This window comes from Streptomyces sp. HNM0645, assembly GCF_030056615.1.
GTDB classification, from domain to species: Bacteria; Actinomycetota; Actinomycetes; order Streptomycetales; family Streptomycetaceae; genus Streptomyces; species Streptomyces marianii.
Genome location: NZ_JASHLT010000001.1, coordinates 57,198 through 113,815 on the forward strand (window position 1 = coordinate 57,198; position 56,618 = coordinate 113,815).

Consider the following 56,618-nt stretch of genomic DNA (forward strand, 5'->3'; position numbering starts at 1 on the left):
TCTCCGCGCAGGGCATGGCGCAACGTGGCGGCCTCCATCGACGCAGGCCACCCCGTCGGACTCCAGCTCGACAGCTACTACCTGGACTACTTCGACTCACAGGTCCACTTCGGCGGCCACGTGGTCGCCATGTACGGCTACGACGACCACAACGCGTACCTGGTGGACACCGACCAGCAAGGCGGAGCCGTCTCCACCAATCTGACCAGCCTCGCCCAGGCCAGGGCCGCGCGCGGCCCGATGACCGCCAAGCACCGGTCCTTCACTCTCACCGCTCCAGGAAACCCGCCCGCCCCACACGGGCACATCGTCCCCGCCATCACCGCATGCGCCGACGCCTTCCTCAACCCGCCCATCGCCAACCTCGGTCACCGCGGCATCGAGAAGGCCGGCAAGCTGGTACGCACATGGCTCCAGCGCACCGACAACCCACAGCGGGACCTGCCGCGGGCCGCCCTGTTGATGGAGAAGGCCGGCACCGGTGGCGCCCTGTTCCGCAACCTCTACCGCGACTTCCTCGCCGAATGCACCGATCTGCTCGACAGCAGCCACCTGCGCACCGGCCACACGCTGTACACCGAGGCGGCCGTCCTGTGGACGGAAGTAGCAGCGCTGATCAAGCGGGCTGGTGAATCGGGCGATGCGCAGTGCCTCGTCCAGGCCGGCTCGGTCCTCGGCGATCTCTCACGTATGGAGCGCGAAGCCATGCAGGCACTGAGCCGCCTGGGGAAATGAGACCCCAAGCATGATCCAGCCCTGACACCCGTCAAGGAACCTTCGTCGGTTGAAGACCGCCGGGCAGGCGGCCCACCGCCGGACCACTCCGGCGGTCCGGCCGCCCCGACCGCTCCGGCGGGAGGGGGCGGCCGTTCAGCAGACCCGGGGCGTCAGTGCCGCTCGCGCGGCCTCCAGCGCGGTCTCCCGGTCGTGCGGCACCAGGCCGATCCGGGTGCGGCGGTCGAGGAGGTCGGACTCGTCCAGGGCACCCTCGTGCCGTACGGCCCACAGGAGTTCGGCACCGGTGACGGGATGGCCGGGGACGACGGGCCGGGCCAGCTCGGGGTCGGCGAGGCCGAGGGCGTGGACGGCCGGGGCCTCGGTCCCGTAGCGGCGGACCAGCCGGCGGGGCGCCTCCAGTGCGGCGAGCGCGTCCGGACGGGCGGCGCCGACCAGCGGCAGCGAGGCCGTGCGGCACCCGCCGGCCGGCAGCGCGCGTGCCGTGACCGCGGCGTCCACCGCGTCCTCGGCCATCCGCCGGTAGGTGGTGAGCTTGCCGCCGACAACGGTGATCACACCGTCCCCCGAGGTGAGGACGGCGTGCCTGCGCGAGATGTCCGCGGTACGTCCCGGACCTCCGGCGCCGGAGGTGTCCAGCAGCGGGCGCAGCCCGGCGAAGGCCCCGACCACGTCCGCACGGTCCACGGCCACGTCGAGCGCGGAACCGAGGACGTCGAGGAGGAAGCCGACATCGGTCTCGGGCACCTCCGGCACGTCGGGTACGTCGCCGTCGACCGGCTCGTCGGTCAGTCCCACGTAGACCCGGCCGTCGCCCTGGGGCAGGACGAGGACGAAGCGGTTGGTCTCGCCGGGGACCGGGATGTGCAGACCGGCCGACAGACCGCCGAGGACCTCGGAGCGGAGCACCAGATGGGTGCCCCGGGAGGGCCGCAGCCGTACGTCGTCGACGAGTCCGCCCGCCCAGACGCCGGTGGCGTTGATCACCGTACGGGCCCGGATCTGCAGTTCCTCGCCGGTCAGTTCGTCGCGCACGGCCGCGCCCCAGCCGCCGAGGGAGAGCGCGCGCACCCGGGTGAGGATCCGGGCGCCGTGCGCGGCCGCGGTCCTGGCGACGGCGGTCACGAGCCGGGCGTCGTCGGTGAGCCGGCCGTCCCAGGACAGCAGCCCGCCGCGCAGTCCGGTAGGGCGCAGCGCGGGCGCCATGTGGCGGGTCTCCACCGCGGACAGCGTGCGTGGCGCGGGCAGGGTCGTCCGCGAGGTGCGGGCGGAGACCCGCAGCAGGTCGCCGGCCAGGAAGCCGGCCCGGGCCAGCGCGGCCTGGGCGCGCGGGACCAGCGGCGTCAGCGGGAGGACGAACGGCTGGGCGTGCACCAGATGCGGGGCGGTGCGCTCCATGAGGATGCCGCGTTCGACGGCGCTCTCGTGGGCGACGTCCAGCTGCGCGCTCGCCAGGTAGCGCAGTCCGCCGTGGATGAGCTTGGAGCTCCACCGGGAGGTGCCGAAGGCGAGGTCGTGGGCGTCGATCGCGGCGACCGACAGTCCCCGCGCGGCGGCGTCGAGGGCGGCGCCGGCGCCCGTCGCGCCGAGGCCGACGACGAGTACGTCGACCTCGGCACCGTCGGCGAGTGCGGCGAGCTCCCGCGCGCGGCGCGCCGCGTTCAGGGAGGAGGCGGGACTCGGAGTGCTCATGGCGTGAGGGTCCTCTCCAGAAGGGTCCGCAGCTCTTCGAGGAAGGCCGCGTCGGTGAGCTCGGGGTCGTCCGGTTCGGTCATCGTGCGCAGCGACATGGCGAAGGACTGCACGACCAGCAGCAGCGACCGGGCCTGCAGGTCGGGGTGCAGTTGCCGGACGGACCCGTCGGCGTGGCCCTCCGCGAGGGCGCCGGCGATCAGTCCGAGGAGCGCGTCCTGGCTGGCGCCGCGGCGGTCGAGCACGTACGGCAGCAGCAGTTCCGGATCGACGTCGACGATCTTGTGGAACAGCGGGTGCGCGCGGAAGGCCGCGACCCCGCCGACGAGTCCGTCGACCAGCCGGGTCCGGGTCGGGCCGACCGGGTCGGCCGGGGGCATGGCGCCCACGGCGAGCGCGATCCACTCCCGGGTCATCAGATCGCCGACGAGTGTCCGCACGTCGGGCCAGCGGCGGTACAGGGTCATGCGTGACACACCGGCGCGCCGGGCCACGTCGGTCAGGGTGGTCCGGCGTACGCCGACGGCCAGGATGCAATCGCGTGCCGCGTCGAGCACGGCATCTCCGTCCGCATGGTTGTGACGAATGGGCGTCATCTGTCACAGTGTAATGCCAGTGCAGGCCGCGCGGCACCGCGCCTCGCGAAACCGACGGTGAAGGGCAGACGAAGTGGACATGTTGTGGAGCGGCTGGGGCGACCCGGCCAAGGCGGCCCCGCTGCCCGACTCGGTGATCGGCCTGCTGCGCGATCTGCTCGGCGTCACCCCCCGCGAGAGCGGCCCCGCAGGCCTCGGCGACATCTCCGTCCCGGACTCCGCGCTGACCGGGGCCGCCCGCGAGGCGCTCACCGCCGCCGTCGGCGACACCGCGCACGTACGCACCGACGCGGAGACCCGGATCCGCCACACCCGCGGCAAGTCCACCCCGGACCTCCTGCGGATCCGCGCCGGAGAGGTGGACGACGTCCCCGCGGCCGTCGTGCTGCCCGCGAGCCACGACGAGGTGCTGGCCGTGCTGCGGGCCTGTGCCGGACACGGCCTGGCCGTCGTGCCGTTCGGCGGCGGCACCTCCGTCGTCGGCGGTCTCGCCCCCGAGGCCGGGCACGGATTCGTCGCTCTGGACCTGCGTCGGCTCGACGGACTCCTCGCCCTCGACGAGGTCTCCCGCACCGCCGTGCTCCAGCCCGGACTGCGCGCGCCCCACGCCGAGGCCCTGCTCAACGAACGGGGCTTCACCCTGGGCCACTTCCCCCAGTCCTACGAGTGGGCCTCGATCGGCGGCTTCGCCGCCGCCCGCTCCAGCGGCCAGGCCTCCGCCGGCTACGGCCGCTTCGACGAGATGGTCCTCGGCGTCACCGTCGCCACCCCCGAGGGCACCCTGGAGGCCGGCCGCGCCCCCCGCTCGGCCGCCGGCCCGGACCTGCGCCAGTTGGTCCTCGGCTCCGAGGGCGCCCTCGGCGTGATCACCTCGGTCACCGTCCGGATCCGCCCCCTCCCGCAGACCCGGGTCTACGAGGGCTGGCGCTTCGCCTCCTTCGAGGCGGGCGCCGCCGCGCTCCGCAGGCTCGCCCAGGACGGCCCCCGCCCGACCGTGCTCCGGCTGTCCGACGAGACGGAGTCCTTCATCGGACTCGCCCAGCCCGACCGGATCGGCGGCGAGGGCGCCCCGCAGCCCGCCGGGTGCATGGCGATCGCCGGGTACGAGGGCACCGCCGAGGACACCGCCGACCGACGCGCCCGCGCCCGCGAGGTCCTTCTCGCCTGCGGCGGCGAGTTCGCCGGCGAGGAGCCGGGCGAGCGCTGGGCGCACGGCCGCTACAACGCGCCGTACCTGCGCGACGCGCTCCTCGACGCCGGCGCCTTCGCCGAGACCCTGGAGACCGCCGCCTTCTGGTCGGCCCTGCCCGGCCTCTACGACGCGGTGCGCCGGGCACTCACGGACGCCCTCACCGAGGCAGGCACCCCGCCGCTGGTCATGTGCCACATCTCGCACGTGTACGAGAACGGCGCCTCGCTCTACTTCACCGTCGTCTCCGCACAGGGCGAGGACCCCGTGGCCCACTGGGCGCCGGTGAAGCGGGCGGCCAACGACGCGATCCTGGCGGCCGGCGGCACCATCAGCCATCATCACGGCGTCGGCACCGACCACCGCGACTGGTTCACGCGGGAGATCGGCCCCGTCGGTGTCCGCGTTCTCCAGGCCGTCAAGGCCGAGCTCGACCCCTCCGGGATCCTCAACCCCGGTGTGCTCATCCCCGTCCGCTGACCGGCCCCTGCCTTCCGGAGGCGCATTCATGCGACAGTTCACCGCCGTCGTCAACCCCACCGCGGGCGGCTCCAGCGGTACGGCGGCCCTGCTTCCGCTGGCCCGCCTCCTGAGGGAGGCCGGAGCCGGGCTCGACACCCAGTACAGCCGCAACCTGGAACACGCCCAGGAGGTGGCCCGGGAAGCCGGACGCAAGGGGCACGTCGTGCTCGCCGTCGGCGGCGACGGCATGGCGGGCGGCGTCGGAGGCGCCCTCAGCGGCACCGACACGGTCCTCGGTCTCGTACCCGCCGGGCGCGGCAACGACTTCGCCCGGGCGTTGGGCCTGCCCACCGACGCCGCCGCCCTCGCCGCCGTACTGCTCGACGGATCACCCCGGGCGGTCGACACCATCCGGGTCGAGTCGTCGGTCCACGCCGGGGTGTCCGTCCTCGGCAGCGTCTACGCGGGTGTCGACGCCGTCGCCAACCGGCACGCCAACACCTCGAGGCTGCTGCGCGGAGCGGCCTCCTACTACGCGGGCGGGCTGCGGGCCGTGGCCGCGTGGCAGCCCGCCGAGTACCGCATCACCGTGGACGGGTCGCTCCACGAGGTGCGCGGCTACACCGTCGTCGCGGCCAACTCCGGCTACTACGGCTTCGGCCGCAACATCGCCCCCGGGGCCAGCCTCGACGACGGCGTGCTCGACGTCGTCGTCATCCGGCACGCACCCAAGCGGCTGTTCTTCGCGATGATGAACGAGCTCAAGACGGGAGTGCACCTGGAGCGCCCCGAGGTGGAGGTGCTGCGCGGCAAGGAGATCCGCATCGAGGCCGACCGCGGGCTCCCGTACGGCGCGGACGGCGAGGTCGACGCGACGCTGCCGGTGACGGTGCGGGTGCAGCCGGGCGCGCTGAACGTGCTCGCCTGAGCCGGAGAGCGGCGCGGCCGGTGCCCTGTGGCCCGGCAGCACCGCTCTCCCGCCGCCCGCCGCCCGCGGCGACGGTCACTGCTCGCGCATGCCCCAGGGGGAGCCGTAGTCCTCCAGCAGATCCAGGAAGGGGCGCGCCTCGAAGGCCTCGGGGCCCAGGATGCCCGTTCCGGACCACGCCCCCGTCGCCAGCAGTTCCAGGGCGACGACCGGGTTGACCGCCGTCTGCCACACCACGGCCTGGCTGCCGTACTCCTTCATCGACCACTCGTTGTCGACGACGTGGTACAGGTACACCTCGCGCGGCCGCCCGTCCTTGACGCCCTTCACCCACGTTCCCGCGCACGTCTTGCCCCGCATCCGGTCGCCGAGCGTGGCCGGGTCCGGCAGACAGGCCGCGACGACGTCACGGGGCGACACCTGCACCGGGCCGTCGGCGCTGCGCACGGCGACCGGTTCCGTACGGTCCAGACCGATCTGGTGCAGGACCTGCAGGGTGTTGATGAAGTCGGAGCCGAGGCCGTACTTGAACGTGACGCGGTCGGCGTCGACCCAACGCGGGATGAGCAGCACCTCCTCGTGCTCCACGTTCACGCACTCCACCGGGCCGATCCCCTCGGGGAAGTCGAACACCTCCGGCTCGCTGAACGGCGGTGTGGTGAACCATCCGCGACCGGTCTCGAAGACCACCGGGGGGTTCAGGCACTCCTCGATCGTGGTCCAGATGCTGAACGAGGGCGCGAAGTCGTAGCCGTCCACCGTGAGGTTCGCGCCGTCCCGGACGCCGATCTCCTCGATCGAGTCGAAGAGCTCGTCCGCCGCGTGGCGGGCGAAGACGTCCGACAGGCCGGGCTCCACCCCCATGCCGACGAGGGCGAGCCGGCCGGACTCCGACCAGTCCTCGCCCAGCGAGAACTGCTCGTCGCCGAGCTTCACGCCGCACTCCTCGTACGGCCGCCGCGGATGCGGCCGCGACAGGGACATCGCCATGTCGAGGTAGTTCGCGCCCGCGGCGAGCGAGGCCCGGAAGAGCGGCATGACGAACCGGGGGTCCGTCGCGTTGAGGAGCACGTCGCAGCGCTCCCGCTCCAGGAGCTCCCGGACGGCGGCCTCGTCCGAGGCGTCGATCCGGGCGGCCGTGAACCGGCCGTCGGCGGCCCCGGTGCCGTCGCCCGTCCCGGCGGGCTCGCCGCCCGCCCGTGGGACACCGGCCACGGCGGCCCGGGCCCGGCCCTCGTCGTAGTCCGCAACGACCATGTGCTCGAAGAAATCGCGGCGAGCGGCGATCCGGGTGACTGCTGTCCCCACTCCGCCGGCGCCGACCAGCAAGATGCGCATGACCTCTTCCCTTCCCTCTTCACCAGGAATCTTCCGGGCCCTGATGAAACTCACCGCCCCCTGATAGCGTCAATGGCGTTGGCATAAGCCCGCCCGGCCCGGGCCGGGCGGGCTTCAACCGCGGCGAAGGGGAAGGGCGTTGCCGAAGAAGGTGGTTCCGGAGGGGGCGCGCAGGCGCCGCCGCCCCACGAAGTCCGGTGTGGTCCTTTCGGAGCAACTGATCGTGACGACGGCACTGCGGATGCTGCGCGAGCACGGCGGCGAGGGGCTCACCGCCCGCCGGCTCGGCGCGGCGCTCGGCGCCGACCCGAGCACCCTGTACCGCTACTTCCGCGGCATGGACGAGCTGACCCTCGCCGTCGGCGACGAGCTGATCGGCCGGGCGCTCAGAGGCTGGAGCGCCACCGACGACTGGGCCGCGGACCTGCGTGAGCTGGGGCTGCGCATCCATGCCGCGTACCTGGCCCATCCGCAGGCGGCGGTGCTCACGGCCAGCCGCGTCTCGGGGCGGGCGCACGAGATCGCCGCGGACGAGGCCGTCCTCGGTGTGCTGCACCGCGCGGGCTTCCCGGTGCCCGAGGCCGTCCGGATCTACCACTGCTTCATCGACCAGACGCTCGCCTTCGCCGCGCTGGACGCCGCGGCGCTCGCCCTCCCGGAGGCGGCGCGCCGGGCGGACGAGGCGGTGTGGCAGGCCACGTACGCTCGGCTGCCGGCGCGGACGCACCCGCACATCGCCCGGGCGGCGCGGTACCTCGTCGCCGAGATGAACGTCAGCGCGTATCCGGCGGCGCTGGACATGCTGATCGCGAGCGCGGCGTTGCGCCTCGTGTGAAGGCGCCGGCTGGCACGAGGCGCCGTGCGTCCCGCGGGACCCCGTACACACCGTGGGGGCGGCCTCGTCGGCTGGGGTGATTCTCCAACGGCGTCCGCGCGCTGCTCGGGCATCCGGGCCAACTGGCCGCTGCGCGCCGACTTCGGCCTGCCGGACGGGGGGCGAGGAAATGCTGCGGTAGGACGGCCCGGTGGAGACCGCGACGATGCGGTTCACCACGGAGCCGGCCCGCTACGGCGGCACGGTCGTCCCGAAGGGCGAGCCCGTCCTGGTCGGGCTCGCGGCCGCGGACCGGGATCCCGCCCGCCTCCCCGGGGCCGACCGCTTCGACATCCGCCGCACCGCGACGGCGGGCGGCCCGGGCCATCTGGCATTCGGCCACGGCATCCACTGCCGGGGCGCCCCCCTAGGCCGGCTGGAGGCCGGGATCGCGCTCCGTACGCTGCTGGAACGCTGCCCCGGCCTCGCCGCCGACCCGGCCGGAGCCCCGTTCGACTGGCTCCCCGGCCTGCTGATCCGCGGCGTGCGCCGGCTGCCCGTCACCAGACGACGGGCAGCCCGCGCAGGCGCGCTCACAGCCCCGGGACCTCCTCCAGGCGCACCGGCCGGTGCTCCCGCCGGGACAGCTCGCACGCCTCGGCGACGCGCAGTGCCTCCAGCGCCTCCCGGCCGTCGCACGGGTTGTCCAGCTCGCCGGTGGCGACACGGACGAAGGCGTCCAGTTCGGCCTCGTAGGCGAGGGCGAAGCGCTCCAGGAAGCCCGGCCACGGCTTGTCGGCGGGCGGCGGTCCCTGCGGCTCCGTGGAGGTGATCGGCGTACGGTCGTCCAGGCCGACGGCGACCGTGTCGTCCTCGCCGCACAACTCCATGCGGACGTCGTAGCCGGCGCCGTTGCAGCGCGTGGCCGTGGCCGACGCCAGCGTTCCGTCGTCGAGCGTCAGCACGGCCGCCGCGGTGTCGACGTCGCCCGCCTCGCGGAACATCGCGTGCCCCGCGTCGGAGCCGGTGGCGTACACCTCCACGACCTCCCGTCCGGTGATCCAGCGCAGGATGTCGAAGTCGTGGACCAGGCAGTCCCGGTAGAGTCCGCCGGACAGCGGCAGGTACGCGGCGGGCGGCGGGGCCGGGTCCGCGGTGACGGCCCGTACCGTGTGCAGCCGGCCGAGCCGCCCCGAGCGCACCAGCTCGCGGGCCTTGGCGTACCCGGCGTCGAAGCGCCGCATGAAGCCGAGCTGGAGTTCGGTCCCGGCACCGTCGACCTCGCGCAGCGCCTCCAGGGTTCCCGGCAGGTCCAGCGCTATCGGCTTCTCGCAGAAGGCGGGGAGCCCGGCACGTGCGGCCCGGCCGATCAGATCGGCGTGGGCGGCGGTGGCCGAGGCGATGACGACGGCGTCCACGCCCCACTTGAAGACCTCGTCCACGGAAGGGGCGGCGGTGGCGTCGATCCGGGCCGCGACCTCGCGGGCCCGCTGGGCGTCGGTGTCCGCGACCACCAGGGCGCCGACGTCACGATGACGGCTGAGGACGCCCGCATGGAAGGCGCCGATACGTCCGGTTCCGATGAGTCCGATGCGCATGGCCCAAAGGTGGGGGCCGCCCAAGGGCCCTGTCAAGCATTTGTCCTGACAATCGAACGACACAACTTCCCGTCATCAGGCCCTGCGACTACCCTCGCAGCGTGCCCAAGCAGCCGAGAGACACGACGGACGCCACCGCGCCGCTCCAGCTCAGCGTGGACCGCACCAGCCCGGTCCCGCTGTACTTCCAGCTGTCCCAGCAACTGGAGGCGGCTATCGAGCACGGCACGCTCACGCCCGGCAGCCTTCTCGGCAACGAGATCGAGCTGGCGGGCAGGCTCGGGCTGTCCCGGCCCACCGTCCGCCAGGCCATCCAGTCGCTCGTCGACAAGGGGCTGCTGGTGCGCCGCCGGGGCGTGGGTACCCAGGTCGTGCACAGCCAGGTCAAGCGCCCGCTGGAGCTGAGCAGTCTCTACGACGACCTGGAGGCGGCGGGGCAGCGGCCCGCCACCCGGGTCCTGCGCAACACCGTCGAGCCGGCGACCGCGCAGGTCGCGGCCGCCCTCGGGGTGCCGGAGGGGAGCGACGTCCACCTCGTGGAGCGGCTGCGCTCGGCCCACGGCGAGCCGATGGCCCATCTGAGCAACCATCTTCCGGCGGGGCTGCTGCCGCTGGACACCGAGCAACTGGAGTCGACGGGGCTCTACCGGATGATGCGCAACGCGGGCATAACCCTGCACAGCGCCCGGCAGTCGGTCGGGGCGCGCGCCGCCTCCGGTGACGAGGCCCGGCTGCTCGGCGAGGAGGCCGGCGCCCCGCTGCTGACGATGCAGCGGACGACGTTCGACGACACCGGGCGGGCCGTCGAGTTCGGCTCGCACGTCTACCGGGCCTCCCGGTACGCCTTTGAGTTCCAGCTCCTCGTCCGGCCGTAGTGCCGCAGCGGGCGGTGGTCGCCCCGTCGCGACGCCCGGGACCGGCGCGTCGTCGCACGTTGCCTGCCGTGCGGGCGGACGCTCGCCGGAGACAGCCGGCCGGACGGGCGTGGGGGCGCGGCCGGACGTACCCGGATGGCGCGCGGCCGGGGCCGTTCCGCCGCCACGACCCCGCGTAAGAATGTTCGGACAAAGTATTGACGGGGTGGCGCCGCCCCCGTAGAAACTCACCCAGCCGCAACCGGGCGGCCGGGAGAGAAGGCGGACCCCACCATGCGCACACCCCGCACGGCAGCAGTCCTGCTCGCCGCACTCGCACTCGCCGTGGCCGGATGCAGCAGCTCCGGCGGCAAGGGCTCCGAGGAGAAGGCCGAGGGCGGCTCCGGCGGCAAGCCCGCGACCACCGAGCGGCTGAAGATCGCCATGGTGACCCACTCCGGCGAGGGCGACACCTTCTGGGACATCGTCCAGCGCGGAGCGAAGGATGCGGCCGCCAAGGACAACGTCGAGTTCCTGTACGCCGCGAACAAGGAGGGCAAGGAGCAGGCCCAGCTGGTCCAGACGTACATCGACCAGAAGGTCGACGGCATCGTCGTCACCCTCGCCAAGCCCGAGGCGGTCAAGGACGTCGTCAAGAAGGCGGTCGCCGCCGGGATACCCGTCGTCACGATCAACTCCGGCGGCCGGTTCTCCCAGGAGGTCGGCGCGCTCAGCCACATCGGCCAGGACGAGTCTGTCGCCGGCGAGGCCGTCGGCGAGGAACTCGACAGGCGCGGCAGGAAGAAGGCCGTCTGCGTCATCCACGAGCAGGGCAACGTCTCGCTGGAGGAGCGCTGCGCGGGCGTGCGGAAGACCTTCGGGGGCACCGTCGAGAACCTCAACGTGGACGGCACCAACATGCCCGCTTCCACCTCCTCGATCGAGGCGAAGCTGCAGAGCGGGCCGGACATCGACGCGGTCGTCACCCTGGGCGCCCCGTTCGCGGCCGCCTCCGTGCAGGCGAAGCGGACCGCGGGCAGCGAGGCCGAGATCGACACCTTCGACCTGAACGCCGAGGTCGTCAAGCGACTCAAGGCCAAGGAGATCGGCTTCGCCGTCGACCAGCAGCCCTACCTCCAGGGCTACCTCGCCGTCGACGAACTGTGGCTCAACAAGACCAACGGCAACGTCATCGGCGGCGGCAAGCCGGTGCTCACGGGACCCGCTCTGGTGACGGAGAAGGACGTCCCCGCACTGGAGAAGCTCACGGCCGACGGCACCCGATGACCCGCGTCACCACCCACCCGCAGGCCGCGCCGTCGATCGTGCTCAGGGATACTTGCGCCGGAGTACAGCAGGCGGAGCAAGAGGGGCACGGCGTCGTGGCAAGGGTTCGGACAGGGGTACGTGCGATCGGCGCGGTGCTGGCGGCGGTGCTCGGGGCCTCCCTCGCGGGGTGCAGCGCCACCGGCGGCAAACGTGCCGAGGACGCCCGCAGGGCGGCGGAGGCGCAGGGACGGGCGGCGGTCGACACACCGCGCTGGACGTTCGCGATGGTCACCCACTCGGGAGACGGCGACACCTTCTGGGACATCGTCCAGAGAGGCGCCGAGCAGGCCGCGGTGAAGGACAACGTCAAGTTCCTGTACGCCCACAGCGACGAGGCGCAGCAGCAGGCCCAGCTGGTCCAGACGTACATCGACCAGAAGGTCGACGGGCTGATCGTCACGCTCGCCAAGCCCGACGCCATGAAGGACGTCGTCGCCAAGGCCACCAGGGCCGGGATCCCGGTGATCACCGTGAACTCCGGCTCGGCCGAGTCCAAGGCGTACGGGGCCCTCACCCACATCGGCCAGGACGAGACCGTCGCCGGCGAGGCCGTCGGCGAGGAACTCGACCGGCGCGGGCGGAAGAAGGCGCTCTGCGTCCTGCACGAGCAGGGCAACGTCGGCCACGAGCAGCGCTGCTCCGGGACGGCCAAGACCTTCGACGGCGATCTGCAGAACCTGTACGTCGACGGCACCAACATGCCCGACGTCCAGGCGGCCGTCGAGGCCAAGCTCCAGACCGACCCGTCCATCGACGCGGTCGTCACCCTCGGCGCGCCGTTCGCCGACGCCGCCGTCCAGGCGAAGCGGGCCGCGGGCAGCGAGGCCGAGATCGACACCTTCGACCTGAACGCCAAGGTCGTCGCCGGGCTCAAGTCGGGTGACCTCGGCTTCGCCGTCGACCAGCAGCCGTACCTCCAGGGCTACGAGGCAGTGGATCTGCTGTGGCTCTACCGCTACAACGCCGATGTGCTCGGCGGCGGACGGCCCGTCCTCACCGGCCCGCAGATCATCACCGAGAAGGACGCCGCCGCACTGCAGGACTACACGGAGCGGGGGACCCGATGACCGCGACCGCACCACCGGCCCACGACCGGACCGGCCCGTCCGACGAGCGGCTGCTGCGCACCTCGCCGTGGAAGAAGCTGCTCGGCCGCCCCGAGTTGGGCTCGGTCGTCGGCGCGGCAGCCGTGTTCCTCTTCTTCTCGATCGTGGCCGACACCTTCCTGCGCACGTCCAGCCTGAGCACCGTGCTGTACGCGGCATCCACCATCGGCATCATGGCCGTGCCGGTCGCCCTGCTGATGATCGGCGGCGAGTTCGACCTCTCCGCCGGTGTGCTGGTGACCAGCTCCGCGCTGGTCTCCTCGATGTTCAGCTACCAGATGACGGCGAACGTGTGGGTCGGCGCCCTGGTGTCGCTCCTGGTCACCCTCGCGATCGGCGCCTTCAACGGCGTGATGCTGGTGCGCACGAAACTGCCGAGCTTCATCATCACGCTCGGCACGTTCCTGATGCTCACCGGCATGAACCTCGGCTTCACCAAGCTGATCAGCGGCACCGTGTCGACGAAGACCATCGCCGACATGGAGGGCTTCGCCGGGGCCAAGAAGGTCTTCGCCTCGTTCACCGTCGGCGGCGTCGACGTCAAGACGACCATCCTGTGGTGGATCGCCCTCGTCGCCCTCGCCACCTGGATCCTGCTGCGCACCCGCTTCGGCAACTGGATCTTCGCCGTCGGTGGCGGCGCGGGCGCGGCGCGGGCCGTCGGCGTCCCGGTCGCCAGGACCAAGATCCTGCTGTACATGGGCGTGGCGTTCTGCGCCTGGATCTCCGGCCAGCACCTGCTGTTCTCGTTCGACGTCGTCCAGTCCGGCGAAGGCGTCGGCAACGAGCTGATCTACATCATCGCGGCCGTCATCGGCGGCTGTCTGATCACCGGAGGCTACGGTTCCGCGATCGGCTCCGCGGTCGGAGCCTTCATCTTCGGCATGACCAGCAAGGGCATCGTGTACGCGGAGTGGAACCCGGACTGGTTCAAGTTCTTCCTCGGAGCGATGCTGCTCCTGGCGACCCTGCTGAACGCATGGGTCCGCAACCGCGCGGAGGCGACGACATGACGGCCCTCGTGGAACTCGACGACGTCAGCAAGTACTACGGCAACGTCCGTGCGCTGGAAGGCGTGTCGCTGGAGGTCCACGCGGGCGGGATCACCTGCGTCCTCGGCGACAACGGCGCGGGCAAGTCCACTCTCATCAAGATCATCGCGGGGCTGCACCGGCACGACTCCGGCACCTTCGCCGTCGACGGCGAGGAGACCTCACTGGGCTCACCGCGGGAGGCCCTCGACCGCGGGATCGCCACGGTCTACCAGGACCTCGCGGTCGTCCCGCTGATGCCGGTCTGGCGGAACTTCTTCCTCGGCTCGGAGCCGACCAGGGGCAAGGGGCCCTTCCGGCGGCTCGACGTCCGCGCCATGCGCGAGACCACCCGCGCCGAACTGCTGCGCATGGGCATCGACCTGCGCGACGTCGACCAGCCCATCGGCACCCTGTCCGGCGGCGAGCGGCAGTGCGTGGCCATCGCCCGTGCCGTCTACTTCGGCGCCAAGGTCCTCGTCCTCGACGAGCCGACGGCCGCGCTCGGCGTCAAACAGTCCGGGGTGGTGCTGAAGTACGTGGCGGCGGCGCGCGACGCCGGGCTCGGAGTGGTCCTGATCACCCACAACCCGCACCACGCCTATCTCGTCGGCGACCGGTTCGTCCTGCTCAAGCGGGGAGTGATGGCCGGGAGCCACAGGAAGTCGGAGATCACCCTGGACGAGCTGACCCGGCAGATGGCGGGCGGCAGCGAGCTGGAGGACCTGCGCCACGAACTGGAGCGCGCCCCCGCTCCACGGCATGTCGGAGGGCACGACCTGGGGCACTGACGGGGCGCGGGGCACCGGGCCGTACGACCCGGTGCCCCGCGCGCCCGGCCACTCCCGCGCGCCCGGGTGCGGCCGCCGACCGCCCTTCCGCGCGGCCCGCTCCTCCCCGCAGGTCAGTCGTCCCCGCCCGCCCTTCCGCGCCGCCACCCGGCGTCGGCCGTGGTCCAGCTCGGGCCGGTGCCGCCGAGTCTTCGCGCGAGCCACGGCTCCCTCGCCAGGACGGCCCCGGTCGTGACACCGAGCGCGATCGCGACACACAGCACGATCAGCCACGACAGCAGGGTGAAGACGGTGCCCACCGACCCGTACTCGCTCAGGCTCTTGTCGATGGCGCGAGGCATGTAGTACTTGCTGCCGATGAACAGCGCCGTCACGGCGAAGCCGGTCAGCACCGCGCCGGGCAGCAGCGGCCGCCACCCGACAAGCCCGCCCAACAGCAGGTGCTGGGACCACCACCACAGCAGGATCTGCGACAGCATGGTGACCGGGACGGCCAGCCACAGCCCGACGCCGAAGCCCTCACGCACCGGCCCCTGGACCAGCAGCACGGACAGCCACACCCCGATCCACGCCAGCCAGCGCCAGGGAGCGATCCGCACCCCGGACCTCGGGACGAGCCAGGCCCGCTTGCACAGTCGCTGCATCGCCCGGCTGCAGGCCGTTGCGGACAGCAGCACCATCAGCGCGCCGATCACGCCGGTGGCCTCGCGCAGGTTGTCGTCCGTGGCCCGGTACACCTGCTCGAGCAGGTCCTTCGAGGCCCCGGTGAGTCCGAAGATCGCCGACACCGAGCTGACCAGCTGATCGCGCACCGCCTCGGGGGCGAAGGACCCGACCACGAACAGCAGCGGCACGGCGGTGAGGAAGCACTGGGCGGCCAGCCGGGTGGCGGAGTCGAGGATGTTGACCGAGACCATACGGGCCGTCAGATGGGTGACGACGGGAAAGCGGGTCTCGGTGCGTTCGGCCGCCGACCGCGCGGAGGCTCCCCACGACGAGAGGCGTCCCGACCACCACGACGGGCGGAGGAAGGCCGGAGCCCGGCGCCGCGTGGTCATGGCGTGCTCCTTCCCTGTGACCAAGAGTGCGGGAGCCGGACCGCACCGGCATCCCGGGACGGAGCGTGTGCCCGCACCCCGGGGGACCGCGGCGCTCTGTTTGCGGGCGGCCGTCACCGGAGGTGACCATGGACGGAGCGGGCCGGGCACGGCCCGCGTTCGAGCGGGGCAGCCGGCGGTACGGGCCCGGCACGCGAGCGAACCGCACGACGCGGGAACCCGCCGGAGGGAGCGTCATGGTCCTCGACTTGCTGCTCATCGCCGTCGCCATCACCCTCGACCCGCTGCCCATCATGGCCTTCGTGCTGGTGCTCTCCTCGTACCGGGGAGTCTGGCGGGGACTGGTCTTCATCCTGGCCTGGCTGGCCTGTCTCGTCGCCGTGATCGCCATGGTGCTGCTGTTCACCGGCGGTCAGCCGCCCCCGCCCAGGTCGCCGCCCTCCACGGTCGCCCTCGCGGCCAAGCTCGCGATCGGCGTCGGGCTGGTCCTGTACGGCGAGTACCGCCGGCGCAGGCGGCGGGAGCCCCACGCGGCCGCCGAGCCACAGGGCCGGGCCAGGCACGCGGCCGACCCGCACGGCGGTTCGGGCCGGATGTCCCCCTGGTCGGCTGCCGCCCTCGCCGTCTTCCTCCAGCCCTGGGGCCTGGTCGCGGCCGCCGCGACCGTCGTGGTGCGCGCGGACCTCTCCCACTTCGCGTCGTACGCGGCCCTGTTCGGGTTCTGCATCCTCGCCACCGCCAGTCTGCTCACTGCCGAGCTGTACACGGTGTTCGCGCCCGAGGCGGCCGGGGCGCGGCTGAAGCGGCTGCGGACCTGGCTGCAGGAGCACCAGGAGCCCGCCATCATCGTCGGCTGCCTGGTGATGGGCCTGTGGCTGGCGGGGAACAGCATCTACCAGCTCACCGCCTGAGGGGAGCCGTCGGTCGTGGAGACCCGGTGCCGCGGTCGCCGGCCGGAGGCGGGCACTTCCGGCCGGACCCGGTGGCGGGAGCCGGCCGAACGCCCCTCGTACCGGCCGGGCGCGGGCCGCGACGGCCGCCCGGCCGGAGGTGCGAAGCGTTCGGGCCAGTGCTCCAATGGCTTACGGGACGCGCCCCGAGGGCGCGCCGAGCGTTCGGCAGGCGAGCCGCCCCGGACCGCTGATGCGCTCGCAAGGAGTGGTCATGAGCGATGACGTCGAAGAAATGGGACCCGTCGACTACCTGGTGGTGGAGTTCCCCGGCAACCGCATGACGGGCGAGGGCCTTCCGCTGCTCGTCGACCTCGTCGACCGGAAGATCATCCGCATTCTCGACCTGCTGTTCGTCCGCAAGGACGCCGACGGCACCGTCACGGCCCTGGAACTCGCCGACCTGGACGGCGACGGGACGCTCGACCTGACCGTATTCGAAGGAGCGTCCTCCGGCCTACTGGGCCCGGACGACGTCGAAGAGGCCGCCGCGGCCGTCGAGCCGGGCAACGCCGCCGCCGTCCTCGTGTACGAGAACACCTGGGCCGCGCCGCTCGCCCGCGCCATGCGGCGAGGCGGGGCGCAACTGGTGGCGGGAGGGCGGATTCCCGTCCAGGCCCTGCTCTCGGCGCTGGACGAGGTCGAGGGCTCGTCGGGCCGGGGGACGACGGCGGCCTGAGCGCCGCACCGGACGGCCACCGCCGGACGCGTCCGGCCCCGGGCAGTCCGCCGCAGCGTCCGGCGCCGTCACACACCGGAGACTTCGCCTCACCCGAACGGGAGGACGACATGCCCCGCCTCATCCGCAGCGTGGTCCGCACCGCCGCCGTCGCCGGCACCGCCACGGCGGTGTCCAACCGCGTGTCGCGCCGGCAGTCGGGCCGCTGGGCACAGCAGGACCAGCAACAGCAGGAACAGCAACAGCCCCAGCCCCAGGCCCAGGCCCCGGCCGGGGCGGCCCCGGGCACGCCCCAGGCGGCCGTGCCCCCGCCGATGCCGCCCGACGACGACATGGGCCGGAAGATCGACAGGCTCAAGGAACTCGGCGAACTCAAGGCCCAGGGCCTGCTCACCGAGCAGGAGTTCGCGGCCGAGAAGCAGAAGGTCCTCGGCTGAGGGCCGCCGCCGATGACGCAGCCGCAGGCCGGGCCGGAGCGGGAGAACGCCGCGCCCGGGAGCCCCCGGCCGGAGCCCGACGTGCTGCGCGGTCTTCTGCTCAGCGCCTCCTACCGCCGGGTTCTGCTGTTCTCCGCGCTCATCGGGATCCCGATCTCGCTGATCGCGTTCTGGTTCCTCGTCGCGCTGCACCAGCTCGAGCGCCTGATGTGGGACCACGTGCCGAAGACGCTCTTCGGCAGCCCGGTCCCGCCGTGGTGGTGGCCGCTGGTGCTGCTGCCGGTCGCGGGTCTGATCGTCGGCCTGGTCGTGACCCGGCTGCCCGGCGCGGGCGGCCATGTCCCCGCCTACGGGCTCCAGCCCGGCGGTGCCTCGGCCAAGGCCCTGCCCGGCGTGGTCATCGCCGCCGCCGCGAGTCTGCCGCTCGGCGCCACCCTCGGCCCCGAGGCACCGCTCATCGCCCTTGGCGGCGGTCTCGCACTGCTGTTCCGCAACCTCGCCCGCGGCAATGCGACGTCCCAGAACACCGCACTGCTGGGCGCCGCCGGTGCCGGGGCGGCCATCGCCGTGGTGCTCGGCAACCCGGTGATCGCCGCCGTACTGCTGATGGAGATCATCGGCGTGGGCGGTCCCCGGCGGGTCGCGGTCATGCTCCCGGCGCTGCTGTCGAGCGGCGTCGGCTCACTGGTGTTCACCGGCTTCGGCCGCTGGACCGGGCTGCAGACGGGCAGCCTCCGGCTGCCGCTGCCCGGCCGCTTCCCGCATCTCGACGCCGGGGACGTTTGCTGGACCCTGCTCATCGGCGTGGTCGTCGGAGTGCTGGTCCACATGATCCAGGTCGGCGGCCGGTTCGCGGCCGGCCTCGTCCGGACCCGGCCCGTCCCGTTCACCGTCCTGTTCGCCCTGGGCGCGGGCGTCTGCGCGGCCCTCTACACCGGGATCACCGGCCGGACGCCGGCCGACGTCGCCTCGTCCGGCCAGAGCACGATGGTGCAACTGGCGTCCGCACCGGCCTCCTGGGGGATCGGGGCACTTGTCGCCGTCCTCGCCTTCAAGGGCCTCGCCTACGCGCTGTGCCTGGGCAGCCTCCGCGGCGGCCCCATCTTCCCGGCGCTGTTCCTGGGCGCCGCGACAGGCGTCCTGCTGGCGCCGCTGCCCGGTCTCGGCCTGATCCCGGGCATGGCGGCCGGCATGGCCGCCTCGGCCGGCGCCGCCCTGCGGCTGCCCGTCAGCAGCGTGGTGCTCGTGGCCCTGCTGCTCGGCAGCATCTCCATGACGCCCGTGGTGATCCTGGCGGCGGTGGTCGCGATCGTCACCACCGAACTGCTGCCGGGGGCCCAGGGGGCGCCGCCCCCGGAGTCGGCTCCGGCGCCCACGGCCGGCGCGGCCCGGGGAGCGCCGTGAGCGGGAGCATGGGCGCCGAGGCGTTCCGGGCCCTCTGCGAGCGGGTCCGAGAGCGGACGCGGCAGGGCCCGGAGGACCGGCGTGGCACGCTGGGCCACCTCACCCCGGCCCGGGTGGTGGCGGCTACCCGCGAGGTCATGACCGGGCGGACGGTCTCGCTCGGCGCGCCCGTGGACACCCGGCCCGGTCCTGACAACCCGGAGCCCGCCCGCCACGTGATGACGGCACCCGAACCCGGCCGACGGCACTCCGCCGGGCTGGACTTCGCCCGCGACCGCTTCGAGATGAACGTGCACGGCGACGTCGACAGCCATCTCGACGCGCTGTGCCACGTGCTGTTCGACGGGACCCTGTACAACGGCGTGCCGGCCGGCAGCGTGACCCCGGAAGGCGCCACCGAACTCACCGTCGACGTCGTGCGCGACGGCGTCGTCGGCCGAGGAGTGCTCCTGGACATCCCCCGGCTCAGGGGAGTGCCCTGGCTGGAGCCGGGGGACCAGGTCACCGCCGCCGACCTGGCAGCCGCCGAGGCCGCCCAGGGGGTGCGCGCCGGACCCGGGGACGTGCTGCTCGTCCGCGTGGGCCACCGGCTCAGACGCCGGGAGCTCGGCCCCTGGAACACCGCGGAGGCACGCGCCGGACTCCACCCGGACGCCGTCGAGTTCCTCGTCGACCGGCGCGTCGCGATGCTCGGCGGCGACGGAAACAACGACGCCGCACCGAGTGCCGTGGAGGGAGTCGGTTTCCCCGTCCACGTCCTGACCGTCCACGCCATGGGAATGCACCTCATGGACTATCTGCAGTTCGAGGAACTGGCTCCGGTCTGCGAGCAGGAGGGCCGCTGGAGCTTCCTCTGCGCGGTCGCGCCGTTGCGGCTGCCGGGAGCAACCGGCTCGCCCGTCAACCCGGTCGCCGTCCTGTGAGTCCCCGTCCCGTGCCGCAGCGGCACCGAACCCGGTCCCCGGCCCGGAGCCCGTACAGCCGACCCCCGACGCCGCCCCCGGCCCCGACTCCCGACGCCGATCCCGAAACCCCCGCACCCGGGCCGGACCCCCGGTCCCAGGCCCGGAACCGCGAGAACGGTGGCTGCCATGACCGAATCCCCGCACTACGACGTCATCGTCATCGGCACCGGAGCCGGCGGCGGCACGCTCGCTCATCGCCTCGCCCCCACCGGGCACCGCGTCCTCCTGCTGGAACGCGGGGGCTACCTCCCCCGGGAACGCGACAACTGGGACTCCACGGCCGTCTTCGTCAAGGGCAAGTACCGCGCGCCCGAGTTCTGGTACGACAAGTACGGCAACACCTTCCCGCCGGAGGTCAACTACTACGTCGGCGGCAACACCAAGTTCTACGGGGCGGCCCTCTTCCGGCTGCGTCCGGAGGACTTCGGCGCACTGCGCCACCACGGCGGCGTGTCCCCGGCGTGGCCGCTGAGCTACGACGACCTGGAGCCCTACTACACCCAGGCCGAGCACCTGTACCTCGTGCACGGCAACCACGGCGAGGACCCCACCGAGGGTGTGGTGAGCGGCCAGTACCTCCACCCGCCCGTCGCACACGAGCCGCGCATCCAGCGGTTGAGCGACGACCTGGAGAAGTTGGGACTGCACCCCTTCCACCTGCCCATCGGGGTCAACCTCGTCCAGGACCGCGACGGCCGGGCAACCCACTCCAGCGTCTGCATCCGCTGCGACCGGGTCGACGGCTTCCCCTGCCTGGTGCGCGGCAAGTCCGACGCCCAGGTCATCTGTGTGGAGCCCGCCCTGGAGCACCCCAACGTGGACCTGATCACCGACGCCCGCGTGACCAGGCTGGAGACCGACGCCACGGGCCGCAGCGTCACCACGGTCGTCGCGGAACTCTCCGACGGAACCGAGGCCCGGTTCTCCTCCCACCTCGTCGCCGTCGCCTGCGGAGCCGTCAACACCGCGGCGCTGCTGCTGGCCTCGGCCGGCGACCGGCACCCGGACGGGCTCGCCAACAGCTCGGGCGTGGTGGGCCGTCACTACATGCGGCACAACAACATGGCGCTGATGGCGGTGTCGAAGGAACCCAACGACACCCGCTTCCAGAAGACCCTCGCCCTGCACGACTGGTACCTGGGCGCGGACGACTGGGAGTACCCCCTCGGCGGCATCCAGATGCTCGGCAAGTCCGACGCCGAGCAGATCCACGGCGAGGCACCGCGCTGGGCAGGCGCCGTGACGCCCGGGATGCCCTTCGAGGTGCTGGCCCACCACGCCGTCGACTTCTGGCTGTGTGGCGAGGACCTGCCCGATCCCGGCAACCGCGTCACCCTGGACCGGGACGGCGGCATCCACCTCGCGCTCGACGAGAAGAACAACATCACCGCGCTCAACCGGCTCCGCCACAAACTGCAGGGGATGCTCGGCCGGCTCGGGATGCACGAGCACCATCTGCTGCCCCACAGCATCTACCTGCACAAGGGGATGCCCATCGGGGCGACCGCCCACCAGGCCGGCACCGTCCGCTTCGGCAACGACCCGACGAGCTCCGCCCTGGACGTCAACTGCAAGGCCCACGGCCTCGACAACCTCTACGTCGTCGACACGAGCTTCTTCCCGAGCATCGGCGCGGTGAACCCGTCCCTCACCGTCATGGCCAACGCCCTGCGCGTCGGGGACCACCTGGCCGAGCGGCTCCGCGGCTGAGCCGACCGGGCGAACATCGGCCACCCAACGGCCCACACGGCCGTGCGCTGTCCGCCCGACGGCCCGCGCCGGTGGTTGCGTTGCGCGCGGGTTCCGTCCGGCGCCACCTCGGCCCCGGGCCGCAGGCAGGCACGTTCCCAGGAGGCATCGTGAATTCCCAGGCCGGAGCGGCACCGTACCCGGTTCCGCAGCTGCTGAAGGGCCAGAAGGCACTGGTCACCGGAGCCAACTCGGGCATCGGGAAGGCGACGGCGATCGCTCTCGGCCGGGCCGGCGCGGACGTGGTCGTCAACTTCGTGGCCGGCCAGGAGGCCGCCGACGCGGTCGTCAAGGAGATCACCGCCGCCGGAGTGCGCGCCTACGCCCACGAGGCCGATGTCTCCGACGAGGAGCAGGTCGTCGCGATGACGCGGCGGATGGTCGAGGAGTTCGGAACCATCGACATCCTCGTCGCCAACGCCGGCCTCCAGCGGGACGCCGCGGTCACCGACATGACGCTCGCCCAGTGGCAGAAGGTCATCGACGTCAACCTCACCGGCCAGTTCCTGTGCGCCCGAGAGGCGGTCAAGGAGTTCCTGCGGCGCGGCGTCGTCCCCGAGGTCTCGCGCGCCGCCGGGAAGATCGTCTGCATGAGCTCGGTCCACCAGGTCATCCCCTGGGCCGGCCACGTCAACTACGCCTCCTCCAAGGGCGGCGTGCAGATGATGATGGAGACCCTCGCCCAGGAGCTCGCGTCGAAGAAGATCCGGGTCAACGCGGTCGCGCCGGGCGCCATCAAGACCCCCATCAACACCGACGCCTGGGACACCCCCGACGCCGAACGGGACCTGCTCACCCTCATCCCGTACGCCCGGGTCGGGGAGCCCGACGACATCGCCCACGCCGTCACCGTCCTCGCCTCCGACCTCATGGACTACGTGGTGGGCACCACGTTGTACGTCGACGGAGGCATGACCCTCTTCCCCGGGTTCGCCACCGGCGGCTGACGCCGCGACCGACCCGAAGGGCTCCGACGACCGAAGGCACACATGCACAATCCGGTACCCCTGCCGGCCGGAGCGCACCTGCTGCTCGCGGACGCACCCGCCCAACTGCTCCCGGCCCGGGAGCTGATGGCGTTCACGCTCGCCTCCCACATCATCCTGGTGCCCATGGGAGTGGCGCTGCCCCTGATCACGCTGATCATGCACTACCGCGGGCTGCGCCGGAACGACCCCACCGCGCTGCTGCTCGCCCGGCGGTGGTCGGCCGTCATGGCCGTCCAGTTCGCCGTCGGCGTCGTCACCGGCACCGTGCTCTCCTTCGAGTTCGGGCTGCTCTGGCCGGGGCTCATGGGCCGCTGGGGGGACGTCTTCGGCATCGGGTTCGGCGTGGAGGCATGGGCGTTCTTCCTGGAGGCCGTCCTCATCGCCGTCTACCTCTACGGCTGGCGGCGGTTGCCGGCGCGGACTCACTTCCTCCTCGGGGTGCCGCTGCCGGCCGCCGCCCTTCTGGGGGCCTTCGGCATCCTGGCGGCCAACTCCTGGATGAACACGCCCCGAGGCTTCCGTCTCGACTCCGTGGGCAACCCCGTGGACGTCGACGTCTGGAAGGCGATCTTCACGCCGATGTTCGGGCCCCAGTACTGGCACTTCGTCGTGGCGATGTTCCTGACGGCCGGGTACGTCGTCGCCGGCGTCTACGCCGTCGGGATCCTGAGGGGCCGCAGGGACCGCTACCACCGGCTCGGGTTCGCGGTCCCGTTCACCGTCGCGGCGGTCTTCACACCGATCCAGTTCGTGCTCGGCGACTCCATCGCGCGCTCCGTGTTCCACAAGCAGCCGGTGAAGTTCGCCGCGATGGAACTGGTGTGGGAGACCGACACCCATGTGCCCGAGTATATCTTCGGCCGCCTGCACCCGGACGGCACCGTCTCCGGCGGCATCAAGATCCCCCAACTCGACTCCGTCCTGGCCGGATTCCGGCCCGACACCGAGGTCACCGGCCTCACCTCCGTCCCCGCCTCCGACCGGCCCAACCCCACCCAGGCCACGATCGCCCACTGGGCCTTCGACATCATGGTCGTCATCGGCTCGCTGATGATGCTCCTCGTGCTCTGGTACGCGTGGGCGGTGTGGCGCAGACGGAAGCGGGCCGCGGCCGAACGCCTCCCGGAGTCCCGGTGGTTCTACCGCAGCGCGGCCTGCGCCGGGGTCGCCTCCGTCATCGCCGTCGAGTGCGGCTGGATCACCACCGAGGTGGGGCGGCAGCCCTGGATCGTGTACCAGAACATGCGGGTCGCCGAGGCGGTCACGGCGACCCGGTCCTCCACCATCTGGATCATGTTCGGCGTCGTGATCGTCGTGTACGTCTTCATCTTCGGCTCCTTCCTCGCGGTGCTGCTCAAGATGCGCACCCGCTGGCGGCTCGCCGACGCGGCGGCGGGGACGTCCCCCCCGGCCGAGGGCCCGGAGACCGGGACGCCCTACGGCCCGCGCGACGACGTGCCGGGCGCGGCCGCCGGCACCGGGGCCCGGGCGGGGGAGGGCGGTACGCCATGACGACCGCAAGCATCGTCGCCCTGGTGCTGCTGCTCGCCGTCGCCGCCTACGCCTGCGCCGGCGGCACCGACTACGGCGCCGGATTCTGGGACCTCACCGCGGGCGATGCCGAGCGGGGCAAGCGGCCGCGGTGGCTGATCGACCACGCCATGGCACCCGTGTGGGAGGTCAACAACGTCTGGCTGATCTTCGTCCTCGTCATCATGTGGACCGGATTCCCGGTGCTGTTCCAGACGGTGTTCTCGTCGATGTGGCTGCCGCTGGCCCTCGCCGCGGTCGGCCTGGTCCTGCGGGGCGCCGGCTTCGCGCTGCGCAAGCCGATCAAGCAGGTGGCCGGGCGGCGGCTGTACGGCGCGATGTTCGCCGTCTCCTCGCTGCTCACCCCGTACTTCCTCGGCGCCGCCGTCGGCGGCATCGCCTCGGGCCGGGTCGCGCCCGGCACCGTCGCCTCCGCGCACGCCTGGGCCAATCCCACGTCCTTCTTCTTCGGGCTGCTCACGGTGACGGCCACAGCCTTCCTCGGTGCGGTGTTCCTCTCCTGCGACGCCGAACGCTGGGACGCCCCCGACCTCGTCGGCTACTTCCGGCGCCGGGCGCTGGCCTCCCTGGCCGTCGCCGCAGTGCTCGGCGTGGCCGCGCTCTTCGTCGTCCCGAGCGACGCCCCCCACCTGTGGAGCGGGCTCACCCGGGGAGCCGGGCTCGTCCTCGCCCTCGTGGCCGTTGTCTGCACGGTGGCGACGGCGCTGATGCTCCTGCGAGGACACGCCCGCTGGTCCCGGTTCACCGCCGTGGGCGTGGTCGCCGCCTCCGTCATCGCCTGGGGCGTCGCCCAGCGTCCCTACCTCATCCCGACCTCCCTGACCGTCCAGGACGCGGCGGGCGCCCCCTCGACGCTGGTGTGGCTGCTGTTCGTCACCCTCGTCGCGGTGCTCCTCGTCGGGCCGGCGCTCGTCCTGCTCTACTGGCTCGACACGCACGCGGAGCTGGAGTCCCTCTCCGAGTCCGACCTCCGCCAGGGCGGGGGCGGCAGCCCCGCCGGGAGCGAGTGACGGCCGCTCGTGCTCCCCCCCGACCAGTTCCTCCTCGGCGTCGCCCTGACCGTGGTGCTCGCGGTGGGCTCCCAGATCGTCGCGAGCAGGCTGCGCATCCCGGCGCTGATCCTGCTGCTGCCCGCCGGATTCACGGCCGGCGCCCTCACCGACGTCGTCCAACCGGAGAAGCTGGCGCCGGGCAACTTCTCGTCCATCGTCTCGCTGTCCGTCGCGGTGATCCTCTACGACGCCGGGCTGGGCCTGCGGCTGCGCCAGTTGCGAGGCGCCACCCGCTCGGTGGTGCGCCGGCTCCTGGCCCTCGGCGTCCTGGCCACCTGGGCGTCCGTCATGGCGCTCGCCCCCGCGCTGTTCGGCGTCCCCCTCCCCGTGGCCGTACTGCTGGGCGCCATCCTCGTCGTCTCCGGACCGACGGTGGTGGGACCGCTGCTCGACCACGTGCGGCCTCCGGACGGGGTGCGGCGCATCCTGGTCTGGGAGGGGACGCTCGTCGACCCCGTCGGGGCCATCCTCGGCGCGCTCGTGCTGCACTCGCTGCTCGCGGGCGACTTCCGGTTCGGCCGGGGCTTCCACCCGGGCGAGTTCCTGCTCAGCTGGCTGGTCGGGCTGGCGGGCGGCGTGGTGGGTGCCGCGGCACTGTGGTTCCTCCTCCACCGGCTCCGGCTCGGCGAGACGCTGGGCACGCTGGCCCAGCTCGCCACGGTGGTCGCGGTGTCGGCGGGCTGCGACGTCGTGCGCGACGACACGGGGCTGATCGCCGCGGTCGTCGCCGGGCTCGCCGTCGCCAACCTCCCCGGGCTGGGCATGCCGGTCCGGCGCCCCTTCTTCGAGACACTGGTGCAGCTCATCATCGGGCTGCTGTTCGTGACCATCTCGGCCGGGGTGACCCCGTCGTCCGTCCGTCCCGTCCTGCTGCCCACGCTCGGCCTGATCGGCGCGCTCGTCCTGGTGGTCCGGCCGCTGGTCGCCTGGCTCTCCACCCATGGGCTCGGACTGCCGTACGGAGAGCGTGCGTTCATCGCCTGGATGGCGCCGCGCGGCATCGTCGCCGCGTCCACGGCGTCCGCCTTCGCCGCCACCCTGTCCGGCGCGGGGCTGTCCGGCGCGGACAAGATCCTTCCGGTCACGTTCCTGGTGATCGTGGGGACCGTCCTGGTCTACGGGCTGACCGCGGCACCGGTCGCCGCCGCGCTGGGCATCAACCGGTCGGTCCGCGCCCGGCCGCTGATCGTGGGCGGGCGGCCGTGGTCGGTCGAACTGGCCAGGTGCCTGAAGTCCGCCGGGGTGGACGTCGCGATGTGGACCGCGACGGAGGAACAGCGGGAGCGCGTCCGGCGGGCCGGGATCGAACAGGCCCCGGGCGAACTGCTGGCCACGGCCACGGACCCCGCCGGGCGCCTCGAGGGCGTCACCGCCGTGCTCCTGCTCACCGAAGACGACGACTTCAACGCGCTCGTCTCCGTCGTCGCCCGGGACAGCGTCGACGGACCGGTCCACCGCGTCGGACCGCCGCCGGACGGGACGGGCGCGGTCGCGACCCGCACCGGCCCGGACGTGCTCTTCGGCCCGGGCCTGGGACGGGACGTGCTGGCGGCCCGCCATGCTCGGGGCGCCCTGTTCACGGTGGGCGCGCCGGGCGAACCCCCGCCGCCCGGTCACGACGCGCTGTTCGTCCTGCGGGCCGACGGCCGCCTGGACCCGGTCACCGAGGAACGGCCCGCGCGGCCGGGCCCGGGGGACAGGGTCGTGCTGCTGGGCACCGGCCCGGACGGCCGGCCCGTGGGGGGCTCGCCCGCCGGGGACCGGTGAGCGGCGGGGCCGTTCAGAGGTTGGACTCCGCCGGGGCGGTCCGCGTGCGGGCCTCCCCTTGTACGCGGTTGAGCTCCCGGTCCAGCGTGATCGCCGTGTCGATGAACGCCAGATGGGTGAACGCCTGTGGGAAGTTGCCCAGCTGGCGTCCGGTCAGGGCGATCTCCTCGGAGTAGAGGCCGAGGTGGTTGGCGTACGTGAGCATCTTCTCCAGCACGAGTCTCGACTGATTCAGCCTGCCCGCCCGCGCCAGCGCATCGACGTACATGAACGTGCACAGCGAGAAGGTGCCCTCGGAGCCGGCCAGACCGTCGGGGGAGGCCTCGGGGTTGTACCGGTAGACGAGGCTGTCGTTCACCAGTTCGCGGTCCATGGCGTCCAGCGTGGCGGTCCACATCGGGTCGTCGGGGGTGATGAACCCCACCGTGGACATCCGTACGAGCGACGAGTCCAGCACGTCGGTGTCGTAGTGCTGCACGAACGCCTGCCGCTGGTGGTTCCAGCCGCGGGTGAGGACCTGGTCGTACAGCTTGTCCCGCTCACCGGCCCAGCGCGCGAGCGAGGCCGGCCGGCCGCTCGCCGTCGCCAGCCGCAGCGCCCGGTCGAAGGCGACCCACGACATCAAACGTCCGTACGTGAAGTCCTTGCGCCCGCCCCGGGTCTCCCAGAGCCCCTCGTCGGGCTGGTCCCAGTGGTCGCTGAGCCAGTCGAGGAGCGTGCGCAGCGAGGTCCAGCCGCGGTGGTCGAGCTGGATGCCCCGCTCGTGCGCGAAGTAGATGCTGTCCAGCGCCTCGCCGTAGATGTCGAGCTGGAGCTGGGACGCGGCGCCGTTCCCGATCCTGACGGGGCTGGAGCCCCCGTAGCCCTCCCAGTCGTCGAGGACCTCCTCCTCCAGGTCGGAGGAGCCGTCGACCCGGTACATGATGTTCAGCGGTCCCGAGTCGCCGTCGCAGCCCGCCCTCTCGTGGACGCGGTCGCGCAGCCAGCCGATGAAGGCCTGGGCCTCGTCGGTGAAACCGAGGCCCAGCAGGGCGTACACGGAGAACGAAGCGTCGCGGATCCAGGTGAACCGGTAGTCCCAGTTCCGCTCGCCGCCGAGCTGTTCGGGGAGCCCGGCCGTCGGCGCCGCCACGATCGCCCCGCTCGGGGCGTACGTCATCAGTTTCAGCGTGATCGCCGACCGCTCGACCGCCTCCCGCCAGCGGCCCGAGTAGCGGGACTGGCCGAGCCAGTCGCGCCAGAACCGCACGGTGTCGTCGAAGAGCTGCATGAACTCGGCGTGGTGGACGTGCCGCGGCGGGCCGTCGGCGAAGGTCTCCAGCACCACCCCGCGCTCCTGGCCGGCGTCCAGGGTGAGGGTGAAGTGCATGTCGCTGTCGCCCAGGTCGAGGGGGGCCAGCCGGACGTCCCCCGGTTCGCGGACCGCGTGGACCGTCAGCTCCAGGCCGTCGGCGACGAACACCGCCCCGCGCTCGGTGTAGTGCAGCTTGTGCGGGGACCGGCCGTAGTTGAACCGCGGAACGATGTCGACCTTGAAGGTGAGGCTGCCGCGAACGCAGCGCAGCAGCCGCACCAGGCGGTGCCGCTGGGTGGCCGTGGAGCCCGTGACCGGCATGAAGTCGACGACCTCGCCCGCGCCCGCCTCGGTCATGAAGCGGGTGACCAGGATCGCGGTGTCGGGAAGGTACAACTGTTTGGTGGTGTAGGTCCGGTCCACGGGAGCGACCTTGAAGTACCCGCCCTTCTCGCTGTCCAGAAGCGAGCCGAAGATGCTCGGCGAGTCGAACCGCGGGGTGCAGTACCAGTCGATCGTCCCTTGCGTGCTGACCAGTGCCGCGGTCTGCAGGTCACCGATCAGTCCGTGGTCCTCGATGAGGGGGTAGTCGCCCATCCCGAGCCCCTTTCGCCCTGGGTCGCGAGCGGATGCCGCCCCCATCAGCTTAGGTAATAGGTGCATTTCGGGCTTTTCGGGAGGAGTCGCCGGGTTGTGGGGGAAGGGCTCCAGCGTGGAGGCGACAACCGCGCACCGGGAGACGAGCCGCCGGGTCCGTGCGCCCCTGTCCTGGGCGACGGCTTTCGCGCTGCGCCAGTACGTCATGGCGAGCCTCTGGATCGCGCCGCTGATCGGGATCGTCCTCGGCTCGCTGCTCGCGGACGCCGCCGTGGCGCTCGACGGCGCCGTCCGGGTGCCGCAGGGGTGGCGGTACTCCACGTCCACCGCCAGCAGCGTCCTCAGCTCCATCGTCGGCGCGATGGTCGCCCTGCTCGGCTTCGTCGTGACCATCGGCATCCTCGTGGTCCAGCAGGCCACCGGGACCCTGTCGCCGCGCTACATGCGGCTCTGGTACCGGGACCGGCTCCAGAAGGCCGTGCTCGCGACCTTCTCCGGGACGTTCGCCTTCTCCTTCTCGCTGCTGCGCAGGATCGAGACGGACTTCGTGCCGGACATCGGTGTCACCCTCGCGGGGGCGGCGGTGGCCGTGAGCCTGGTGCTACTGCTGATGTACCTGAACCGTTTCATCCACAACCTGCGGCCCGTCGCCATCGCGGCGCTGGTCGCGCGGGCGGGGCGGCGGGTGTTCGACCGGGGGACGCTGCTCGCCGCGCGCGGCACCCTGCGGGCGGCGGACGCGACGAGGGCACCGCCCCCGGGTCCGGTGACATCGGTGCCCTGCGCGACGGGCGGGGCGCTCCAGGGGCTCCACCCGGAGCGGCTGGTGGCCCTCGCCGAACGGTACGACTGCTTCGTGGTGCTCACCCATCCGGTGGGCGACTTCGTACCGCCCGGCGCGACGCTCTTCGAGCTGCACGGCGCCGCGCCGCCCCCGCCCACCGAGCTGACCGGGCTGGTCGCGCTCGGCGTCGAACGGACCATCGAGCAGGATCCCGCCTTCGGGATGCGCATCCTGGTGGACATCGCCATCAGGGCGCTGTCCCCGGCGGTGAACGACCCCACCACGGCGGTGCAGGTCCTGAACCACATCGAGGCGTTCCTGCACACCATCGGCCGTGCGGAACTCGGTGGGCGCTACACCCTCCACGACGCCCACGGCGTGCCCCGGCTCGAGGTCCCCGGCCGCTCCTGGGACGACTTCCTGCAGCTAGCGGTCACGGAGATCCGTGAGTACGGTGCCGGCTCCCTGCAGGTCTGCCGGCGACTGCGGGCGTTGTTCGACGGACTCCTGGACGCCGGACTGTCCGAGCGGCACCGGACGGCGGTACGCACCGAGCTGCGGCTCCTGGACGAGGCGGTCGACCGCAGGTACCCCGACCCGGTCCGCCGGGCGACCGCGCTGACCCCCGACCGCCAGGGCATCGGGGGAGGCGCCGGACTGCGGGCCTGACCAGGGGGGACGACGGAGACGGCCAGGGGCTCAGGCGGGCCGTGCGGTGGCCCACCCGGGCGGTCACGTCCGGTGCCCGTGAGGTGACAGCACGCACGCCTCCCGTCCCGGGCGACACGCCCGCAGCCCCGCACCGGGCGGCGGGGCGGGCGGTCCGCGCCGCGGGTGCTCAGGGCCGGGGCGGCCCCCGGATGGCACAATCGGGCACGGCGGGCGCCGCCCGCCTCCGGTGACCCGGACCCGCCCCCACGACCCGCAGGGACGCCTTGAGCACGTACCGCGACTTCGCCCACCGGGGTTCCGCCCGCGCCACCGTCCTGCGGACCGTCGGTACCCGGGAGCGGCGCTCGCACCTCACCGCGCCCCGCGTCCCCACCGTGGGCATCGACATCGGCGGCACGAAGGTGATGGCCGGCGTCGTCGACGCCGACGGGGTCATCCTGGAGAAGCTCCGCACGGAGACCCCGGACAAGTCCAAGAGCCCCAAGGTCGTCGAGGACACCATCGTGGAGCTGGTCCTCGACCTCTCCGACCGGCACGACGTGCACGCCGTCGGCATCGGCGCGGCCGGCTGGGTGGACGCCGACCGCTCCAAGGTGCTGTTCGCCCCGCACCTGGCCTGGCGCAACGAGCCTCTGCGGGACTCGCTGCAGAACCGTCTCGCCGTCCCGGTCATGGTCGACAACGACGCCAACACCGCCGCCTGGGCCGAGTGGCGCTTCGGTGCGGGCCGCGGCGAGGATCATCTGGTCATGATCACGCTCGGCACCGGCATCGGTGGTGCGATCCTGGAGGACGGCCGGGTCAAGCGCGGCAAGTACGGCGTCGCCGGCGAGTTCGGCCATATGCAGGTCGTGCCCGGCGGACACCGCTGCCCGTGCGGCAACCGCGGCTGCTGGGAGCAGTACAGCTCCGGCAACGCCCTGGTCCGCGAGGCGCGCGAGCTGGCAGCCGCGGACTCGCCGGTCGCGTACAACATCATCGAGCGGGTCAAGGGCAACGTCCCCGACATCACCGGCCCGCTGATCACCGAGCTGGCCCGGGAAGGCGACGCCATGTGCGTCGAGCTCCTCCAGGACATCGGGCAGTGGCTCGGCGTCGGCATCGCCAATCTCGCCGCTGCCCTCGACCCGTCGTGCTTCGTCATCGGCGGTGGCGTCAGCGCCGCCGACGACCTGCTCATCGGGCCCGCCCGGGACGCCTTCCGGCGCCATCTCACCGGCCGCGGCTACCGGCCCGAGGCCCGTATCGCCAAGGCCCAACTCGGCCCCGAGGCGGGTATGGTCGGCGCGGCCGACCTCGCGCGGCTCGTCGCCCGCCGGTTCCGCCGCGCCAAGCGGCGCCGTGTCGAGCGGTACGAGAGATACGAGCGCTACGCCCAAGTCCTCCGCAGCGCCGGAGGGCTCGGCGACACCGGCGACAGTGCCCGCCCCACACCCCAGGACCCCGAGTGAAGACCCTGCACCGACAGACCCCGCCCGTGGACGAGAACGTGCGTCCCCCCGAGGACCGGCGGCACATGATCTGGCGCCGTGTGCTGACCGCGGTCGTCATCGTGCTGCTCATCGGCATCCCCGCCGGCTACCTGGTGATCTCCGCGGAGCAGAGCAGGGACAGCGGACGGGACAAGGAGGCCGAGTCGTCGGCGACAGGGCTGCGCCAGAACTGGCCGTCCAAGATGAAGCGCCGCGTCTTCGAGGTGCCGATCCCGGCCCGCTCCACCGAGGTCGCCTACTACGAGACCAGCAACTGGAAGTCGAGCCGGCTGTACGTCAAGTTCCGTACGACCGCCGGCGGGCTCGACGCGTTCCTCAACGACGTGGGTACCAGCCGTGCGCGGCTGAAGACCGGCGAGGTCGCCATCGGCGAGCGCGACGCGGACACCGTCGGCTGGGTCTTCCGGTCCGAGGCCGCATGGGCCGGGACCTCGCACAAGCAGCGCGATCCGCGCCCCAGCCAGGACATCGCCGTGGATCTGACCGATCCGTCCGCACCCATGGTGTTCGTGGTCTCGACCGCGACCCCCTGATCCGGAGTTATCTGTTCCGCTCACTGCTGTGGAGCGGGTGAGCGAGCGCACGCAGACGCCCCCCCGAAGCCCCGCGGCAGTGGATCGACGGTCCGGACGACGCGTCCGTTCCCCTCCTCGGACCGTCCCGCACCACGTCCTGGCGCAGGTCGTGGCGGTTGCCCGGGCAGCCTGCCGGCCGGGCAACGGCGGCCCCGGCCCGCCGCCTCCACCCGGTCGCCCCGCTGTCCGCGCCCAGCCTGCCGGGGCGCGGCGATCACCGTGAACCCTCCGGGCCCGTGTGCGGACTGCGGGGTCCCGGCCGGTGCCCCGCAGGCGAGCGGTAGGGGAAACCCGACCATCAGGTCTCGACCTGGCCGTCATGACGCAGCGGCAGGGGCCCGATGTGATGGACGGGTGCTTACCTTCCAGGCTCAACCCCTTTGGAAACACAGGCTGTTGTGGTGCGGCTGCTGGCTCGTGGCCGCCGTGTGGGCCGGCGTGTTCCCGCTCCTCGCGGCTCCCGAGCCGCACCGGGTCTGGGGGGCGATCGCGGGTGTCGGCTACCTCTGTGCCGCGTGCGCCGCGCTCTGGTCCCGTGGGCGGAGCGTTTCCGTCTGGGTCGCCGTCGGCGGCGCCGTGGTCGTACCGCTGCTGGTGCTGCTGGTGACCGGCGGGGCGCAGAGCGAGGTCGGCGTCATCGAGCGGTCCGGGGTGCTGACGTTGCATCAGGCCACCCCGTACCTGGCCGACCCCCGCACGGTGGTCGAGGTCACCCCGTACCTGCCCGGGACGGCGGTGTTCGGGCTGCCCCGGGCGGTGCTCGGCGACAGCGGCTGGCTGCCCCAACTGCTCGGCGACGCCCGGCTCTGGTGCACGGCGGCGTTCCTCGGGTGCCTGTGGGGGGCGCGCCGCGCGACAAGGCGGGCCGTCGGAGGCGGGGTGCCCCTCGGCGCGCTCGTCGCCTCGCCGGTCGTGGCGCTGCCGCTCTGCGTCAGCGGCGTGGACCTGCCGCTGACCGGGCTGCTGTGTCTGGCGCTGGCGTGTGCGGCCCGGCGGCGCCCCCTCGCCGCCGGGCTCGCGCTCGCCGCCGCCTGTTCCCTCAAATGGACGGCCTGGCCCGATGTCGCGGTCGCCGTGTCGCTCCTCGCCCACCGCGCGGGTCTGCGGGCCGCCGTACGCGCCGCCGCCGTTGCCGTGGCGGGCACCGTGGTCATCGTCCTGCCGAGCGCGCTGCTGTCGCCCGGGCCCCTGGTCCAGCAGGTGTTCGCCTTCCCCATGGGCCTCAGCGACTGGGAGACCCCGGCCGCCAGCCCGCTGCCCGGCCGGCTGCTCGCCGACCTCGGTCCGGCCGGCTGGTACGCGACGGTGGCGCTGCTGCTGGCCGGCGGGTCGGCCGTCGCGGTGTCCCTCGTCGTACGCCCGCCCCACGATCTGGTTTCGGCCGCCGACCGGCTCGCCCTCGGTCTCTGCCTGGCCTTCCTCCTGGCGCCCGCCGGTCGGTTCGGCTACCTCGCCCTGCCGGTCCTCCTCGTCATGTGGGCCCGAATGGTCCGCGGCGTCCCCCGGGCCGTGCCCGTGCGGAGCCGCCTCGTACGCACCTCCGAGGACCCCCGCCCGGTTCCGGTCGGAGGTGCCCGGTGAGCGCCCTGCGCACGCACGCGGTGGCCACCGCGCTGCGCTGGGGCGCTCACCGGTTCCCGTTCGTCGAGGACGAGGTCGCGGGCCTCCGTGACCTCGTGCGTCCGGGCGCTACATGCGTGGACATAGGAGCCGAATACGGGCTGTACACCTGGGTGCTGTCCGCGCTCGCCGGACCCACCGGCCACGTTCACAGCGTGGAGCCGCTGCCCGGCCCCAACCACTGGCTGCGCGCCGCGGCACGCCTCCTCGGCGCCCGCAACGTGACCGTGCACCGCACCGCCTTCGGCGCCCGGCCCGGGCACGGGACCCTGAGCCTGCCGATGCGGCGCGGACTGCCGGTGCACGGGCGGGCCTACCTCACCGACGGCGCCGACGGCCCCGGCCCCAACGCCGAGTTCCGCACCGCGCGCAGTGTGAACGCCCCGGTCCGCACCCTCGACCAACTCGCCCACGAGGCGGGCCCGGAGCGGCTCACCTTCGTCAAGGCCGACGTCGAGGGCGCCGAACTCGCCGTGCTCCGGGGCGGATCGGGCACCCTGCGGCGCCACCGCCCCACACTGCTCCTGGAGATCGAGCGCCGGCACCTGGAGAAGTACGGCGCCCACCCCGCCGACGTGCTGCGGCACCTGCGGGACTACGGCTACCGCGCCCACCGCCGGCTGCGCGGCCGCTGGACACCCGTGTCGCGCATCACCGACGACTGCCGCAACTACGTCTTCACCGCCTGACCACCTCCCTACGTAAGGCAGCGATCACGCATGAGCACCACCCTGATCGTCACCAACGACTTCCCGCCCCGCCAGGGCGGCATCGAGACGTTCGTCCACGCCATGGCGACCCGCGTCCCCGGCGACGACGTGGTCGTCTACACGTCGAGCGAGCCGGGCGCCGCCGCATACGACGCCACGCTGCCCTTCCCGGTGATCCGGGACCCCAGCCGCATGCTGCTGCCCACGCCCCGTGTCACCCGCCGCGCCCTCGCGACAGCCCGCAGGTACGGCTGCGACCGGGCCTGGTTCGGAGCCGCCGCGCCGCTCGCCGCCATGGCGCCGGCTCTGCGACGTGGCGGGATACGGCGCATGGTCGCCACCACGCACGGCCACGAGATCTGGTGGGCCCGCACTCCGGGCGCCCGACAGGTCATGCGGCGCATCGGTGACCACGTCGACGTCGTCACGTACCTGGGCGAGTACACCCGGCGCCGGATCGCCTCCGCGCTGGGGCCCCGCGCCGAGCTGGTGCGGCTGGCGCCGGGCGTGGACGCGGCGGCGTTCCGGCCCAAGCCCGACCAGGCCAGGCAGATCCGTGAACGGCACGGCATCGTGGGCCGAAAGGTCGTCCTGTGCGTCTCGCGGCTGGTCGCCCGCAAGGGACAGGACACACTGATCCGGGCGCTCCCGGACATCCGGCGGACCGTGCCGGACGCGGTGCTGGTGATCGTGGGCGGCGGCCCGGACGAGGCGCGGCTGCGCGCGTTCGCGAGCAAGTACGCCGACGGGCACGTGGTGTTCGCGGGCAGCCTCGCCCACGCCTCGACGGCGCCCTACTACGCGGCGGCCGACGTGTTCGCCATGCCCTGCCGGACGCGGAAGGCGGGGCTGGAGGCGGAGGGGCTGGGCATCGTGTTCCTGGAGGCGGCCGCCAGCGGCCTGCCCGTCGTCGTCGGCGACTCGGGCGGTGCACCGGACACGGTCGTCGACGGTGTGACGGGCACGGTGGTCGACGGCACGGACGTGCGGGGCGTGGCGCATGCCGTGGCGGCATTCCTGCGCGACCCGGAGCGGGCAGCGGCGATGGGCGGGGCGGGGCGCGCACGGGTGGCGGAGCAGTGGTCCTGGGACGCGTCGGCGGAACGGCTGACCCGGCTGCTCACCCCGGACGCGGACCGTCGGCCCGTCACCCCGAGGCGGGGAGGCTGACGGCACCCCGACGTACGGCGGCCGACGGTACGGGCGAGGACCGCCGGCGGCCGGCGGCTCCCCGAAGCCGCCCGCGGTGTCAGGCCGGTGGGGTCTCGCGGCGGAGGTGTGCCAGGACCGCGAGGACACGGCGGTTGCCCTCGGCCGGGTCGAGTTCCAGCTTCATGAAGATGTTGCTCGAGTGCTTCACCACCGACGCCTCCGTGATGGTCAGCCGCTGCGCGATGGCCTGGTTGTTGAGACCCTCCGCCATCAAGGCGAGCACCTCCCGCTCCCGGGGCGTGAGCCGCTGCAGCGGCTCGTCCGCCGTCCGCTGCTGGAGCAGTACCCGGACCACCTCCGGGTCGATGACGGTCTGCCCGCAGGCGACCCGGTCCAGCGCGTCGAGGAAGTCCGCGACCTCGCCGACCCGGTCCTTCAGCAGGTACCCGAGCCCTCCCTCGGCCGACGAACCGCCGCTGAAGAGCTGGGTCGCGTACGCCGTGGCGACGTACTGCGACAGCACCAGCACCGGCAGGCCCGGGTACCGGCCGCGCAGTTCCAGCGCCGCCTTCAGTCCCTCGTCGCGGAAGCCGGGCGGCATCCGGACGTCGGTGATGACCACGTCCGGCCGGTCGGCGTCCACGGCGCGCGCCAGCTCCTCGGCATCGCCGACGGCGGCGGTCACTTCGTGGCCCGTCCGGGACAGCAGCTCCACCAGACCGGCGCGCAACAGGACGGCGTCCTCGGCGAGCACTACGCGGAGCACGGCACCTCCACGCGCAGTTGTGTCGGTCCGCCGACGGGACTGGTCACGATGAGCCTGCCTTTCAGAATGGCCACGCGGTCCGCCAATCCCTGCAGACCGGCACCGGCGGCGGGATCGGCTCCGCCGTGCCCGTTGTCGGTGATGAGCAGGACCAGCTTGTCGTCCGTGAGCCCGCCGATGACGGCCACCTCGTCGGCGCCGCTGTGCTTGGATGCGTTCGTCAGCGCCTCGGTGATGGTGAAGTACGCCGTCGCCTCGACCGCCGACGGCAGTCGGTCCGGTAGATCGATGTCGACGGTCACCGGGATCGGGTTGCGCAGGGCGAGTTCGGCGACCGCCGCGGGCAGCCCGTGGTCGGTGAGGACCTGGGGGTGGATGCCGCGCACCAGGGAGCGCAGTTGGCCCAGGGCCTGGCGGGCCTCGCAGCGGGCCCGCGCGATCAGCGGGGCGGCTGCCGAGTCCTGGCCGCGCAGCTCGAGTTCGGCCAGACCCAGCGTCATGGTGAGCGCCACCAGCTGCTGTTGGGCGCCGTCGTGCAGATCGCGCTCGATACGGCGCCGCTCCGCCTCGAAGGCGTCGACCAACCGGGCCCGGGACCGGGTGAGTTCGATGACTCGGCTGCTGAGGTCCTCATCACGGGCCGACAGCAGGAACTGCGCGATCCGCACCTGCGCGCCCGCCAGCAGCCCGCCCGCGTACGCCGACACCAGCAGCCCGAACAGCCCCATGGCGCTGCCCGGCAGGGCCGCGGCCGGGTCGGAGATCGGCTGCCCGGGCACCAGCATCACCGTGTCGGGAGCGATGGCCCACACGATGACAGGCGTCGCGGCCAGGATCATCGACAGCCCCAGCAGGGCGATGAAGCCGATCCCCGTGGCCGTGAAGACGACCCCCAGGATCAGCGCGTACCCCAGTTCCCGCCAGGTCGCCCGCTCCCGCAGCCGGGTGCGCAGCCACGGCAGGGCACCGGTCCCGGGCAGGGAGCCGTGCGGGTCGAGGAGGTGGTCCGGTTCGACGAGCCGTAGCCGGCGGCGCTCCAGGGCAGCGACCGGAACGCCGAACACGGCACCGGCCATGAGGACGACGAGGCCGATGCCCACCACCGAAAGGCCCACGCCGACGAAGAGCAGGGCGGCGAAGAGCAGCAGCACCACGAAGCCCAGGACGGTGCCGCTCAGCAGGAACGCCCAGGAGCGCAGCGGCCAGGCGGACAGCGCGAAGCGCAACGGGCGCCGCCGCATGGCCTCCCAGACGGCGACGGTCATCGTGCGTGTCCCTCCGGAAGGCCGTGGCGCGGGCTGGTCCACCGGGGGAGACAACCGCGGCGAGGGTGCCGAGCACCGGCTCCAGGTCTTCACCGAGCTGATGAACCGTGGCGCCGAGGACGTCCTCGTGCCCGTCTGTGAGGGACTGAAGGGTCTGCCGGACGCGATTGGGACGGTCCGGCCTCGAACGATCGTGCAGACCTGCATTCTCCGGCAGTGCCGGGCCCGTCGTGGTGGGAGGGGCAGGAGCCCCGAGGTTGGGACCGGCCATGTGGGATCCCGTGAGAGATGAGAGGGTCTGACGGGTGAGTGAGACACCACCGAACACCCTGCAATACCGCTTCGACGGGCCAGAAGACGCACCTGTCCTGATCCTGGGCCCCTCACTGGGTACCACATGGCACATGTGGGACCGGCAGGTGCCGGAACTGTCACGGCAGTGGCGGGTACTGCGCTTCGACCTGCCCGGCCACGGCGGCGCCCCCGCCCACCCGGCCGGGTCGGTGACCGAACTCGCCGACCGCCTCGTCGCCACGCTCGACGAGCTCGGCGTCCAGCGCTTCGGCTACGCGGGCTGCTCCGTCGGCGGCGCGGTCGGCATCGACCTGGCGCTGCGGGTCCCGCACCGGGTCGCGTCGCTCGCCCTGGTCTCCTCCTCGCCGAGGTTCGGCACCGCGGACGAGTTCCGGCAGCGCGGGGTGATCGTTCGTACCAACGGTCTGGACCCGATGGCGCGCACTGCGCCCGAGCACTGGTTCACCCCGGGCTTCGCGGCCGCGCAGCCGGCGATCGTGGAGTGGGCCGTGCAGATGGTGCGCACCACCGACCCCGGCTGTTACATCGCCGCCTGCGAGGCGCTGGCGGCCTTCGACGTACGGGCCGACCTGGGCCGGGTCGGCGTGCCGACGCTGGTCCTGGTGGGCTCCGACGACCAGCTGACCGGGCCCGCCGAGGCGCGCACGCTGGTCGCAGGGATACCGGACGCACGGCTCGCCCTGGTTCCCGGCGCCTCGCACCTCGCGCCCGTGGAGCAGCCGGCGGCGGTGACCGACCTGCTGGTGCGGCACTTCTCCCTGGCCTGGCAGGACACTCTCCACGCGATCCCCGCGCCGCAGTCCGTCCCCTCCGTCGCCTCTGTCCCGTCCGTCTCCGCGCCCGTGGCCCCTGTCGCAGAGATCGCCCCGGCCGCCGAGCAGCCGCACCCCTCGGGCGCGGTGCGGCCCGACCCGTACGAGGCGGGGATGAAGGTGCGGCGCGCGGTGCTCGGCGACGCGCATGTCGACTGGGCGACTGCGTCGGCGGACGAGTTCACCGCCGACTTCCAGGAGCTGATCACGCGCTATGCGTGGGGCGAGGTATGGACCCGGGAGGGGCTGGACCGCAGGACCCGCAGCGCGGTCACCCTCACGGCCCTGGTCGCGGGCGGTCACCTGGACGAACTGGCCTTCCACACCCGGGCCGCCCTCCGCAACGGACTCACCCCCACGGAGATCCGGGAGGTCCTCATCCACGCGGGCGTCTACTGCGGCGTTCCGGCGGCGAACGCCGCCTTCCGGGTCGCCCAGTCGGTGATCCGCGAGGAGACGACCCCCCGCGACTGAGGACGCGGTGCACGCCGCGCCCTCCCCTGCCCCCGGGGCGGTCCGGGGGCGGGTGCCCCTCGTTCGGGAAGGGGCCGGGCGGGGAAAGATCTGTTCGGGGACGGGGCGCGCCGCGTCGTGCGGGGCCCGGATGCGAGAGGAAGGTCATCCCCGTGAAGCTCACCAAGAAGTCGCACGCCTGCATCCGCCTGGAGAAGGCCGGCCGGACCCTCGTCGTCGATCCCGGCGTCTTCAGCGAGGCCGACGCGGCCGCCGGGGCCGACGCGCTGCTCGTCACGCACGAGCACCCGGACCACTTCAGTGAGGAACGGCTCCGCGTCGCGCTCGACGCCGACCCCGCCGCCGAGGTGTGGACCCTCCGCAGCGTCGCCGAGCAGCTGTCGGGCGGCTTCCCCGGCCGGGTGCACACCGTCGGAGACGGCGACGCCTTCACCGCGGCCGGCTTCGACGTGCAGGTGCACGGCGAGCTGCACGCCGTGATCCACCCGGACCTGCCGAGGGTCACCAATGTCGGCTTCCTCGTGGACGGATCGGTCTTCCACCCGGGCGACGCCCTCACTGTCCCCGGCGAGCAGGTGGAGACGCTGATGCTCCCCGTGATGGCCCCGTGGAACAAGGTCGCGGAGGTCATCGAGTACGTACGCGAGGTCAAGCCGCACCGGGCGATCGACATCCACGACGCCCTGCTCACCGATCTCGCCCGCCCCCTCTACGACGCCCACATCGGGAACCTGGGCGGCGCCGAACACCGCCGGCTCGCCTCGGGGGAGTCCACCGAGCTCTGAGGGCGACCCCGTCCCCCGCCGGACGGCCGACGGGCCCCCGCCCCGCTGCCGCCGGCGTCCCCCGCCCGGCCACGGCCTACCGCGGCCGGGACCGCGGCCCGCTCCGGCCGGCCCAAGCGGGTGCTCCGGTCCGCCCGTGACTGTCCGACCCCGCGGTTACGCTTGGCGGCATGCGCATCGCCACCTTCAACGTCAATTCGATCACCGCCCGGCTCCCGCGGTTGCTCGCCTGGCTGGAGAGCAGCGGCACGGACGTGCTGTGCATCCAGGAGACCAAGTGCACCGCCGAGCAGTTCCCCGTGGACGCCCTGAAGGAGCTCGGCTACGAGTCCGCGGTCAACGCCGACGGCAGGTGGAACGGCGTGGCGGTGGTTTCCCGGGTGGGCCTGGACGACGTCGTGAAGGGTCTTCCCGGTGGCCCTGAGTACGGCGGCGTGCAGGAGCCGCGCGCGCTGAGCGCCACCTGCGGCCCGGTCCGCGTCTGGTCGGTGTACGTGCCGAACGGCCGGGAGGTCACCCATGAGCACTACGCGTACAAGCTGGCCTGGCTGGAGGCGCTGAAGGCCGCGGTCGCGGAGGACGCGGCGGGGGGCCGCCCGTTCGCGGTGCTCGGCGACTACAACATCGCGCCGACCGACGACGACGTGTGGGATCCGGCCTTCTTCGAGGGGATGACCCATGTGACCGAGCCGGAGCGCGCCGCCCTGGCCGGTCTGCGCGAGGCGGGCCTCGCCGACGTGGTGCCGCGCCCGCTGAAGTACGACCGCCCGTTCACGTACTGGGACTACCGTCAGCTGTGCTTCCCCAAGAACCGGGGGATGCGCATCGACCTGGTGTACGGCAACGAGCCGTTCGCCCAGGCCGTCAAGGACGGCTACGTCGACCGAGAGGAGCGCAAGGGCAAGGGTGCCTCGGACCATGCCCCCGTCGTGGTCGACCTCGATCTCTGACCTGATCCCCGGCCCCCGGGCCGCGCTCTCCGGCCGGTGCCCGCGCGCCCAGTGGTGCGCCCGTCCACGGGAATGCGAGGCTGATCGATATGAACATCCCTTTCTTGGACAACTGGCGCAAACGGCACGACAGCGCACGGAGCCAGCCGCTGGCGTCCACCGTCGGGGGCGATCCGGAGGGTGTGGCGGAGCTGCTGTCCGAGTGCGAGCTGCTGCGGGCGCGGGTGGGGCAGCAGGGGCTCGATCTGGATGACACCCCTGCCTCGTTGGAGGCGCTCGACCAGTTGCCCCCGCGCTGGCGGGACGACCCGGAGGAACTGCCCTGGTTGGGGAACGACGCGGGGCTGTATCTGGGCACCGTGATCGTCCGCACGGTGCGGGGTGCCGCCTGGCACGTCTGGCCGGGCGGTCACCCCGTCGTGCGGCTCGCCTCGGGGCGTGAGGTCAATGTGGTGGAGGCGGGACTCGACTGGGCGGTGAACGGCTCGCCCGAGCTGTCCCAGGTGTACGCGGAGGCTGCCGAGGCCTGACCCCGACTCCCGTCCCTTTAGATGGCTATTACCGCTTATGTCCTACTCGGTGCGTGTCGGGGCGGGAAGTGCCTTGCCGGGCTGGATAGTTTGCGCTGACCTCGACACCTCCGAGATTGGGGCAGAGCAGCGTATGGCCGTCGATCTGCTGATCGAGTTGAGTGACGTCGACAAGGACCGCGTGTGCGAGGCGCGTTCCCCGGAACCGGGCAGTAGCTCGTAGGGCCGTGCCCGGCTCGGCGTCGGCCGGAGATCACTGCTCGCGCAACGGGACCGACACGTACGAGGGGTCGGTCGCGGGCGAGGAGAAGGTCAGCTGCGCGCCGGACGGGTTGTGCTCGATGTAGAGCGGGTCGACTGTGTCGACGACCAGGGCCAGACGGTGGCCGGCCGGGACGTCGTAGGCGGTGGAGAACAGCTCCAGGTCTACGGGGAACGGCTTTCCCGGCGTCCGGTCGTGGAACGTGTACGGCGCATGGCTGACCAGCTTGCCGAGGCCGAGCGGCCCCACGTCGTAGAGGTATGCGACGAGGGTGCCGCTCTCCTTGGTGCTGGTGACCGTGGTGTGGAGCTTCGCCGTACCCCTGACCCGCTGCGGGGAACGGTGGCGCTCCGACTGCCAGACCGCGGCGAAGCGCCGGGGGAGCAGCGGGATCGAGGCGACCGGGGGCAGTTTCAGGAACTGGTCCAAGGTGCCGGAGAGCATCACGATGCCGCCGTTGGCGCCCGAGTCGATGTTCGCGCGGATCCTCTTCGTGCCGCCCAGGGTGATCTTGCGGGTGTCGGCGCCCACCGACTTCCAGTCCGGGTAGGTCTCGTAGGCCCCGCCGGAGCGCGACTTGATGCGCACGGGCGGCTCGCGGTCCACCCCGTTGTCCACGCCCTTGAGGTGGTGGTCGAGCCAGCGGCGGGTGCTGGTCCAGGTGTCGTTGGGCAGGCCGAGCAGCCCTGTCGCCTCGGCGGTCGCGTGGTCGCCGGGGCGGAACTCCAGCCGCTTGGGCACGGTCAACCGCTCGTAGAACTCGGCGTACTGGTTCGGCGGGAAGACGGTGTCGCCCCAGGCGTTGCCCAGCATGACGGCAGCGCCGTTCCGGTTGATCCGGTCGATGTAGGCGGAGGGGGAGCGCTTCTCCCCCCACGCGATCATCGCGTCCTCCTTGTCCAGGTTCGAGCCGAGGAAGTCCTTGGTGAACTGCCGGAGCTCGGGGCTGGGGCGGCCCGTGAGGTAGCCGGCGCCGATGAGCAGCCCGGTGGCCTGGAGGTGCTGGGTGCGGCCGCTGTAGATGGAGTCGTTGAGGTCGGCCCAGCCGCTGAGTGCCGCCACGGCTTTGATCCGGTCGTCGTGGGCGGCGGCGAGGAGGCTGATGCCGGCCGCGTACGACATGCCCGCCATGCCCACCCTGGACGGGTCGGCCGGGGTGTTGGCGAGCGCCCAGTCGATCACCTTGCGTGCGTCGGCGATGTCCGGCGGGCCCGCCACCTCGATGTTCCCGCCGGACTGCCAGAAGCCGCGGACGTTGTAGGTGACCACGACATAGCCGGAGCCGGCGAGCTTCGCGGCCTGCGCGAGGTACTCGGCCTGGGGTGTGGCCCAGCTGGTGGGGAGGACGACCACCGGGTACGTGCGCGAGCCGCCGGCGCCGGCCGGGGTGACGACATTGGCCTTGAGGACGGTGCCGCCGTCACCGTGGATGTCGACGAACCGCACACCCGGTGCGGCCGAGGCGTCGGCGGCCGCCGCGGGAGCGGCCGGGGCGAGCCCGAAGGCGGTCCCGGCCAGCAGCGCCGCCGAGACGGCGCCGGTCGTCGAGGTGCGCAGGGCTTTGTGGGGGTGTCCCATCGCTCACTCCTGAATCGTGCCGGCCTACTCGTGCCAGCCTGAAGTGACCCGACGGTAACCTCTCGCCCTTACCTCTGGTAACCAGCCGGTAAGTTACGCGAGCGTAACGATTGTTGGACATGACATCGACCGGCGTTCGTGGTCGGAAACGTGCGTTGACGCCTTTTCAGCGCAGGGCGCTCTTCGCCCGCCACTCCGTCCAGTCGAGATTCCACGCGCCGTAGCCGTTGTTGACCGCCACGGTGCCCTTGGCGTCGCCGCCGGTGATCTCGAACGGGTCACCGACCCGGACCTCCGCGTAGACCGAGGCGGCGTCCGCGTCGCTCATGCCCACACAGCCCGAACTCCGGTTGGCGCTCCCGAAGTGGGCGGCGTTCCAGGGGGCGGCGTGCGCGTACATCCCCGACCAGGTCAGCCGCATCGAGTAGTCGACCATCTTGTCGTAGGCGTCACCGAGGCCGACCGTCTCCGAACGCATGTTGATCGTGCCCTCCTTGGCCATCAGCACCGCCGTGCCGCGCCACGAGGCCTTCTCGCCGCCCGGTGTACCCGCGGACATGGGCACGTCCTTGACCCGGACCCCGTCCCGGTAGAGTCGCAGCCGGTGGTTGTCGAGGTCGACCTTCACCACCTGCTGACTGCCCACGGTGAAGCCGGTCCGGTAGTCGCGGACGAACCAGCCGCCGTCCGTGCCCGAGTCGACACCGTTCAGCCGGGCGTCGAGCGTCACCTTCGTCCCCGGCTTCCAGTACTCCCTGGGCCGCCAGTCCACCCGGTCCTTGCCCGACCAGTCCCGCATCCAGCCCCACGAGCCCTGGGTGTCGTCCGACGTGGTGACCTTGAGCTGCCGCTCCACGGCTGCCTTGTTCCGCACCGGGTGGTCGAAGACGATCGACAGCGGCTGGGCGATGCCCACGGTGGAGTCCCTGCCGGGTACCAGCGCCAGCTTGTTGACCTTCTCCGCGGCGGCCGTGGCGAACTCCGCCCGGGCCGTGCCGCCTTCGTCGTCCCGCGCCTCGACCGCGTACGCCGTGCCCGGTGCGGCGACCCGGGACGAGGTCCAGCTCCGCCCGTCGGCGGAGACCGTTCCGTCCAGCTTCTCGCCGCCGGAACCGATGACGGTCACCTGGTCCAGCCGCCCCGACTCCAGGGTCACCCGCACGGGTTCACCGGCCTTGGCCTGCTTGCCCCGCAGGCTCACCGTGATACTCGTCCGCGACTGACCCTTGCCGTCCGCTCCCGGGTCCTCCGGGGCGGAGCCCGAACACCCCGCCACCGCCACCGCCAGGGCCACCGCTCCGGCGGTTGCGGCGGCCCGCCGGCCCCGGCGGTGGCGTGGCCGGGCGGGCGGGGCGCTCGGGTACGTGTGGACGCGGCTGCGGCTCAACTCGGTGACCTCCGTGACGATCTTCTCCCCGGTAGAGAGCAACGAGCGGGAGCGCCGGTTGCGTACATACCGGGAATTTCCGTCCCCCCTGGGTGTGACATGTCCGACAGTGCGCCGGTTCTGCACCCTGGCGGCGCACCGCGCACCGGTACACCGTGGTCGCGTACGGCCCGCGCTCACCCGCTGCCCGCGAACGGAGAAGCCTTGACACCCTTCGTGCTCCCGCACACGCTCCTCGGCGACGGCCCGCACCGGGTCGTCGCCGTCCACGGCTGGCTCGCGGACCGCGACGCCTACGCCACCGTTCGCCCCGACCTGGACCTGGAGTCGTTCACCTACGCGTTCGTCGATCTGCGCGGCTACGGCGAGGCCATGGGCACACCGGGGGGTTACAGCACGACCGAGGGCGCCGCCGACGTCCTCGCTCTCGCCGGACGCCTCGGCTGGGACCGCTTCTCGCTCGTCGGGCACTCCATGGGCGGGGCCGTGGCGCAGCGCGCCGCCGCCCTCGCGCCGGACCGGGCACGGCGGATCGTCGGCATCTCCCCGGTCCCGGCCAACGGGCTGCCGATGCCGCCGGAGCAGTGGGGGCTCTTCGCCGACGCCGCCGAACGCCCGGAGAACCGCCGGGTCATCATCGACCTCACCACCGGCTCGGTGCGGCCCGCCGCCTGGCTGGACCGCATGGTCCGCCGATCCGTGGAGCGCAGCGACCCCAAGGCCGTCCGCGCCTGGCTGGACTCATGGGCCGTCGAGGACTTCCACACCGAGGTGGACGGTTCCGCCGTCCCCGCGCTCGCCGTCACCGGCGCCCTCGACCCGGCCGTCAACGCCCGGCTGATGCGGGACACCTGGATGCGCTCGTACCCGCAGGGCGAACTCGCCGAACTGGCCCATGCCGGGCACTACGCCATGGACGAGACGCCGCTGCAGCTGATCCGGATCGTCGAGGACTTCCTCCGGGCCGACGTATGAGCTCCGCGCCCGTCCCGGACGTCTTCGACCCGCGCCTGTACGCCTCGGGGCTGCCGCACGCGGCCTTCCGCGAGCTGCGCGACCGGCACCCCGTCTCCTGGCAGGACGAGTACGGGGTACTGGGCTGGCCCCCGGGGCCCGGCTTCTGGGCCGTCGCCCGGCACGCCGACGTCGTGCACGTCCTCAAGGAGCCGCGGACGTACTCGTCCTGGACCGGCGCCACCCAGATCCGCGACCCCGACCCGGCCGACCTGCCCTCCATCCGCCGCATGATGCTCAACCAGGACCCGTGCCCCCGGCGCACGGCAGGACCGGGGCCGGTCGCCGGAGCGGCGGGGGAGGGCCGTCCCGACCACGGGCGGCTGCGGCGGCTCGTCAGCCGGGCCTTCACCCCCGGCCGGGTCGACCGCTTCACCTCCGCCGCCCGCACCCGGGCCCGGGAACTGCTCGGCGCGGCCCGCGCGGCAGGGCCCGTCGTCGACATCGTCACCGCCGTCACCGACGACTACGCCCTCCTCAACCTCGCGGATCTGCTGGGCGTCCCGGAGGGCGACCGGGGGCTGCTGCTGACGTGGACGGAGCGTGTCATCGGCTACCAGGACCCGGACGAGCCGCCCGTGCTCGACGCGGACGGCAGACCCGTCAACCCGCGCTCGCCCGCGATGCTCCAGGAGATGTTCGACTACGCCCGCGAACTCGCGGCGTACAAGCGCCGCCACCCCGGCGACGACGTCATGACCGCGCTCGCCGCCGGCGGACTCCACGGCGGCGAGCTGGAGATGTTCTTCTTCCTCCTGACCGTCGCGGGCAACGACACCGTCCGCAGTGCCGCGCCCGGCGGGTTCCTCGCCCTCGCCGAACACCCGGACCAGCAGCGGCGCCTCCGCTCCGGCGAGGCGGCACCGGACACCGCGGTCGAGGAACTGCTGCGCTGGCACCCGCCCGTACTCTCGTTCCGCCGCACGGCGACCCACGACACGACCCTCGCCGGCCGGGACGTCCGCGCCGGCGACAAGGTCGTCGTCCTCCACGCCTCGGCCAACTACGACGACCGCGTCTTCGACGCCCCCCACCGCCTTGACCTGACCCGCACCCCCAACCCCCACGTCTCCTTCGGTGACGGCCCGCACATCTGCCTCGGCGCCCACTTCGCGCGCCTCCAGCTCCGGGTGCTGCACGAGGAGGCGAGGGCCCTGCTGCCGTTCTGCACCCCGGCCGGGGAGCCCCGGCGGCTGGTGTCCAACTTCATCAACGGGCTGAAGTCGCTGCCGCTGGCCCTGGGGGGTGCGCACGGGTGACTCGGGGCCCGGCACCTCCGCTCGCGCCGGACCGCGGCGCTCGCCGGTACCGCGCCGGGCGACGTGCGCCCCTGCGGGCAGACCCTGGCGGGCTAGTGCTGTGACCGGAAGGGTTCACCGGCTCGCGACGCCCGGCACGGCACCTCGCGGCGTTGTCGGAGTCGCCCGAGTACGCCCGGTACGAGGGCGATCCTCCGCCTTGCGATGCACCGCACCGTACGCCGCGAGCTTCCCGGCGAACCTCTCCGGCCACAGCACTAGCTCTTCGCCCGGTGGGACTTGCGCGACGGCGAAGGCGCCGGAGTCGGGTCCGGCGCGGCCGCCGGGGCCGGGGACTGGGCCGCACGGGTCACGTCGGCGACCAGCTCGACGACATCCGGGCCGTACGCGTGGGTGTTGACGACCTTCAGCAGCAGGACGAAGGAGTTCGAGCCGTGCTTGCGGGCGAGCTTCTCGTGGTGGCGGGCCAGATAGCGGGTCGCCGCCTGGTTGGTGATGGCGCGCTGGCCGCAGAAGAGGAACACCGGCCGGCCGCCCTCACCCGCGGTCAGCCGGGCGAGGAGCACGTACTCGGTGGTGCCCGCATCCAGCCGGTAGCGCTCGGAACCGATCTGGAAGGCACCCCGTTCCGGACCCGCCTCCACGTCCGTGTTGACCTTCACCCCGGGCAGCAGACTGCTCAGATGGGCGGCCATCCGGCGGTTGGAGCCCGGCCCGCCGACGCAGAACTCGGTGCGCTCGCCGAAGCCCTGCTGGGCGACGTCGTGCTGGAGTATCCGCGCGTTCGCCCCGCAGTCCTTGATGAGCGCGGAGAGCTCCAGCAGCGCGAACACGTCGAAGCGGTGCACGGCGCCGTCGGCGCCGGCGTCGCGGTTGACCACGAGCAGGCACTCGGAGTTCCCGGGGAGACCGAAGAAGGCCTGCTTGCGGCGGAGCTTGCGGCGCCACAGGTAGGTCCGGACCGTCCAGCCGAGGAAGGCGCTGACACCGGCGGCCACGACACCGAGCACGATGTTGCGGAGGTCTTCATTCATGGGCGCGCATGCTAGCGGCCCGGGCGGAACAATGTTCGAAGTGGTCCGAAGCAGTCCCTATGTGGTCCTGATGTGTTCCTGACGGCGACCGCGCGGTGACGTTACGCTGCGCGGACGTTCGCCGGATGGAGGTACGCATGCGTCGCAGAGTCGTCCGTCACGCTCCGGTCGCCGTCACCGTCACCGTCGCCCTGGCCGTACTCACGGCCGGTGCGGCCGCACCGCCGACGCAGCAGGCACCGGACCGGGCGCCCACGCCGGTGAAGGAGCCCGTGGCCGCCGGGTACGGGGGCGCGGTCGCGAGCGTCGACGCGGACGCCTCCGCGGTGGGTGTCGAGGTGCTGAGGCGCGGCGGGAACGCCGTGGACGCGGCCGTCGCCACGGCCGCGGCGCTCGGGGTCACCGAGCCGTACTCGGCCGGCATCGGCGGTGGCGGCTTCTTCGTCCACTACGACGCGAAGCAGCGCAGGGTCCACACCATCGACGGGCGTGAGACGGCGCCCCGCTCGGCGGACGCCACGCTGTTCCAGGAGGACGGCAAGCCCATCCCGTTCGAGGAGGGCGTCACCAGCGGTCTGGGCGTCGGCACCCCCGGCACCCTCGCGACCTGGGACGCGGCACTCGCCGCCTGGGGCAGCCGCCCGCTCGCGCAGTTGCTGAAGCCCGCGGAGCGGCTGGCGAGGAACGGCTTCACCGTCGACGAGACCTTCCGCAGCCAGACCCGGGCGAACGAAGCCCGGTTCCGGGACTTCCCGGCCAGCGCCCGGCTGTTCCTTCCCGGCGGCCGGCTGCCGGAGCCCGGCTCGGTCTTCAAGAACCCCGATCTCGCCCGCACCTACGCCGAGATCGGACGCAAGGGCAGCGGAGTGCTGTACCGGGGCGCCATGGCCCGCGACATCGTCGGCACCGTGCGCGCCCCGGAGCTCCGCGAGGGCGCCACCCGCGTCGTACGCCCCGGCGACCTGACGCTGCGCGACCTCGCCTCGTACGAGACGGTGCGCCGGCACCCGACGAAGGTGTCGTACCGGGGGCTCGACGTCTACGGCATGGCCCCGTCGTCGTCAGGCGGCACCGGCGTCGGCGAGGCGCTGAACATCCTGGAGGGCACCGACCTCTCCGGGCTGTCCCAGGCGAAGTACCTGCACCGCTTCATCGAGTCGAGCCGGATCGCCTTCGCCGACCGGGGGCGCTGGATCGGCGACCCGGCGTTCGAGGACGTCCCGGTGCGCGAGCTGCTCTCCCAGCGGTACGCGGACAGCCGGGCCTGCCTCATCCGCGACGACGCCGTCCTCGGCAGCCCGCTCGCGCCCGGCGACCCGCGCAGCCCGAGGCCGTGCGCGTCCGGGGGCAGGGCCGCGCCGACGACGTACGAGGGCGAGAACACGACCCATCTCACCGTCGCCGACAGGTGGGGCAACGTCGTCGCGTACACCCTGACGATCGAGTCGACCGGCGGCAGCGGTATCACCGTGCCCGGCCGGGGCTTCCTCCTGAACAACGAGCTGACGGACTTCTCCTTCGCTCCCGCCGACCCGGCCGTCCACGACCCGAACCTCCCGGGCCCCGGCAAGCGGCCGAGGTCCTCGATGTCCCCGACGATCGTCCTGGACGAGCGTGCCCGTCCCGTGCTGGCGCTCGGCTCCCCGGGCGGCGCGACGATCATCACCACCGTCCTGCAGACGCTCACCGGCGTCGTCGACCGCGGCCTGCCCCTGGTCGACGCGATCGCCGCGCCGCGCGCCAGCCAGCGCAACCAGACCACCACCGAACTCGAACCGGGGCTGTGGAACAGCCCGCTCAGGTCCGAGCTCCAGGCCCTGGGCCACGCGTTCCGCCAGAACCCGGAGATCGGCGCCGCGACCGGGGTGCAGCGGCTGCCGGACGGCCGCTGGCTGGCGGCGGCGGAGAAGGAACGCCGGGGCGGGGGCTCGGCGATGGTCGTCCGCCCGTCGGGCACCCCGTAGAGCCGTTCCCGGTGACCCCGGCTCGGGCGCCGGGGTCACCCTCACGGGCGGCCCCGGTGGCGCACCACCGCCCTCCCGCTGCTTGCTGGTAGGGACAGAAAGCGAGCAGCCCATGGAGCCGAACCGGGAGCGACTGCGCACCCCCCGCGCCGCGGGACTGGCCGGGATCGTGTTCGCGGTGCTGCTGGCCGCCGCGATCGTGCTGATGCGGCTGGCGATCCCCGAGGGCACCGCCGATACGGGCGGCGACGCCCTCAGCCCCGACCGCCGGCGCGCCGTGCGCACGGCCCTGGAGCTGGTCCCGTTCGCCGGGATCTTCTTCCTGTGGTTCATGGGCGCGCTGCGGGCCCAGGTCGGCGAGCGGGAGGACAAGTTCGTCGCGACGGTGTTCCTCGGCAGCGGGCTGGTGTTCGTGGCGACCATGTTCGGGGCCGCGTCCGCCGCGGGGAGCATCCTCGAAGACCAGCAGCCCTCGGATTTCGGGCGCAACTTCGCCTACACGTTGCTGACCACCTACTCGATGCGGATGGCCGCCGTCTTCATCCTCGCGACCTCGACCATCGGCCGCCGGCTCGGCATGATCCCCCGCCCGATGGTCGTCATCGGGTACGCGGCCGGCCTGGTGCTGCTGTTCGCGGGACCCGGTTTCCCGTGGACGGAGCTGGTCTTCCCGGTCTGGTCCGTGCTGATCAGCGTCCATCTGCTGCGGGTCCGAATGAGATCCCGGCCGCAGCCGGCGGACATGGTCTGACCCCGTCGCGTCCGGCCGTTCCGGGGCCGGCTGCCCGGCTGCCCGTCGCGTCCCGGCTGCCCCGGGACCGCCTGCCCGGGCCGGCGTGACCTGGTCCCGTCCGGGCCCTCCTCCCGGTCCGCCTCCGCCGGTTCACTCGTTCGGCCCGCCACGGCAAGCGGGACCGCTCCGGCCCTCGCATGCTGGGTCCGGGGGAGTGACGAGGCACGGGAAGGGCTGATCCGCGGTGAGAGTTGTTGTCGATCTCAACCGGTGCCAGGGGTATGCGCAGTGCGCCTTCCTCGCGCCGGACGTCTTCGAAATGCACGGCGAGGAAGCGCTGCTGTACAAGCCCCGGCCTGACGAGGGGCAGCGGGACGACGTGGTCCGGGCCGTGACGGCCTGCCCCGTCCAGGCCATCCTCCTGGACCGGTCCGACGAGGCCGTGACCGCAGGGGAGGCGTCCGATGCCCGCTGACGGATACCTCGAACGCCTCAAGCGCGAGGGGCGCATCGTCGTCGTCGGGGCGTCCCTCGCGGGGCTCCGGGCGGCCGAGACCCTGCGGGACGAGGGCTTCGCCGGCACCCTGACGATGGTCGGTGACGAGCCCTACGAGCCGTACGACCGCCCCCCGCTGTCCAAGGGCGTTCTGCTCCGCAGGACCACGCCGGACCACACCGCGCTGCCCCGGCGCCGGGCCCTCGACGCCGAATGGCGGCTCGGAGTCGCCGCCACCGGACTCGACATGGCCGCCAAGCGCGTACGGCTGGCCGACGGCGAGGAGCTGGAGTACGACCGGCTGCTCATCGCCACCGGGGTCCGCGCGCGGCCGTGGCCGCACGAACGCGAGGCCGAGCTCGACGGGGTCTTCGTCCTGCGGACCCGCGACGACGCGACCGCGCTGCAGAAGCGGCTCGCGGACGGGCCCCGCCGGGTCTTCGTCGTCGGCGCGGGTTTCACCGGCTCGGAGATCGCCTCCGCCTGCCGTGAGCGGGAGATCGCGGTGACCGTCGCCGAACGCGGTGCCGCTCCCCTCGTGGGCGCGCTCGGCGGGGTCGTGGGCGAGGTGGCCGCACAGCTCCAGCGCGAGAGCGGGGTGGATCTGCGCACGGGTGTGATGGTGACCGGGCTGGAGGGCGACTCGGCGGGGCGGGTGCGTGCCGCCCATCTCTCCGACGGCTCCTCCGTCGAGACCGACGTCGTGGTCGTCTCCCTCGGCGCGACGCGCAACACGGAGTGGCTCGCCGGATCGGGGCTCGGAGCGGGCCCCCGGGGCATCGCCTGCGACGCCGGCTGCCGGGCGTTCGACATCCGGGGCATCGTCACCGACGACATCTTCGTCGCCGGTGACGTGGCGCGGTCGCCGCACCCGCTGTTCGGGTACCAGTTCCTGTCCCTGGAGCACTGGGGCAACGCCGTCACCCAGGCCGAGACCGCGGCGCACAACATGCTCTGCGACAGCGTCGACCGCCGTCCCCACATGTGGGTCCCGGCCTTCTGGTCCTCCCAGTTCGGCGTGAACATCAAGTCGGTGGGCGTGCCGTCCATGGGTACGGAGATCCTGATCTCCCAGGGGGCGCTGGCCGAGCGCAGGTTCGTCGGGGTGTACGGCTACCAGGACCGCGTCATCGGGGCAGTCACGTTCGACCAGGCGCGCTGGCTGCCGTTCTACGAGCATCTGATCGAGACGACGGCGCCGTTCCCGCCGCCGTTCACGACGGTGGACCGCCGCCCCGAGGGAGCGCGTCCGGTGCCGGCCGACTTCCCCGACCCGTCGGTGCCCACCCACGGCCCCACCGTCACCCTCAGCGGCTATTCGCCGGCCGACCGGCGCATGACCTTCACACCCGGCCGGCACTGACGCCGCGAGCGACCACAAGGACCCCGCCATGACCCAAGGCAGCCTGCTGCGGCAGATCCTCGATTACGAGAACCGCCACGACCCGTACCCCCTGTACGCGGAACTCCGGAAGACGCCGGTGCGCATCGAGGACGACGCGTACGTCGTGAGCACCTACCACGAGGTCGTGAGCCTCCTGCACGATCCCCGGGTCAGCTCCGACGTCCGCAACCTGACCCAGTCCGCCGGGATCGACCTGCAGGAGCAGCAGGAGGAGGACACGGCCCTGCCGCCCAGCTTCATCCGGCTCGACCCTCCGGAGCACGACCGGCTGCGCCGTATGACGAACACCTCCTTCGGGCCGCCCCACGAGCCCCGCCGGGTCCACGAGATGCGCGGCGAACTCGGCGGGATCGTCTCGGACCTCATCGGCGGCATCGGCAGTACGGACCGGATCGACCTGGTCGAGCAGTTCTCGTATCCCTTCCCCGTGACCGTGATCTGCCGGCTGCTCGGCGTGCCGCCCGAGGACGAGTCGCGCTTCCACAGCTGGGCCGACACGCTCGCGGCCAGCCTGGACCCGATGCCGGGGGAGGACCCCACCGAGCGGAACAAGGTCTTCCAGAAGGCCCGAACAGAGCTGGGCATGTACCTGGCCGGGCTGATCGAGGAACGGCGCAAGAACCCTCAGCAGGACATGCTCTCCGAACTGTCCACCTTCAAGGGGCCGGACGGTTCGATGACGACGATGGAACTGCTCAGCACCGCCGCGCTGCTGCTGGTCGCCGGTCACGAGACGACGGTGAACCTGATCACCAACGGCATGCTGACACTGCTGCGCAACCCGGACGTGCTCGAGCGGCTGCGGGAGGACCCGGGCCTGTCCGTGCCGATCGTGGAGGAACTGCTGCGCTTCGAACCGCCGGTGCAGCTGGTGCCGAACCGCACGACCCTCGCGGACATCGGGATCGGCGGGGTCACGATTCCCAAGGGCGCCTCACTGTGGCTGGTGGTGGCCGCGGGCAACCGCGATCCGCTGCGCTTCGAGGACCCCGACCGCTTCGACCCCGACCGCAAGGACAACGAGCACCTGGGCTTCGGCAGCGGCATCCACAGCTGCTTCGGCGCGCCTCTCGCCCGGCAGGAGGCGCAGATCGCACTGAGCGAGCTCGCCCGCAGGCTGGTCAACCCCCGGCTGCTGGAGGACCCGCCCGAGTACCGCCGGAACGCGGTGCTGCGCGGTCCCCGTCATCTGCCGATCGCCTGCGATGACATCAGGCCGTGAGGCGGTCCGGTTCGGGGCGCGCACCGTGAGCCCCGCCGTGGCCCAGGTCCTCGCACGACGGACGGCGAGGGCCTGGGCCACGACGGGGCCGGCGGCTTGCCCGGCGTCCGGTGAGCCATCCGGCCCGTTCTCCGTCGCACCAGTCACCATGCCGGTCGCACTGGTATTAGAATGACGCCATGGTTCGTACGCCCCTCACCCCCGAAGAGCGCGAACGCGGAGAGCGCCTCGGGCGGTTGCTGCGTGAGGTCCGCGGTCCGCGGAGCATGGTGGAGATCGCCGCCACCGCGGGAATCTCCGCCGAGACGCTGCGCAAGATCGAGACGGGTCGCGCCCCGACGCCCGCGTTCTTCACCGTGGCGGCCCTGGCCGGCGCCCTCGGGCTGTCCATGGACGACCTGGTGAAGCGCTGCGCGCTCCCACCCGTGTGAGAGGCCGGCGGGCCCGCCCGCGAGCTCCCGAAGGGGGATCCGGCTGCGGCCCGCCCTGATCGCTGCCGGTCCGTTCGCCGCCGGTCCGTGATTCCCGAACGGTGCTCCCGGGCGTATTCTCGCGCCCGTGGATCTCCAGCAGCTCGACCGAGCGAAGTACATCAGCCTCACGACCTTCCGGAAGGACGGGACGGGCGTCGCCACGCCCGTGTGGTTCGCCGTCGAGGGCGGTGAACTGTACGTCTGGACCCGCTCCGACTCGTGGAAGGTCAAGCGCCTGCGCAGGGACGCCCGGGTCACGGTGACCGCGTGCGATGTGCGGGGCAGGGTCGAGGAGGGCGCCGAGACCGCGGAGGGTTCGGCGCGGCTGCTCGACGGCGCCGACCTCAGGAAGGTCAGGAAGCTGCTGAGCCGCAAGTACACCTGGCAGTTCTGGCTCGTCGACGTGCCCGCCGCGGTCGTACGGCTGGGCAAGCGCCCGCACACCGGCATCGCGGTGACGCTCCGGACACGTTGAGCGATCCGCACCGTCCGCGAAAACTGCGCGTAGCCGTCCCGTAACACGGCTGGGGTCGAATGCCTGCGAACCCGAGGCGGAGGGCGGGCAGGCAATGGCGGAGCATCAACTCCCCAACGAAGTGGGCGACTTCGCGCGATACTTCAGGGCGGTGACGGAGCGCCTCGACGTGGAGAGCGGCTGGTGCGGGGTCTTCTGGCGCCGCGACCCAGACGGGCTCACGGCCTGTCTGCGGGGCGCGGAGGTCCCGCCGTGGGACGTGGTGGAGTCGCTCCTCCATGATCTGGCCGCGGACGACGAGGAGATGCTGCACGCTCGCGGACTGCATGCCGCCGCGGCGACCGCGCACGACCGCCGCCCGGGCGGCGGCGAAGCCCTCCGGGAGCGGCTGGAGCTGATGCGCCGCGAACAGGCCCGTGCGGCCGACCGCGGCCGGGAGCTGCTGCGCCGGCTCGCCTCCGTCCCCGAGGGCAGCCCGGCGTACCGGGACCTCGCCCACGATCTCGCCTGGGCCAACGACGACCACACCCGGGCGACCTCACGCTGCGCCGAACTCTCCACCCGCATCGCCGCGCTCGCGCCTCCTCCGGGTTCCCCCTCGGGCCCGGCCCCGGTGCCCGGCCCTCGCGACCCGGCAGCGGCAGCCCGGGCGTTCGGCGCGACCTCCTCGGCACCTGCCCCCGGCCCGGACTCCGCCCGGGGTGCGGCGCCGACCGAGGACCCGACCGCGGACCCGGGCGCCGCGGAGGGTGGGCCGGGGGTGTGGACCGGACGCGTCCGCGGCCCGGCGCCGCTCGGAACGCAGGCCCCTGCCGGGGCTGGGGACGCGGACGGCGGGGCTGCCGGGCGGGATTGGGGCGGGACGCGGTCCGGAGTCGGTGGTCCGGGGGCCTGGAGGCGTCCCGTGGCGGACGCCGGTGCGGCGGACGGTCGGGGGCGAGGGGCTTCCGGGCCCGGCGCTCCGGGTGTCCGGGGTGCCTCCGGGGAGAGCGGCGACGAGGCGCCACAGGGCTTCGCGGGGAGCGCGCCCGACGCCGGACGCACCCCAGGGCGCGAGGCGCGCCGAGGGAGCAGACGGCGGCCGCGTGGGGCCCGGTACGCCTGGCTGGACGAGGAGGCGGAGGAGGGCGGGGCCGAGCCCGTCCCCGGCGTACCCGAGTTGCCCGTCGCCGCGGTGCGGCCGCGCGGTGCGCGGTTCGGCGGGGGTGCGGACGCGGAACCGGCCGCCCCGGCAGGCGGGACGGCGGCCGCGCCCATCGGCGAGGAGGACCGCCGTGCCGCGCTCGCGACCGTCGCCACGCTCCGGCGGCTGCGCGCCGCCGGTCGGGGCGGGGAGGCCCATGTCCTGCTGTGCGAGGCCGCGTCGGGGCCCGCGGCCCGACTGCCGTTGCTCGCCGCCGAGCTGTACCGCTCCGGGCTGGGCGCCGACTGGCCCACTCTCCTCTGGGAGGTGGCGTC

Annotated in this window: 50 protein-coding genes and 2 pseudogenes (2 of these 52 cut by a window edge); 41 read left to right on the plus strand and 11 right to left on the minus strand. The window is 72.8% G+C overall.

Annotated features, from left to right (window positions below):
• On the plus strand, positions 1-735 hold the 3' portion of the coding sequence (locus QMZ92_RS00260) for a BtrH N-terminal domain-containing protein (protein WP_283295155.1). It extends 255 nt beyond the left edge of the window; only the last 735 of its 990 coding nucleotides appear in the window; its start codon lies beyond the left edge, outside the window; its stop codon occupies positions 733-735.
• Positions 736-870: 135 nt separating this feature from the next.
• Here the strand turns inward: QMZ92_RS00260 and QMZ92_RS00265 are convergent, their stop codons facing one another.
• Both QMZ92_RS00265 and QMZ92_RS00270 read right to left on the minus strand, forming a co-directional pair.
• Entirely contained in the window at positions 871-2,427 is a 1,557-nt protein-coding gene (locus QMZ92_RS00265; protein ID WP_283295156.1) for a glycerol-3-phosphate dehydrogenase/oxidase, read from the minus strand.
• Complete coding sequence (locus QMZ92_RS00270) at positions 2,424-3,023, minus strand: TetR/AcrR family transcriptional regulator (RefSeq protein WP_283295157.1); 600 nt, start codon at positions 3,021-3,023, stop codon at positions 2,424-2,426. The genes QMZ92_RS00265 and QMZ92_RS00270 overlap by 4 nt, the downstream gene beginning before the upstream one ends.
• Positions 3,024-3,096: 73 nt before the next feature.
• On the opposite strand from QMZ92_RS00270, the gene QMZ92_RS00275 reads away from it, so the two are divergent.
• Positions 3,097-4,692, plus strand: coding sequence for an FAD-binding oxidoreductase (locus QMZ92_RS00275; protein ID WP_283295158.1), 1,596 nt, complete (start codon positions 3,097-3,099; stop codon positions 4,690-4,692).
• A gap of 28 nt (positions 4,693-4,720) precedes the next feature.
• Positions 4,721-5,602, plus strand: coding sequence for a YegS/Rv2252/BmrU family lipid kinase (locus QMZ92_RS00280; RefSeq protein WP_283295159.1), 882 nt, complete (start codon positions 4,721-4,723; stop codon positions 5,600-5,602).
• 75 nt (positions 5,603-5,677) lie between these two features.
• On the opposite strand, the gene QMZ92_RS00285 is transcribed toward QMZ92_RS00280, so the two are convergent.
• On the minus strand, positions 5,678-6,940 hold the full coding sequence (locus QMZ92_RS00285; protein WP_283295160.1) for a saccharopine dehydrogenase family protein: 1,263 nt from the start codon (positions 6,938-6,940) through the stop codon (positions 5,678-5,680).
• Positions 6,941-7,079: 139 nt separating this feature from the next.
• Here QMZ92_RS00285 and QMZ92_RS00290 point away from each other — a divergent pair, with 139 nt between their 5' ends.
• Entirely contained in the window at positions 7,080-7,775 is a 696-nt protein-coding gene (locus QMZ92_RS00290; protein WP_283295161.1) for a TetR/AcrR family transcriptional regulator, read from the plus strand.
• An 83-nt stretch (positions 7,776-7,858) separates the two neighbouring features.
• Positions 7,859-8,316, plus strand: a pseudogene (locus tag QMZ92_RS36240) (cytochrome P450); the annotation flags it as partial.
• A 31-nt stretch (positions 8,317-8,347) separates the two neighbouring features.
• Here QMZ92_RS36240 and QMZ92_RS00300 read toward each other — a convergent pair.
• The gene (locus QMZ92_RS00300; RefSeq protein WP_283295162.1) at positions 8,348-9,352 is read right to left on the minus strand and encodes a Gfo/Idh/MocA family protein; all 1,005 of its coding nucleotides are present in this window, start codon (positions 9,350-9,352) and stop codon (positions 8,348-8,350) included.
• Between the two features lie 155 nt (positions 9,353-9,507).
• Between QMZ92_RS00300 and QMZ92_RS00305 the strand changes: the two genes are divergently transcribed.
• The 5 genes from QMZ92_RS00305 to QMZ92_RS00325 all read left to right on the plus strand — a co-directional run bounded on the left by QMZ92_RS00305 (position 9,508) and on the right by QMZ92_RS00325 (position 14,463).
• Entirely contained in the window at positions 9,508-10,227 is a 720-nt protein-coding gene (locus QMZ92_RS00305; RefSeq protein WP_283295310.1) for a GntR family transcriptional regulator, read from the plus strand.
• Positions 10,228-10,500: 273 nt separating this feature from the next.
• Complete coding sequence (locus tag QMZ92_RS00310) at positions 10,501-11,493, plus strand: sugar ABC transporter substrate-binding protein (protein ID WP_283295163.1); 993 nt, start codon at positions 10,501-10,503, stop codon at positions 11,491-11,493.
• Between the two features lie 95 nt (positions 11,494-11,588).
• Positions 11,589-12,602, plus strand: coding sequence for a sugar ABC transporter substrate-binding protein (locus tag QMZ92_RS00315; protein ID WP_283295164.1), 1,014 nt, complete (start codon positions 11,589-11,591; stop codon positions 12,600-12,602).
• A complete protein-coding gene (locus tag QMZ92_RS00320) occupies positions 12,599-13,654 on the plus strand; it encodes an ABC transporter permease (RefSeq protein ID WP_283295165.1) in 1,056 nt (351 codons plus the stop codon). The genes QMZ92_RS00315 and QMZ92_RS00320 overlap by 4 nt, the downstream gene beginning before the upstream one ends.
• Positions 13,651-14,463 (plus strand): ATP-binding cassette domain-containing protein, encoded by an 813-nt coding sequence (locus QMZ92_RS00325; RefSeq protein ID WP_283295166.1) that lies wholly within the window; start codon positions 13,651-13,653, stop codon positions 14,461-14,463. Before QMZ92_RS00320 ends, QMZ92_RS00325 begins: the two co-directional genes overlap by 4 nt.
• Positions 14,464-14,576: 113 nt before the next feature.
• Here QMZ92_RS00325 and QMZ92_RS00330 read toward each other — a convergent pair whose 3' ends face one another.
• Entirely contained in the window at positions 14,577-15,521 is a 945-nt protein-coding gene (locus tag QMZ92_RS00330) for a YhjD/YihY/BrkB family envelope integrity protein (protein ID WP_283295167.1), read from the minus strand.
• 236 nt (positions 15,522-15,757) lie between these two features.
• Here QMZ92_RS00330 and QMZ92_RS00335 point away from each other — a divergent pair, with 236 nt between their 5' ends.
• From QMZ92_RS00335 to QMZ92_RS00380, 10 genes are all read left to right on the plus strand, one after another.
• Positions 15,758-16,432: a GAP family protein gene (locus tag QMZ92_RS00335; RefSeq protein WP_283295168.1), complete on the plus strand. Its 675-nt coding sequence runs from the start codon at positions 15,758-15,760 to the stop codon at positions 16,430-16,432.
• Positions 16,433-16,685: 253 nt separating this feature from the next.
• A complete protein-coding gene (locus tag QMZ92_RS00340; RefSeq protein ID WP_283295169.1) occupies positions 16,686-17,150 on the plus strand; it encodes a DUF6325 family protein in 465 nt (154 codons plus the stop codon).
• A 110-nt stretch (positions 17,151-17,260) separates the two neighbouring features.
• On the plus strand, positions 17,261-17,587 hold the full coding sequence (locus QMZ92_RS00345; protein WP_283295170.1) for an SHOCT domain-containing protein: 327 nt from the start codon (positions 17,261-17,263) through the stop codon (positions 17,585-17,587).
• Positions 17,588-17,599: 12 nt separating this feature from the next.
• A complete protein-coding gene (locus tag QMZ92_RS00350) occupies positions 17,600-18,991 on the plus strand; it encodes a chloride channel protein (RefSeq protein ID WP_283295171.1) in 1,392 nt (463 codons plus the stop codon).
• A gap of 8 nt (positions 18,992-18,999) precedes the next feature.
• Positions 19,000-19,914: a cyclase family protein gene (locus QMZ92_RS00355; protein ID WP_283295311.1), complete on the plus strand. Its 915-nt coding sequence runs from the start codon at positions 19,000-19,002 to the stop codon at positions 19,912-19,914.
• A gap of 168 nt (positions 19,915-20,082) precedes the next feature.
• Positions 20,083-21,666, plus strand: a complete 1,584-nt coding sequence (locus tag QMZ92_RS00360) for a GMC oxidoreductase (RefSeq protein ID WP_283295172.1) — start codon at positions 20,083-20,085, stop codon at positions 21,664-21,666.
• A 191-nt stretch (positions 21,667-21,857) separates the two neighbouring features.
• Positions 21,858-22,652: an SDR family oxidoreductase gene (locus QMZ92_RS00365; RefSeq protein ID WP_283295312.1), complete on the plus strand. Its 795-nt coding sequence runs from the start codon at positions 21,858-21,860 to the stop codon at positions 22,650-22,652.
• A 42-nt stretch (positions 22,653-22,694) separates the two neighbouring features.
• Positions 22,695-24,206 (plus strand): cytochrome ubiquinol oxidase subunit I, encoded by a 1,512-nt coding sequence (locus tag QMZ92_RS00370; protein ID WP_283295173.1) that lies wholly within the window; start codon positions 22,695-22,697, stop codon positions 24,204-24,206.
• Positions 24,203-25,255: a cytochrome d ubiquinol oxidase subunit II gene (locus tag QMZ92_RS00375; RefSeq protein WP_283295174.1), complete on the plus strand. Its 1,053-nt coding sequence runs from the start codon at positions 24,203-24,205 to the stop codon at positions 25,253-25,255. The genes QMZ92_RS00370 and QMZ92_RS00375 overlap by 4 nt, the downstream gene beginning before the upstream one ends.
• A 9-nt stretch (positions 25,256-25,264) precedes the next feature.
• Positions 25,265-27,064 carry a cation:proton antiporter gene (locus QMZ92_RS00380; protein ID WP_283295175.1) on the plus strand — a complete coding sequence of 600 codons (1,800 nt, stop codon included), beginning with the start codon at positions 25,265-25,267 and terminating at the stop codon, positions 27,062-27,064.
• 13 nt (positions 27,065-27,077) lie between these two features.
• Here the strand turns inward: QMZ92_RS00380 and QMZ92_RS00385 are convergent, their stop codons facing one another.
• Positions 27,078-28,955, minus strand: coding sequence for a glycoside hydrolase family 15 protein (locus QMZ92_RS00385; protein ID WP_283295176.1), 1,878 nt, complete (start codon positions 28,953-28,955; stop codon positions 27,078-27,080).
• Positions 28,956-29,070: 115 nt separating this feature from the next.
• Here QMZ92_RS00385 and QMZ92_RS00390 point away from each other — a divergent pair, with 115 nt between their 5' ends.
• The 6 genes from QMZ92_RS00390 (at position 29,071) to QMZ92_RS00415 (ending at position 35,979) form a co-directional block, all read left to right on the plus strand.
• Positions 29,071-30,408 (plus strand): DUF2254 domain-containing protein, encoded by a 1,338-nt coding sequence (locus tag QMZ92_RS00390; protein ID WP_283295177.1) that lies wholly within the window; start codon positions 29,071-29,073, stop codon positions 30,406-30,408.
• Positions 30,409-30,674: 266 nt separating this feature from the next.
• Positions 30,675-31,862 carry an ROK family glucokinase gene (locus QMZ92_RS00395; RefSeq protein WP_283295178.1) on the plus strand — a complete coding sequence of 396 codons (1,188 nt, stop codon included), beginning with the start codon at positions 30,675-30,677 and terminating at the stop codon, positions 31,860-31,862.
• A gap of 65 nt (positions 31,863-31,927) precedes the next feature.
• Positions 31,928-32,437, plus strand: a complete 510-nt coding sequence (locus tag QMZ92_RS00400) for a hypothetical protein (RefSeq protein WP_283295313.1) — start codon at positions 31,928-31,930, stop codon at positions 32,435-32,437.
• Positions 32,438-32,896: 459 nt separating this feature from the next.
• Positions 32,897-34,060: a glycosyltransferase 87 family protein gene (locus QMZ92_RS00405; RefSeq protein ID WP_283295179.1), complete on the plus strand. Its 1,164-nt coding sequence runs from the start codon at positions 32,897-32,899 to the stop codon at positions 34,058-34,060.
• Complete coding sequence (locus QMZ92_RS00410) at positions 34,057-34,788, plus strand: FkbM family methyltransferase (protein ID WP_283295180.1); 732 nt, start codon at positions 34,057-34,059, stop codon at positions 34,786-34,788. The genes QMZ92_RS00405 and QMZ92_RS00410 overlap by 4 nt, the downstream gene beginning before the upstream one ends.
• A gap of 30 nt (positions 34,789-34,818) precedes the next feature.
• A complete protein-coding gene (locus QMZ92_RS00415) occupies positions 34,819-35,979 on the plus strand; it encodes a glycosyltransferase family 4 protein (protein ID WP_283295181.1) in 1,161 nt (386 codons plus the stop codon).
• Positions 35,980-36,058: 79 nt separating this feature from the next.
• On the opposite strand, the gene QMZ92_RS00420 is transcribed toward QMZ92_RS00415, so the two are convergent.
• Both QMZ92_RS00420 and QMZ92_RS00425 read right to left on the minus strand, forming a co-directional pair.
• Positions 36,059-36,727: a LuxR C-terminal-related transcriptional regulator gene (locus QMZ92_RS00420; protein WP_283295182.1), complete on the minus strand. Its 669-nt coding sequence runs from the start codon at positions 36,725-36,727 to the stop codon at positions 36,059-36,061.
• Complete coding sequence (locus QMZ92_RS00425) at positions 36,715-37,992, minus strand: sensor histidine kinase (protein WP_283295183.1); 1,278 nt, start codon at positions 37,990-37,992, stop codon at positions 36,715-36,717. Before QMZ92_RS00425 ends, QMZ92_RS00420 begins: the two co-directional genes overlap by 13 nt.
• Positions 37,993-38,047: 55 nt before the next feature.
• Here QMZ92_RS00425 and QMZ92_RS00430 point away from each other — a divergent pair.
• The 5 genes and pseudogenes from QMZ92_RS00430 to QMZ92_RS00450 all read left to right on the plus strand — a co-directional run.
• Positions 38,048-38,215, plus strand: a pseudogene (locus tag QMZ92_RS00430) (transposase); the annotation flags it as partial.
• A gap of 82 nt (positions 38,216-38,297) precedes the next feature.
• The gene (gene pcaDC, locus QMZ92_RS00435; protein ID WP_283295184.1) at positions 38,298-39,593 is read left to right on the plus strand and encodes a bifunctional 3-oxoadipate enol-lactonase/4-carboxymuconolactone decarboxylase PcaDC; all 1,296 of its coding nucleotides are present in this window, start codon (positions 38,298-38,300) and stop codon (positions 39,591-39,593) included.
• Between the two features lie 152 nt (positions 39,594-39,745).
• Complete coding sequence (locus tag QMZ92_RS00440; protein WP_283295185.1) at positions 39,746-40,378, plus strand: MBL fold metallo-hydrolase; 633 nt, start codon at positions 39,746-39,748, stop codon at positions 40,376-40,378.
• A gap of 170 nt (positions 40,379-40,548) precedes the next feature.
• Positions 40,549-41,328 (plus strand): exodeoxyribonuclease III, encoded by a 780-nt coding sequence (locus QMZ92_RS00445; RefSeq protein ID WP_283295186.1) that lies wholly within the window; start codon positions 40,549-40,551, stop codon positions 41,326-41,328.
• Positions 41,329-41,417: 89 nt separating this feature from the next.
• Complete coding sequence (locus QMZ92_RS00450; protein ID WP_283295187.1) at positions 41,418-41,858, plus strand: DUF6278 family protein; 441 nt, start codon at positions 41,418-41,420, stop codon at positions 41,856-41,858.
• Positions 41,859-42,111: 253 nt separating this feature from the next.
• Here the strand turns inward: QMZ92_RS00450 and QMZ92_RS00455 are convergent, their stop codons facing one another.
• Both QMZ92_RS00455 and QMZ92_RS00460 read right to left on the minus strand, forming a co-directional pair.
• Positions 42,112-43,698 (minus strand): CocE/NonD family hydrolase, encoded by a 1,587-nt coding sequence (locus QMZ92_RS00455; protein WP_283295188.1) that lies wholly within the window; start codon positions 43,696-43,698, stop codon positions 42,112-42,114.
• Positions 43,699-43,864: 166 nt separating this feature from the next.
• Entirely contained in the window at positions 43,865-45,085 is a 1,221-nt protein-coding gene (locus QMZ92_RS00460; RefSeq protein ID WP_502961960.1) for a L,D-transpeptidase, read from the minus strand.
• 204 nt (positions 45,086-45,289) lie between these two features.
• Here QMZ92_RS00460 and QMZ92_RS00465 point away from each other — a divergent pair, with 204 nt between their 5' ends.
• Together QMZ92_RS00465 and QMZ92_RS00470 are read left to right on the plus strand one after the other, a co-directional pair.
• Positions 45,290-46,060, plus strand: coding sequence for an alpha/beta fold hydrolase (locus tag QMZ92_RS00465; protein WP_283295189.1), 771 nt, complete (start codon positions 45,290-45,292; stop codon positions 46,058-46,060).
• The gene (locus QMZ92_RS00470; RefSeq protein ID WP_283295190.1) at positions 46,057-47,358 is read left to right on the plus strand and encodes a cytochrome P450; all 1,302 of its coding nucleotides are present in this window, start codon (positions 46,057-46,059) and stop codon (positions 47,356-47,358) included. Before QMZ92_RS00465 ends, QMZ92_RS00470 begins: the two co-directional genes overlap by 4 nt.
• 257 nt (positions 47,359-47,615) lie before the next feature.
• Here QMZ92_RS00470 and QMZ92_RS00475 read toward each other — a convergent pair whose 3' ends face one another.
• Positions 47,616-48,392, minus strand: a complete 777-nt coding sequence (locus QMZ92_RS00475; protein WP_283295191.1) for a hypothetical protein — start codon at positions 48,390-48,392, stop codon at positions 47,616-47,618.
• A gap of 137 nt (positions 48,393-48,529) precedes the next feature.
• Between QMZ92_RS00475 and ggt the strand changes: the two genes are divergently transcribed.
• From ggt to QMZ92_RS00515, 8 genes are all read left to right on the plus strand, one after another.
• Complete coding sequence (gene ggt / locus QMZ92_RS00480; protein ID WP_283295192.1) at positions 48,530-50,356, plus strand: gamma-glutamyltransferase; 1,827 nt, start codon at positions 48,530-48,532, stop codon at positions 50,354-50,356.
• Between the two features lie 112 nt (positions 50,357-50,468).
• Positions 50,469-51,107 carry a hypothetical protein gene (locus QMZ92_RS00485; RefSeq protein ID WP_283295193.1) on the plus strand — a complete coding sequence of 213 codons (639 nt, stop codon included), beginning with the start codon at positions 50,469-50,471 and terminating at the stop codon, positions 51,105-51,107.
• A gap of 226 nt (positions 51,108-51,333) precedes the next feature.
• Positions 51,334-51,564, plus strand: a complete 231-nt coding sequence (locus tag QMZ92_RS00490; RefSeq protein ID WP_283295194.1) for a ferredoxin — start codon at positions 51,334-51,336, stop codon at positions 51,562-51,564.
• Positions 51,554-52,948, plus strand: a complete 1,395-nt coding sequence (locus QMZ92_RS00495; protein WP_283295195.1) for an NAD(P)/FAD-dependent oxidoreductase — start codon at positions 51,554-51,556, stop codon at positions 52,946-52,948. The genes QMZ92_RS00490 and QMZ92_RS00495 overlap by 11 nt, the downstream gene beginning before the upstream one ends.
• Positions 52,949-52,976: 28 nt before the next feature.
• A complete protein-coding gene (locus QMZ92_RS00500) occupies positions 52,977-54,212 on the plus strand; it encodes a cytochrome P450 (RefSeq protein WP_283295196.1) in 1,236 nt (411 codons plus the stop codon).
• A 179-nt stretch (positions 54,213-54,391) separates the two neighbouring features.
• Positions 54,392-54,643 (plus strand): helix-turn-helix domain-containing protein, encoded by a 252-nt coding sequence (locus tag QMZ92_RS00505; RefSeq protein ID WP_283295197.1) that lies wholly within the window; start codon positions 54,392-54,394, stop codon positions 54,641-54,643.
• A gap of 127 nt (positions 54,644-54,770) precedes the next feature.
• A complete protein-coding gene (locus QMZ92_RS00510) occupies positions 54,771-55,160 on the plus strand; it encodes a PPOX class F420-dependent oxidoreductase (protein WP_283295198.1) in 390 nt (129 codons plus the stop codon).
• Positions 55,161-55,254: 94 nt separating this feature from the next.
• Positions 55,255-56,618: the 5' portion of a hypothetical protein gene (locus QMZ92_RS00515; RefSeq protein WP_283295199.1), read on the plus strand. Its footprint extends 337 nt past the window's final position; the window shows 1,364 of its 1,701 coding nt (coding positions 1-1,364); the start codon lies at positions 55,255-55,257; the stop codon falls past the right edge of the window.

What these genes read in the sequence shown, in the direction of transcription:
- QMZ92_RS00495 (WP_283295195.1), top strand. Translation starts at nt 51,554, where the DNA reads ATGCCCGCTGACGGATACCTCGAACGCCTCAAGCGCGAGGGGCGCATC.
- QMZ92_RS00470 (WP_283295190.1), top strand. Translation starts at nt 46,057, where the DNA reads ATGAGCTCCGCGCCCGTCCCGGACGTCTTCGACCCGCGCCTGTACGCC.
- QMZ92_RS00500 (WP_283295196.1), top strand. Translation starts at nt 52,977, where the DNA reads ATGACCCAAGGCAGCCTGCTGCGGCAGATCCTCGATTACGAGAACCGC.
- QMZ92_RS00265 (WP_283295156.1), bottom strand. Translation starts at nt 2,427, where the DNA reads ATGAGCACTCCGAGTCCCGCCTCCTCCCTGAACGCGGCGCGCCGCGCG.
- QMZ92_RS00285 (WP_283295160.1), bottom strand. Translation starts at nt 6,940, where the DNA reads ATGCGCATCTTGCTGGTCGGCGCCGGCGGAGTGGGGACAGCAGTCACC.
- QMZ92_RS00400 (WP_283295313.1), top strand. Translation starts at nt 31,928, where the DNA reads ATGATCTGGCGCCGTGTGCTGACCGCGGTCGTCATCGTGCTGCTCATC.
- QMZ92_RS00350 (WP_283295171.1), top strand. Translation starts at nt 17,600, where the DNA reads ATGACGCAGCCGCAGGCCGGGCCGGAGCGGGAGAACGCCGCGCCCGGG.
- QMZ92_RS00320 (WP_283295165.1), top strand. Translation starts at nt 12,599, where the DNA reads ATGACCGCGACCGCACCACCGGCCCACGACCGGACCGGCCCGTCCGAC.
- QMZ92_RS00370 (WP_283295173.1), top strand. Translation starts at nt 22,695, where the DNA reads ATGCACAATCCGGTACCCCTGCCGGCCGGAGCGCACCTGCTGCTCGCG.
- QMZ92_RS00325 (WP_283295166.1), top strand. Translation starts at nt 13,651, where the DNA reads ATGACGGCCCTCGTGGAACTCGACGACGTCAGCAAGTACTACGGCAAC.
- QMZ92_RS00270 (WP_283295157.1), bottom strand. Translation starts at nt 3,023, where the DNA reads ATGACGCCCATTCGTCACAACCATGCGGACGGAGATGCCGTGCTCGAC.
- QMZ92_RS00345 (WP_283295170.1), top strand. Translation starts at nt 17,261, where the DNA reads ATGCCCCGCCTCATCCGCAGCGTGGTCCGCACCGCCGCCGTCGCCGGC.
- QMZ92_RS00505 (WP_283295197.1), top strand. Translation starts at nt 54,392, where the DNA reads ATGGTTCGTACGCCCCTCACCCCCGAAGAGCGCGAACGCGGAGAGCGC.
- QMZ92_RS00425 (WP_283295183.1), bottom strand. Translation starts at nt 37,992, where the DNA reads ATGACCGTCGCCGTCTGGGAGGCCATGCGGCGGCGCCCGTTGCGCTTC.
- QMZ92_RS00385 (WP_283295176.1), bottom strand. Translation starts at nt 28,955, where the DNA reads ATGGGCGACTACCCCCTCATCGAGGACCACGGACTGATCGGTGACCTG.
- QMZ92_RS00355 (WP_283295311.1), top strand. Translation starts at nt 19,000, where the DNA reads ATGGGCGCCGAGGCGTTCCGGGCCCTCTGCGAGCGGGTCCGAGAGCGG.
- QMZ92_RS00415 (WP_283295181.1), top strand. Translation starts at nt 34,819, where the DNA reads ATGAGCACCACCCTGATCGTCACCAACGACTTCCCGCCCCGCCAGGGC.
- QMZ92_RS00375 (WP_283295174.1), top strand. Translation starts at nt 24,203, where the DNA reads ATGACGACCGCAAGCATCGTCGCCCTGGTGCTGCTGCTCGCCGTCGCC.
- QMZ92_RS00330 (WP_283295167.1), bottom strand. Translation starts at nt 15,521, where the DNA reads ATGACCACGCGGCGCCGGGCTCCGGCCTTCCTCCGCCCGTCGTGGTGG.
- QMZ92_RS00475 (WP_283295191.1), bottom strand. Translation starts at nt 48,392, where the DNA reads ATGAATGAAGACCTCCGCAACATCGTGCTCGGTGTCGTGGCCGCCGGT.
- QMZ92_RS00450 (WP_283295187.1), top strand. Translation starts at nt 41,418, where the DNA reads ATGAACATCCCTTTCTTGGACAACTGGCGCAAACGGCACGACAGCGCA.
- QMZ92_RS00445 (WP_283295186.1), top strand. Translation starts at nt 40,549, where the DNA reads ATGCGCATCGCCACCTTCAACGTCAATTCGATCACCGCCCGGCTCCCG.
- QMZ92_RS00485 (WP_283295193.1), top strand. Translation starts at nt 50,469, where the DNA reads ATGGAGCCGAACCGGGAGCGACTGCGCACCCCCCGCGCCGCGGGACTG.
- QMZ92_RS00280 (WP_283295159.1), top strand. Translation starts at nt 4,721, where the DNA reads ATGCGACAGTTCACCGCCGTCGTCAACCCCACCGCGGGCGGCTCCAGC.
- ggt (WP_283295192.1), top strand. Translation starts at nt 48,530, where the DNA reads ATGCGTCGCAGAGTCGTCCGTCACGCTCCGGTCGCCGTCACCGTCACC.
- QMZ92_RS00310 (WP_283295163.1), top strand. Translation starts at nt 10,501, where the DNA reads ATGCGCACACCCCGCACGGCAGCAGTCCTGCTCGCCGCACTCGCACTC.
- QMZ92_RS00360 (WP_283295172.1), top strand. Translation starts at nt 20,083, where the DNA reads ATGACCGAATCCCCGCACTACGACGTCATCGTCATCGGCACCGGAGCC.
- QMZ92_RS00455 (WP_283295188.1), bottom strand. Translation starts at nt 43,698, where the DNA reads ATGGGACACCCCCACAAAGCCCTGCGCACCTCGACGACCGGCGCCGTC.
- QMZ92_RS00340 (WP_283295169.1), top strand. Translation starts at nt 16,686, where the DNA reads ATGAGCGATGACGTCGAAGAAATGGGACCCGTCGACTACCTGGTGGTG.
- QMZ92_RS00335 (WP_283295168.1), top strand. Translation starts at nt 15,758, where the DNA reads ATGGTCCTCGACTTGCTGCTCATCGCCGTCGCCATCACCCTCGACCCG.
- QMZ92_RS00300 (WP_283295162.1), bottom strand. Translation starts at nt 9,352, where the DNA reads ATGCGCATCGGACTCATCGGAACCGGACGTATCGGCGCCTTCCATGCG.